The sequence below is a fragment of the Halomonas sp. GFAJ-1 genome (assembly GCF_000236625.2).
GTDB lineage: Bacteria > Pseudomonadota > Gammaproteobacteria > Pseudomonadales > Halomonadaceae > Vreelandella.
The window spans coordinates 1-57,671 of record NZ_AHBC01000010.1 but is presented as its reverse complement, the minus strand read 5'-3'; the positions used below and the strand labels follow the sequence as shown (position 1 = coordinate 57,671).

Here is a 57,671-nt window from a genome sequence, read left to right as displayed (position 1 = left end):
ACGATATGTACGTTTTACGCTTGCCCTATCGGGTACCCCTTGGCGGACAGATGGCAGTTGCTTGCCGCTGCTGCGTTACGTGGAACAAACAGCCACCCCGACAGACGTTGAAGATAAAACTGCGTCTAAATCGCCTCGACAGCGCTTAATACCCGACTTTGTGTACACGCTGAAAGAGGCTATCCAAGATAGCGTTTGCCGCTATCCACATATAGAACTGGTCGATAACCGCAGCATTGGGTTAACACGCATTCATCCAAGGACTGGGCAAAAAGAAGCACGTCAATATGCCAGCATTCCACAGCTGCTTCGGCACCCTGGCGTACATTATGCCCATATCATTCGCGATGACGCCCCGTTATCCCATCTGCTAACACTCGGTATCAATCGCTTAAGCGAACTGCGCCAGCACGATCCATATGCAGGTGGCTTAATGGTGGCGGCCAGTATCCAGCACGCTGAAGAAATTACGCAGCGCTTAGAGAATGCGCATCAGTCTGTCTGCTTAGTCACTAGCAACGATCCAACTGCTCACGCACAACTAAAAGCATTCCGTTGTTCGCAGACTGCCTGGATTGTCTCAGTAGGCATGGTCACTGAGGGTGTGAACCTACCCCGACTGCGCGTTTGTTGCTATCTCAGCCACGTACGTACCGAACAGTTTTTTCGACAAGTTCTTGGCCGCATTATTCGGCGGCAAAATGATCGTGATACCACCTGCTATTTGTACGCGCTTAACGAGCCCTCTCTTCGACGATTTGCGCGGCGGCTTGCTGACGACCTACCAGACGACCTCGCCTATGTCACCCCAGTTGGCAACACTGATCGGCCTGCTGAGGAGCATCCGCGCATGACAGCAGCTGAACGTGAAGACGCCGCCTCAGCCACCACCGTAGATGACACCGACACGCATCAAGAGGGCAGCAAGGAAGGCGCAGCTAATGCTGATATTTCAGTGACTTTTCACGCAACAGCTCATAGCAACAATGCAAACGCCAGTATTGAGTCTGATGTGGCATTTTCACAAGCGTTTTATGAACGCCTTGTGGCCTTGCGCCTGGTCGATTAAGGGAGTCTGAATAATGAAAAAACCTAATCACTCCCTGTCTCTCGCTGCGGCGCGTCAACGCTCTAATCAAGACAAACTCTCTTTTAATGAACTCGGCCTGTCACGCGATGCGCGACGTTTGTTATCTGAAAGCGTTTCACCCAATACTGCAAAAGCCATGCGATCTGATTTGAAAGTGTATCAGCGCGCAGGCGGTGTGTTACCCGCCTCTGAGATCGAGATTGCCAATTATTTATCGGCCCAAAACGCCTTAGGCAAGAAGCCCGCCACGCTTGAGCGCTATGCCAACTCACTGCATATGTGGCACCGTTTTCACAATTTGCCATCGCCTGTACGCACCATCACTGTCCGCAGCGTGTTGCGAGGCATCAAAAAAAGCCGCGATACTCGCCAAAAATCAGCCCCCGCACTACGCCTTAAAGAACTGCATTCGTTGCTCGACGCCATAGACCGCAAAACTCTTCATGGGTTAAGGGATAGCACCATATTTTTGCTTAGCTTTTACGGTGCTTTTCGGCGCAGTGAAGTGGTGGCTCTGACTTACCAGGATATCGAGTGGCGACCGGAAGGGATCATCATTACTCTACGCCATAGCAAAACAAACCGCTCAGGTCGGATAGAAACGAAAAGTTTGATGCGTGCACCGTCCGATACGTCATATTGTCCCGTCGCCACACTTGAGCAGTGGCTGGCAGCTTCCGGCATTGTCAAAGGTGCGATTTTTCGAGGGGTTAGCGCGAAAGGTAAACTGGGTGCGGGCCGGATGGTGCCCCAGACACTTTACATAAGGATGCTAAAGGCGCTGGATAAAGCCGGCTTAGCCTCTAAAGGTTATACACCTCATAGCTTTCGAGCAGGCTTTATCACGGAAGCGCACTTACGCGGCAAAAGCGATGTACAGATCAAACGAGTGAGTGGACATCGCGATCAAAATACGTTTGAACGCTATATTCGCATTGCGGATGAGTTTGAAAATAACGCGGGAGACTTTTTTTGATGCCAACCAAGTTTAAGACAACCCTGCTGCCTTCTGGGATTCAGTGCTTTCAGTGAATCTACAAAGGGTTCAGCTCGGTACCATCCTGCCATGACAAAGACTCTCTGTGGTCACATTACAGGTTCCAGCTTTCGTACTTATACAGGTTACGCTTTATCGGGTCGACGGTAGCTAGTTCCCATCGACTCGATATTGATCAGCTACGCAATATCTCCCGTACTTTTCGTGCGGGGAAACCCGTCCCTAAGCGACTCCCTACAGCTTGCCCGGCACAAGTGATGTGAAACAACAGCTTCTACTCCCACGCTACGAGATGTCGGGCCAATATGACGGTGGTATAGTAAACTGTTGTCAATTAGTGACTTTTGGCTATCTGGAGGCCCGCATGGCGACCGATGGTACACGCCTTAGACTGCCGATAGGCATTCAGACCTTCTCGGAAATCCGCGAGGGTGGCTACTACTACGTCGACAAGACGCCGGTCATCGAGCGCCTGGTCCACCAGAACAAGTTTTATTTTTTGTCGCGCCCACGCCGCTTCGGCAAGAGCCTGCTACTCGACACCCTACGCTGCCTGTTCGAGGGCCGTCAGGCGCTGTTCGAGGACCTCTACATTCACGACCGCTGGGACTGGCAGCAGAAAGCCCGCCCAGTCATCCGCCTAAGCTTTGGTAGCGGCGTGGTGCGTAATCGTGAGGAGCTTGATACACGCATTCGCCATCAGCTGCGTAAGGAGCGCGAGCGCTTTACGCGGGCCGCCGCTACCCCCAACACGGATATTCCAGGGGAGTTCTCTGACCTGCTAGAACTTGCTCATCAAGAAACAGGCCAGTCGGTGGTGCTACTGATCGACGAGTACGACAAGCCCATCCTCGACAATATCCTGGAGCCCGAGCGTGCACGAGAGTTGCGAGAGGGACTGAAGAATCTCTATAGCGTGATCAAGGATGCCGACCCCCATCTGCATCTAGCACTGATCACCGGAGTCTCTAAGTTCAGTAAGGTTAGTCTGTTCTCGGGACTAAACAATCTCAACGACATCACTCTGGATGCCCCGTTCAGCACGATTTGCGGCTATACCGATGACGATATTGACACCGTCTTTGCCCCCGAGCTACCTGGCCTAGACCGTGACACCATTCGCGCTTGGTACAACGGCTACCGCTGGGGCAGCCCTGAAGTCGCATCGGTCTATAACCCCTTCGATGTACTGCTGCTACTACAGAAGCGTGAGTTCGGCCCTTACTGGTTCGAGAGCGCCACGCCCACCTTCCTGGTGGACATTCTCAAGCAGCGCGGGGTGTTCACCCCTCAACTAGATCGGCTTCAGGCTAAGGCCCAGCTGCTCGGACGCTTCGACGTGGACGACATCACCACCGAAGGGCTACTGTTTCAGACTGGCTACATCACCATCAAGGAGGTGCAGGAGCCGATGCTGGGCTACCGGCTTTACACGCTGGGATTTCCCAATCTGGAGGTGGAAAGCAGCCTTAATGATCTACTGCTTCCTGTGCTCGGGATCGGTCACACTGAGGCACAAACCCACCAACTCGGACTCATGGACGTCCTGCAGCGCCACGATCTAGCGGGCTTGGAGGTTCACTTTAAAGCACTCTACGCCGGACTACCCCACGACTGGTATCGCAACAACCCAATTGCCCAGTATGAAGGGCATTACGCGAGTGTCTTCTACAGCCACTTTGCTGCCCTGGGGCTCGCTATCATCGTGGAAGACGCCAGCCACCACGGCCGAGTGGACATGACCGTCGACTTCAATGGCCATCTCTACCTGTTCGAGTTCAAGGTGGTGGAGCAGCTACCCGAAGGCAAGGCACTGGAGCAGATCAAGGCCAAAGGCTATGCCGACAAATACCGCTCATCCGGTAAGCCCATCCATCTGATTGGGGTGGAATTTTCCCGCCAGCAGCGGCAGATCGTGGCGTTTGAGGTGGAAACGGCGCATGGAACTTAAAGGGAATATTTGTCTTCTTGAGGGGAGCACGGTCATTCCCATAAGACACCCTCAGCTCTTGCCGAAAAACTCCGCAGCTTTAAAGCTGCATCCAGCTCGATCTTTTTCCGATAGCGAAAGCGGCACCCCTAAGTCTGGCCATTCAATATCCAAGTCGGGGTCGTCAAAGCGAATGCAGCGCTCGGACTCAGGATGGTAGTAGTCGGTCGTCTTATATAAAAAGTCAGCCGTTTCAGACATCACCACAAAAGCATGCCCAAACCCTCGGTGATTTTCAACCTAGTTGTCCAAATGGCTGCCTCTAAGCAGCCTGTTTATTACACTCGACTTCCTGAAGCTTGCCAGGGTTGAGCGCTACCGAACCGGGTACCTCCCAGTTTCGGGTGCTCCCCGACCAACGCTGTGGATGCCGACGTTTAGCTCTTTCATAAACCGCTTTGCGATGTTCAAGGCGTTCTCGATCGACACCTTGATGCCGGTCAGCGGGCGTCACGTAGCGAATACCACTGTGCAGGTGTTGTTCGTTGTAAGCGTGTTCGAACGTCAGCATCCAGTCACGTACCGCGTTTAGCGATGCAAAGCCCTTTGTGGGCCACGCTGGGCAATATTTGACAGTGCGGAACAACGCTTCTGAGTAAGGGTTGTCATTGCTCACCCTCGGTCGGCTGTAAGACATCAACATCCCCAGCTCTGTTAACCTCGCTTTCAGCGTATAAGATGTCATCGGCGCACCGTTATCAGAGTGCAATACCGGAGGATGATGCCAGCAGCCTTCGCGCAATAGGGCACGCTCCAGCAAGTGTTTCGCTAACTCGCCTGATTCCGCCTCGTGGACTTCCCAGGCGATGATTTTGCGACTGTAGATATCCATAATCAGGTAAAGATACCAGTGCTGACCACGCACAACGGAAGAGCAGTAGCTGATGTCCCAGCACCAGACTTGATTGGGCCCAGTGGCCGTAAAGCTCGTCGGCTCTGGTACTGAGCGGCGTGGCTTCATTCGCCCTCGATGGTGCTGCTGTTGGTGCTTTTTCAGCACTCGATAAAATGACGACTCGGAGGCCAAGTAGACCCCTTGATCGTAAGCGAGCCACTAACCACACCTAGGCAGTCAGTGCTTAGACCGGTAATGTCTCTTTCCACTGCCAGGGCAACAGCGTACTGAGTTCGTCTTCGTTGAGCGTGGGCAGCGTTTCAAAGACATACTGTAAGTAGTCGTAAGGCGAGAGACCATTGGCTTTGGCCGTTTCGATCAGGCTATAAATCGCCGCACTGGCGTGAGCACCGCGCGGGGTGTGGCTGAACAGCCAGTTTTTACGCCCCACCACGAACGGGCGGATGGCGTTCTCTGCCGGATTGTTGTCAAGCGGGATCAGGCCATCGCCCAGGAACCGGATCAGCCGAGGCCACTGGTTATCCAAGTAGTGCAGGGCTTTACCCAGCGCGCTTTTAGGCAGCACCTGGGCCAGCGACTTGTCGAGCCAGATGCGCAGTTGATCGATCAGTGGGCGGCTCTTCTGTTCACGCAGCGCCTGACGCGCCTCGGGTTCAAGGGCCTTCGCCTGCTTTTCCACGCCATACAGCTTACGGATCTGGTTCAGCGCCCAGTCCGCTTTACCGGTTTTACCTTTAGGCTGCACTTTCTGGGCATCCACGAACTTACGCCGGGCATGCGCCCAGCAGCCCGCATGGGTGATCCCATTACGACGCACGATCTCGGCATAACCTTCATAGCCATCGGTGAGTAAGCGTCCTGTATAGTCGCCCAACAGATCAACGGGCACCCGTCCGGCGCGGCTGGCGGCGTAGTCGAACAAGACGACTTGCTGACCCGGCGGGCCACCGCGCTGCACCCACATGTACGAGGCGATACTGGCAGAGCGATCCGCTTCTTGATTGACCTGCAGCGTCGTCTCATCCATGTGGATCAGCGAGGCATTTAAGAGATGTTGGCGCAACCTGTCGATCAGTGGGGTGATCCGTTCTCCCACCTGCACCATCCAGCGTGCCAGGGTATTACGGGGGATCTCAGCGCCATGGCGGGCAAAGATCTGGCTTTGGCGATATAACGGTAGCGCGTCCTGGTATTTAGCCGTCGCCACATAGGCGAGTAGCGTGGCGCTGGCATTGCTCTTGGGCAACAGTTTGGCGGGTGCCGGGGCGGTATTGACGCCCTCTTCGCATAGCGGGCAGGCATATTTGCGTCGTACATGACGGATCACCTCGATCCGGGCAGGCACCACGTGCAGTTCCTCACTCACCTCTTCACCGATCACCTTGAGCGCGGTGCCATCATCGTGGCAGTAGCGAGCATCATCGGGCAGTTCATGGACGACCTCGATACGCGGCAGCTCCGGCGGTAGCGCAACACGCCCGCCGCGCGTGCGACGTTTAGCAGACGTGATGATCTCGCTCGTCGCGTCATCAGCGACGGCGTCGCACGCCGATGCGTCACTGTCTTCCTCGTCAACGGCTACTTCCGCTTCATTGATCAGAAGATCCCGCTGATCGACGCGGTACTTCTCAGTGGAAGGGCCGAACTGACGCTCCAGGGCCAGCCGGAACTGTTCAAACAACGACTGCTTGGTGGCCTCCCACTGCGCTTCCTTTTTCTCCATCAACGCCAACAGCCGCGCATTTTCAGCGTCAGCAGCGGCCAGCTTACGTTCAAGCTGAGTGACTGTCAGTGAGGAAGCGTTGGCATTTTTCATGCCGCTTAGTTTACCAAAAACGCCCCTAAAATAGGAGCGTTACGACTATCCAACCCGCTGAAAATCCAATGCTTTGTGAGGCTGCATGGCCTTTAAATTATAGCCATCCAGCAACCAGTTAAGCTCTTGACCCGTTAACGTTACGGTCTCGTCCTTCAGGTGCGTGGGCCATTTAAACCGCTCACGCTCCAAGCGCTTGTACCACACAACAAAGCCGTTACGTTCCCTGAACAGCAGTTTCACTTTATCGCGCTGGCGATTACCGAACACGAACAGCGCTTGATCAAACGGGTTCAAGGCCATGGCTTAACGCTTGGGTGGGATTGAGTTCGCGGTTCATGATAACCTCCAAAATCAAAGAGACCCTGAGTGTGATCAGCCAACGTTAAAGTGGGTAGATGGGTTTAGTGGCGCGCTTACCAATCGCTACTGGTTCGATATGAGATAAATTACAGCATGAGTGCCAAAGGCAACTGTTATAATCATGCCGTACCGCACGCACCTTCCAAAGTCTCAAGGTTGAAGAGATCCATATAGAACAGTTTAAAATGCGAAGCGATATGAGGCGTCAGGCATTTGGAAACATCAAGTTCGACTATAACTAGCAACGACGGCACAGTACTATAGAGATGATCAGCCCTGAGGTCCTTGAACCTCAATTTATCGCATAAACCAGTTTCCACTGCTGCGGGGTAAGATCAAACTGCGATTTACAGCCACAGCTGACTACATTCAAAGCTAAGTACCGCCTAAAACTCGAATTCTCGGCCTACAAGTAGCCATAGCGACTCACCTGCAAAACGAAGAAAATAGAGTACCTTAGCTTTGAAGCCCGAGTAACCAACGCCTGGTAGCTGATTGAGCGTATGCTGGGAGACAATATGGTTAGTTATTTCCCTGACGATCGATGGACGATATTCAATCAAGGAGCAGATGAGTGAGCACTAAGCATTTTAGCATTTATGTATTGACAATGAGAGACGAGACAAGGATTAAGTCCATTGAGCGCCAGATGTCTGACCTAACCCTTACCTATCAGTACATCGATGCAACTGTTCTCGAAGATATCGAACAGATGACTCATCCAATTAATCGTAATGCAATCGTAAAAAAATATGGACGAATGCTCACCAAGGGTGAGGTCAGTTGCTTTCTTAGCCACCGAAAAATTTGGCAGGAGGTAATTGCCGGGGGAAAACTGGCCGTGATTTTTGAAGATGATGCTCTTATAGATGAGGACATTAAGCACTTTTTAGATTGTTTAGCAATGGAACCGGTAGCTTTTGATGTGGTTTTGTTAGGTCACTCTAAAAAAGATTATCGCCATAAAAAGATGTATCATTTTCTTGAGCCGTTAAAAAATGGTGAGCCATTGGGTACTTATACGCTAGGAAGAGGATTTAAAACTTGGCCTTCTGGTGCAGTTGGCTATGTGATCACACCCGCAGGAGCAGAAAAGTTACTAGCAGCATCTCGCACAATCTGCTGTGTATTAGATGACTGGCCCTATTATGAAAATAAAGGCGTTTTGGTTAAGGAAGTAAGGCCTTTATTGGTTTGGGAAGATTTTGTTAATATTGCAAGCTCGTTAGAAAGTGATCGACAAACACCTGCTAGAAAAAACTTCCTTTTTTTAGCTCGAGTAGTGAGAGGTGTGATGCGTAATATTAAGTCCCGGCTGGGGAATTAATCATGCATCCCCTCCGTTCTATTGAAAAGCTACTGCCATTTATCACTGCCGCCACACCAGGTGGATTCCGCATATTTGTGCTTGGCTTTGCTAGCTTCTTTGTTGTGCAGGATAGTGTTGTCTTCTTTTCGACCCAGTATACCTTAGCGTCTTTTTTTGTCATGGTGTCTGGTGTTGGATTTGCTACAATTTTAATGAAAAGAATGGCTAATGATGAAAGATTTTCGATTTTTTTTCGTTATGCGCTCTCTTGCTCCCTGATCGGAGGAGGCGTTGCAGCATGTGTGCTATTTGTGATCTCACTGGCGGTTCCTGTACCCAACTTATGGGCTGTACTAGGGCTAACATTAATAACATCACTTTACCAAGTTTTTCGAAATTACCTAGTTTTTAAAAGACATTTCTGGAAACTTTTCTTTTATGATTTTATCATTGGGCTTTTGTTTCTTATCTTTACTCTAGCGGCGTTCCTCACCTTGGGCCCATTAGACGCAGGGAAACTATTGAATGTTCTGACTGTGTCTTACGCACTTGCTTTTCTTATAGTTTGGGGGATAGTGGCTGCGCAGGAAAGTGGTGGCGCATTTACTGCTGGAGTAAAATTAATTCCTCTCAGAGACTTACTCTCGAGCTTAGTAGTGGGCTTTTCAAATGCAGCCAGTAGTGGTGTTGGATTTATTTTGCCCTCTTTATTTATTGCGCTTGGAGGCAACGATGTTGCTATTGTAGCTTCCCTGTGTGTAGCGGTGTTTAGTGCTATGTCTGCTCTGCCGAGAGGATTAATTAACAATAATGCTTTCGCATTATCGAAAATGGTCATGTTGCGAGACTATGCATCTACAGTAGTAGTACCGCTTCGCAAAAAAATATACACACTAGTAGCCGTCTTGGTTCCTACGCTTTCTATTACTATCGTTATGTATTTTTACATCTCTAATGCGGTCACCGATTATTGGATAGTTCTATTTTTTGTTGCTGCATTTGCATTTAATGTAGCAACAGGTCAGCTAGGCGTGATTGAATCAGTACTAATTAACTTCTGTGGCTATGAGCGTTTCTCACTTACCTTTAACATGGTGGTCTTTTCATTAGTACTTTTAGTATTCGGAATCGTGCGGTCTATTCCTGAAGCGCAAGAGTGGGTATACATCATCTATGCCGTTCCTTTTGCACTGGGAGTTATAAATATTTTACGATTATTTTGGTACCGAAAGATGGTAATCCGCTATTTTGAAGTTGCCACCTAACCGGTTTGCTCAGTCCTGCAGGGATGTGGCCGAGCAGCATTGTAGGTACCCCATAGTGTTACCAGCAAAAAGGCGTACATCATCACCCCGCTGTTATGCCCCATGAATACCTGAGTTAAACCAAAATCCATAAATGTGACAGGCAGCAGCACACCAGCAGTTGCTAGCGCCCGAGTGCCAAGGTGTTTAGCTTTGAGGTGACGGGCAAATAAGCGCAGAGGCACAAAGTAAAGCGTTAACAGCACTACCAACCCGAGCAGGCCTCGTTTGGCAAGCGCATCAATAAACTCATTATGCGCATGACCGTATTGGGCGGCTTCATCACTGATCACACCGGCCTCTCCAAAAGCGGACATGGCATCGGCATAGCCATTACTTCCCCAACCGGTAAGTGGTTTTTCTTTAATAAGTAGAGCAGCACCACGCCACATATCAAACCGTGCACCTACCGAGGTAGAGCGGTTTTCCCCAGAAATATATTGCGCAACATCGCTGAAGCCGTGATGGATACGCTCCTGGACTCCCATCTGCGGTACCGCATACACCGTAGCACCACCGACCACCACGGCAACTAACGTCGCTATTTTCAGCTTAACCGAAAGCTGATTACCGTAGGCCCGATATAGCACTAACAGTACAATCGGAAACCCGACCCACCCTCCTCGGCTGCCTGAAAACAGTGAGCCCAACATGCCACCAGCTGCCCCTAGCAGCAGCAATGCCAGCCATATACCACAACGTCGCTGAGTAGCGGCCCAACCAAGTCCCGCTATACAGAGCACACCTAGCAGCATACTTAAGTTGCCAAACTGAATCACTTGAGTGTGGCCTTGGGCACGTTCCACGCCTTCGACTAACTTTTGCCAGCCACTCCAACTGCCTGCAGTTATAGCTCCAACTGCTATACCGCCCCATAGATAAGCCAGCTTGGGTGGGTAGCGCAGCACCCATAACAAGGCAGGAATTGCTAGAATAAAACGAATGGGTCTATCAAGCCCACTGCTTCCCTGTCCATCCAGCCAAGCTTCAAGCATGTTCACCACTGCATAAGCGAGTAGCGCAGCAATTACCCAGGTGTCTTGTTTGGTTAGTACAGGCAGCCGACGTGCGATGATCATCCCCACACCAGCGATAAACAGCATCACTGCACCGATGGAGTAACCGCTAGGCACCACCAAGCATGCCGCTGACAATAAAAAAACAGCGATACTCGTAAATTGATTCGGAAAGGAAGCAACTTTTTTAGTAGAGAAATGGGTGAACAACGTCATTAAATCACTAATCCTGGCAATTAAGGAGCACGTTAGGCCGCTAAAAACTTAAAAGTGCGAGTCTATCACACCCTATCAACCCGCCTTCTGCTAAAGACAGTTATTGAATGTTGTTCAAGAATTAATAGGCATTTTTATTAATAAAACCTTTGAATACAGTCAGCACGATGATCTTTAAGTCCAACCAAAGCGACCAGTTGTCTATGTACCACAGATCATACTCTACTCGACGCTGCATTTTTTGTAGCGTATCTGTTTCCCCACGTAGACCATTAACCTGCGCCCAACCAGTAATACCTGGCTTCACTTTATGGCGGCGCATGTAGGACTCAACCAGCTCTTTGTACTGCTCGTTATGCGCAAGCGCGTGCGGGCGTGGGCCGACAATCGACATGCGACCTTGGAGTACATTGTAGAATTGCGGCAGCTCATCTAACGAAGTGCGCCTCAAAAATGCCCCTACGCGAGTAACCCGGGGGTCATGCCTGCTTGCCTGGGTGACGCTACCTACCTCTTCTTGATGCACATGCATTGAGCGAAACTTATAGACCCTGAACCGTCGACCATTCGATCCTTCTCGATACTGTTTAAACAGAATAGGCCCTGGCGAGGTGAACTTGATGGCCAGCACAATCGCTAAGCATACCGGTAGGATCATAATGGAGATAAGCGAACCAATGATGATATCTTCGCTACGCTTAACAAAACGAGACATACCGCTCATAGGTGACACACTTAGGTCTATAGCATAGTGCCCTGCCACCTCGCTCATGCGGTGGTTAAGTAAATGCATATCCTCAAACGCGGGAATGAAGCGCACTTCTGCCGTGTGGTTGCGGAGTGCATAAAACAGCGCTCGAACCGTTTGGCCCATTTCAAAGGGAACACAGATCCAAACCTCTCGCGCCTTAGAGCGGCTAATTCGCCGGACAATACGCGCGATACACTCATCGCTAACTGTACCTTTAATACGTTCGACACCCGCGATGCTGTGCCCTTCCCAGGCGGCACTGCGGATACCTTCTGCAACGCTGAGTACGTTGGTCGCTGGACCAATCAAAAAAACCGGCCGTCTTGCGCCTCCCCGCAAGCGCACATGCTGTAAGCCAAGCTGCACCAGCGTGCGCGCCCCTCCTGCAAATAGAAACGATATTGCTAGAGTTAAGCCAATCCATAACCGGGAATAGCGATCAGCGGCATGGGAAAAAAAGATCAAAGATGCAGCAGTGATACCCACTGCTGCCCACACTAATAACAACTTACCCAACATTTGCGCTACCGGTGTAATTCGCCAGCGACGGTAACTACCAGACATGCTATTAATCACCAGCACTAGAAGGCCAATGCAAATTAAGGCGAGCACATAGCGCTCATGAGGTTGAAGCGAACTAAACCGTACCCAGTACGCTAACCAGCCGCCAACAAAAATGGCGAGCACATCAAAAAAGGGAAATACCACCTGCGGAGGGAAACGCTCAGAAAACGTCATCGTTTTTGGCTTACCCATTGCGGCCTCTCTTTATGCATTCAATCATCAACATGTTCAATCGCTTTGCTGCTTTCTCAAAATAGTACTCACCCCTTGGGAGAATACTTGCTGGTCACTAAACTGTTCGCGCACCTTGCTTGCCTGCTCGCGGAGAAGAGCACGTTTATCTTCAGATTGGGCATAAAACGCTTCGAGTGCTGCGACCAGGCCCTCTACTCCATCCTCATAAAAGAAGCCGTTCTTGCCCTCTTGAATATACTCCTTCGATGCATGCAGCTTCGCGTTCGCAATTACGGGAATCCCACAGGCCAGTGCCTCTACAGCGACCAAACCGAAGCTCTCGCTAACCGATGGAAATACAAACACGGAGAAACCCGTCAAAATGTTTGGCAACTGCTCTCTAGGAAGCGCCCCAGTGAATGTCGTTGAAGATGCAATCCCTAATTGTTCTGCTGCCCGTTCCAACACAGTTCGCTGAGAACCCTCCCCAACCAAGATTAGGCGCTTATTTGGGATAGCGAGCTTAGCAAATGCTTCCAGCAGCGATTGGCAGTTTTTACCCGCCTCTAGGCGTGACACACAGCCTACAGTGAACATATCTGACTGCGTCACTGATGACATAGTCGGCCGTGCAACGAAGTGCTCCCCTACGCTATCAGGGTACACTTTAACGATATGTGATAAGGGAAAGTCCAAATGTGTGTTGATCTGGTGGCGAAAATGTTCTGAAGGTGCCACACACAGATCTACATTGCCCTTTAGCCGATGAAAACAAGAACGAAATAGCCGCGAACTCGTGATTTGTACGAGATCGGTACCATGAAAGCGCAGCACCAGATAAAAATGCTTGGGCTTAACTAGTGATAGCAAATACAGCAGTGGCAAAAAATATACCGGGTAGTGAACTTCCAACAGAGTCCCGACGGGTTTATTGCGTAACGAAAGAACACACCGAGTAAGCAAACCTGCATATAGCTTAATCTTGCTGAATTTGCCGGTAGGCTTTTCACGAATCGCGACAAGCTGGACGTTTTCGTCACCCAGCGCCTGACGCCATGCTTGCTCAGTCGATTTTACAAAGGTGCCATAGTGAGGAGCTTGCTTTGTAGGGTAAAGATTGGTCCATAAAAGCAGCTGTTTCATAGCTTGCGGCCCTTAATACCAAGATGTTCAGCAATATGACGCCCTAGCTCATTATTTTGGCTTTTCTGGCCTGAAAGCTGGTAGGCCGCATCAGGGTTTATCAGTTCATCAAGGGCGGTAAAAAATGCCTGCTTATTGGAACAAAACGAGAGTGTTGGGAACCGGCCCGTAAATGCCTTGGCAGTATCCAGCTGATGATCGTTGCGGTGTTCAGCTAGTGCATATTGGCGCGGTAGAAATACGCCTCGCTTGCCATGATCTAGGCACGATAAAATACTGCCCATTCCTGCATGCGAAACAATACCCTGCGCTTGGCAAAACCATTGGTAATACTCGTCACTTGAGAGCGTTTTGAATACTTTCATATGTGGGTGGGTAAACTCGCTACTTTCACCCACCTGAGCAACCACCTCCCCTATGTAGCCGCTGGTATCGCGCCATTCTGCAAAAGTTTCCAACAAGCGATCAAACGGCAACTGGGTACCGACAGTGATAAAAATCATAGGACTTTTCCCCAGTAGCTGACGCGCTTGTCATTAGCCGCCAAATGCTCCCACTGGGTGAGACAGATATCGCAAAAAAACCGCGCTAACTTTCCAGAAAAGGAGAGCTGCTGGTAGTTGGCCATGCTATCGACCCAGATCACTTGTTTGCCCATAAGCTTAGCGATAAAGCAGAGGAGTAAGCCAGGCAGCGCGCCAGTAGAAATGACGGTATCTGGTTTAGCGATTTTCAACACGGCATACGTTCTACGGACAGCAGAGATCAGGTCTTTTATGCGACTGCCACGGTGTATATTGGGGCAAAAAAGGGTGGGGGCTTCGTTTACTATTAAGCCCTGTTCAGTGCTAGCAAAGGTAAACGAGACGCTGTTCTGATCCACATTCTCTACTATTTGCCCATAAAGCCGCTTTAGCTGTATGAAGTGACCTCCGAAAGATCCCACTAACAGAATTTTCATGATTCCTCCCTGAATGTCAGCTGTTCATATTTTAGTTTATGAAGGTACCCCACCAATAATGCGGTAGCGCTCGAAGCAATGCCTGAATTCACCACATGCCCTGCTGCCACGCTAACTCCCAGCACGGTAAAAATAAGTAGCAAAAAACTAATCCCAAACCGTGATTGACGCTTTAACAGTTGGGCTGCCCAGATGACCCCTAGCAGCCAGGGCAAATAAAAGAGCACGCCACCCACCACGCCAAACGTAATGAATACATCGACAATATCTATTTCAACCAGAGACCCTCGAATGCTGAGTAGCTGATCAACCCCCACTCCAAACAGGACATCCATAAATCCAAAAGGCACGATCACAAGCTCAATCGCTTCCTTCAGAAAAGAGAGACGACCGCTAAGTAATGCCCCCCAAAAACCACCGTGTAATTGCTGTAGAAAAAGCATCCGGTCAAGTAAACCAGTCGCCTGTATGAACTGATAGCCAAGTACGATGACCGCCGCCATGCCTATCAAACCAAACGTATATACAGTAGGGATGCGCCTGACTTTAAAGTAACCGTTGTGTATGAGAGAAAACACGAATATTAAACAGATGCCTAGCATCGCAACTTTAGTGGCTTTCATTAGGAAAAAAATCAGAAACACACCAAACACACCAGCTAGCAGCCAAGTACTTTTCGTCTCCGCAAGCCGAAATAGCACAATGCTGGCGGAAGCCAGCATGAGGTAACTCATTTCATTACCTGCGATGATGAAACCTTTACCGCCTATTCCCCCGGCATACTGGGACTCTCCAACGCCAAACACACCTAGCGTGACGTTCAACGACATAATGAAAAAGTAAAAAAACATTAACCATGCAATTTTTCGACGGTTCCAAAAATCGCTTGGATGCTTAGCTTCGCCTACTAAATAAAACAGCAAAACTAGTGTCAGTAGCCCCCTTACAGCCCATGTGATGCTTTCGATGGCATGCCCGTAAGTGAACACCTGGTAAAAGAGACACAAGGTGATCAATGCAGCGCATAAAAGTGCGTATACAAACAGCCTTACATGATAAATCAACATCATGATCATCAGCCCTATAAAACCTAGTGCCTTATAGGGCGCAGAAATGCTCGGTATAGGCACGTTATGGTAGTAAAAATAACCATTCACCGTATCAACAACAGGCCATGCTATGAGAAAACACAGCAGTAAGATATTGATGCACTTTTTCAGTTCAAGGTCCATGGATGCCTCCGGCGGGCACTGAGCGCTTCAAATGCCTCAACTTACTTGGCACGCCGATAAGCAACAGCTACTTGTTTTACAAAAACACTGAACACCGCCACTAACGGAGTCAACAGCAAAGCTACTATTATACCAATCGCTAAGATAAACTTTTTACCAATACCCGCTGGCTCAAGGGATTGTAACGCGAACTGGGTTGAGTCACCGGGGTTAATACTTTCAATACGACGCTCGAGCTGGAGCATTTTCTCAAAAAAAGTAACCTGTAATTCGCGTGCAGCTTCACTGTTTGACTCACGTGCTGCTTCTAACGCTTGAGAGTAAGCTTCGTACTGTTCATTTAGTCTCTCTGTTAAGCTTTCAACCAGCTGATGCTGATCTTCCTGAATGGAGGCGACTAAGCCTTCGTGAAATTGTTCAACAACAGGCCGATATGCTGTCTCCGCGTCACTACTTATGCGAAGCAACAGGGTGTTTCTAGGGTTAGACACATCGACATCAAAAGTAATACCAGTGATTTCATCGTCTTGTAAAAGCTGCCTACGCTGCTGGTCAATAAAAACATTATCTAATTTTGCGATGACCTCTTCGGGCTTTTCAAGCCCCACACGATTTCCTTCCAGTGTTTCATAAGAAGCAATAGCGTACACCGTGACAAACCCATACTTTACTGGCTTCAGCCATAGCGCAATCAGTGTTAAGAGCATTATGCAAACCACACTTGCAAGCATGATTTTCCACTGTTTTATCAGCAAAACCACGAAGTCAACCAGCAACATTTCACCTGGGTTTGCATTCTCCTTAACCCGTGAATCCATTCTATCCCCCGTCATTACTGCTCTCCATTTACCGCATAGCGGTTATGCTTATTAGGCTAATTAATTTGCACGACGCGTCTAAACTTACTTGACAAGTATAGATTTCAATACTTATCGGCCAACACCATAATATTTAATTCCCTTTTTCAGCATGCGAGAAGGATCAAATAAATTACGGCCATCAAAAATAACCGGCTGAGAAAGCGTTGCTTTAATCAAGTCAAAATCGGGCGCTTTAAAGGACTGCCAATCAGTGACAATAATGAGAGCATCAGCATTTTTAAGCGCCGCCTCTTTAGTACCACATAGCGTTAAATCATTACGATTCCCATAAATGCGCTGTGCTTCTTCCATCGCTTCGGGGTCATACGCTTTTACTTTAGCTCCTGCTTGCCATAACGACTCCATCACCACGCGGCTAGGCGCTTCACGCATATCGTCAGTATTGGGCTTAAAGGCAAGCCCCCACAAAGCGACTACCTTGCCTTCCAACTGGTTACCAAAATGTCGGCTAATTTTTTCAAACAACGAATTTTTTTGCAGCTGATTGCGCTCTTCTACTGCTTTAAGCACTTTTGCATCAAAGGCAATACCTTCCGCTGTACGAATAAGTGCCTGAACGTCTTTAGGAAAACAAGAACCACCGTAACCTGCGCCAGGATAAATAAAATGGTACCCAATGCGTGGATCGCTGCCGATTCCTTGCCGAACCATTTCAATATCAGCACCTAGTCGTTCAGCCAGGTTAGCCATTTCGTTCATGAAGCTGATTTTAGTAGCTAACATACAGTTAGCCGCATACTTAGTTAGCTCAGCACTATGAACATCCATGGTAATCATTTTGTCATGGTTGCGATTAAACGGAGCGTAAAGCTCCCGCATGATCTCAATAGTGTCGCTATTATTGGTACCAATAATAATGCGATCAGGTTTTTTGCAGTCAGCAACAGCGCTCCCCTCCTTCAAAAACTCAGGGTTTGAGACGACATCAAACAAAAAATCAACGCCACGCTTAGTTAACACGTCAGCTACTTTAGAGGTTACTTTGTTAGCAGTACCAACTGGCACTGTGGACTTATTTACTATCACTACTGATTTTTGCATGTGAGTGGCAATAGTTTCAGCCACTTTTAATACGTATTGAAGATCAGCGCTGCCATCTTCGTCAGGAGGAGTCCCTACTGCAATAAACTGCACATCACCATGCTTAACACCTTCTTCTGCGTTGGTGGTAAACGTCAACCTTCCTGTCGCATGGTTTTCAGCAACGAGTGTCTCTAACCCTGGCTCATAGATAGGAATGATGCCCTGCTCCAAGCGTGCGACTTTTTCAGCATCTACGTCAACGCACACTACGTTATGACCTACGTCAGCAAGAACGGCGCCTTGCACCAGCCCGACATAGCCTGTTCCGAACACGGTTACATTCATACTTTTCCTATCAACTTACATAGCTCGTTAATTGACACAGCCAGGCACAATACTGTCGATCGGCTGGCAGCTATAAACGTAAACTATCATACCTGTTCGCAGCTGCGCTGTAATGTTGTGCCGATTTCTGCAACGCTGCAAATTAAATCCTGCACGTAGCTCTCGCTAATAGCGCGGCGACTCTTTGCAATAAGAAATGATGTCAAAGCCAGGACCCTAGGTGCCACCGCCCGGGCTAACTCGGATGCATCCCGTCATTAGAAGGAGCTCATCACAACGCCACAATTCTTGAAGCGCATGCTGTTAAAGCACCTGCGGTCAAACTGGACTAATTATACTCAAGACGGCACCTACTCACCCGCTCAACGATCACTTGATCATTCGTTAACGACGTGGTGAGTGAACTTGTGTAATGGACAAGCCGAGCGTGAGCAATTCTAGCATGATATTGGGCAACCTTTAGCCACGCTTTAGATAGGCCAGAGTCTTTTGACTTATTCCTGAGACGCAAAGCTCTCGTGCATAGTCATCTTTGTCGAGTCTGGAAGGGCGTCAGCTATCGCTTTACAAACTCAGCTAATGAATCAGCAACCTTCACGATCTTTTCACGCTGCGGAGGCGCTGGGTGCTGGAAGCGCTTGGCCTCACCGAGGCTTCATCACAGCTTCGCAAAGCACCTTCTCGGATGCTGGATAAGTATGCGCATTTTTATGATTGAGCTTTAAGTGACATACAGTAAAGCCGCAGGAAGCAAATACGGTTTTACATTTTATAGAGCTTATTGCGCATCAAGATCGACATCAATGGATGACTGCAATTTTGCAAGAAATACCATCTCGTCGATTGCTATGCAGTTTTGCAAAACAGGCTTGCAGAATTGCATACTTAATTTTTTAAGCTATTGATTTTAAAGGATATTTTTTTATAATGGGGGTTATCACAACAAAATAAATAAAATATAATTAGGATATTGAAAATAAAAAAACCGGCCTCAAAGAGGCCGGTTCTATTGCCAGTTTTAGCGGTTACTACTTAAAGCGAGACGTTTCAACCAAGCTTAGAACAGGTAACGAGCACCCGTCAGCCAGTAAACATCGTCAGAAAAGTCGCGGATTTGAGCGTCGCGAGTCGAAGGAGCATCACCATCATATAGCTCTGCGAACACATCAAAGTTACTAGAAACTTTGTAGTATGCACCAGCTGCCCATGAATTACTGTCGTCAGCACCACGACGATCAATATGATACACATCAGCGTTAAACGCCCACGGCCCAGTCGTATATGTTAGACCTAAACCGTAAGAGTCAAAACCATTATCTCTATCATCGGCGGCTAAACGAGCAGCAGTATTGGGATCATCATTACGATCTTGGGTTTCAAAACCGGCACGTAATGTTAACTGATCATCAATAGCATAAGAACCGATCAGGCCGTAAATCATTTCACCGGTGCCTTCGCCACGCTCAACATCTTCAATAAAGCCTAGACCAACAGTCACAGGGCCTTCCTGATAACGAACACCACCCTGTGCAGCAACGACAGTGCTATCACGGTCTAGATCTTCACCACGGTCACTGTAGTGCTTCAACTGCAGAGCAGCAGTGAAACCATTCAGATCAGGCGTGTAGTAACCAATAGAGTCGCCACGGGACTGCTTCGGATGACCTTGAAACTCTAAACCCTGGTTCAGATAAACATCGAAGGGTAGGGAAACAAATGAATTATAAAAGCTATCAAAGTTACCGCCCTGGATAGTACCAAACTGGTTACTTTCCAAGCCGATATAGCTTTGACGAGTTTCAGTAAATGCGTTGAAGCGGTTGTCACCACCATCAGCCTGGAAGCGCCACTCAACGTGACCGAAGGCAGTCAAATCTGACGTTACATCCTGACTCATACGCAAGCCAAGACGAGAAAACACGTCGCGAAACTCTGCGCTTGTGCTTGCGCCGTCATTGGCAGGTACGCCGCCACCTTCAATACCCATTGCGATACGACCGTAAACGTCCAGACGGGTGCCGTCTTGGTCGTATACGGTAGCTGCTTGAGCGGCAGCAGAAGCGCCGAGGGCGCCAATGATAGCAGTCGCTAAAAGTGTCTTTTTCATGATGTAGGTTCCTTAACTAGCTTACTGTTTCGATCGTTTTTACAAGCTTTCAAAAATGAAGCCTGCAGTTGGCTTGCGGGTCATGCTCTTGTTCCATCCTCCGGTTTTTCCCGGTGGTATGTGGCATGTCCTCAGCTAAACCTTGTTATATTCCAATGCTCGCAGGTCAAACTCTATACCGTGAACCCAATGAACGCAATAGAAAAAAACAGTGTTTTTTTACGATTTATGCTTTTTTAGGGAACCCAGCTAGACTTACCCGGTCTCAGTGGCCTTCAAATTTCTGCTGAAGACCTTTTAGTTTTTCTTCTAAACTTATCGGCTTTGGTTTACTTCCTTGCGAGGGAAGCAGCCCAGCATTCTTATCGCCATGCTTATTAAGCGGTTGCGCGGTAGTTCTGCTATTCGCTGCTGAAGCTACCATTGTAGTGGCATTTTTCGGTTTCGCCGCATTTTTCTGCGGGGCTATAGCCGATTCATCAGTGGGCCGCTCTTTTCGCCGCTGGCGGGCGTGTAAAGAGGCTTCTTTATCAACCTTTCCCACTGGATTACCATCCAAGTCGAGGCGCTCTACGCCCTCGCGCATTGATTTTACGTAGCGTGGTAAATTCACGTAGTTAGCAAGCGCTCGCCGAATTAATTTACCCGACCAAGGCTCACGCTGGGCAAGGTCGTGATGGATACCAATCTTAAGCGGCTTGGTGTGCCCTTTAAAAAAGGCCTTCGGATAACGTTGGTACCACTGATTTAGAAGCGCTTGGGGTGAAGGTGCTTCCGCTCCTTTTGCAACTTCGTGCACAGTTTCTTGTGCAGCTTCTTTTGTAACTGCACGCTCTACTGTTCCTTCTGTAGCGCCTCGCTCGCCTGCCTCCGGCTCTGTCTTTTCGTTTTGCTGGGGGATGCTTTCTGGCGCTTCCAAAGACGCTTCAGGGACGGGTATATCGTCATTTGGTTCGCTTTGGGCAGCCAGTTGCTGCTTGAGCCAGGCATTCTCTCGGCGAAGCGTTTTTAGCTCGGACGTTGTACGCTCAAGATGCGCCTCTAATGATGCTAATAAGTGCTGTACGCTGGCGGCCATGCTCCCCTCCTTTGTCCTAATCAGTCGTTGAAGCGCTCATATACGACGAAATCATAGTGGGGCTGCCCTTCCGCTGGGCTTCCTGCAACCCGCTGCACTTCGCGCCATTCCTCCAGAGAGAACTCTGGGAAGGACGCATCGCCATCAACATCAATGTCTACTTCAGTAATATAGAGGCGTTGCGCAAAAGGTAGCGCCTGACGATAAATCTCACCGCCTCCCATCACCATGATCTCTTCAGCCGCTTCAATGGTGGCCTGCTGATCAGCTAGCTCCAGCGCCGTCGGCAAATCATGGCATACCCGCGTGCCAGCTGCCTGAAAGTTTGTATCTCGCGTTACCACGATATTAAGCCGGTTAGGTAGCGGCTTGCCAATAGACGCATAGGTTTTACGCCCCATGACCAGCGGCTTCGCTTGGGTCATCCGCTTGAAGAACTTTAAATCTTCAGGCAAGTACCAGGGTAGTTTGCCATTCACGCCAATGACACGGTTTTTCGCCATGGCAACAATCATAGCGACCGGTACTAGCGAGTCGAATTCGCCCTCTTGGGAGCTCATACGGCCACCTCCGCTTTTATATGGGGATGTGAATCATACCCGGTGATCTCTATATCCTCGAAAGAGAAATCAAATAAGCGGGTTACCTGATCATTAAGCGTAAGCTTAGGCGCAGCCAGGGGCGTACGTGTTAGCTGCTCTTGGGCTTGCTCTAAGTGATTGCTATATAAGTGGGCATCGCCGAGCGTATGGATAAACTCGCCGGGTTTTAACCCTGTCACTTGGGCGACCATACTAAGCAGCAGCGCATAGCTTGCAATATTAAAGGGCACGCCTAGAAAAATATCCGCACTGCGCTGATAAAGCTGACAGGAAAGGCGCCCGTTAGCCACATAGAATTGAAATAGGCAGTGACACGGCGGCAGCTTCATTTCATCTACCTGGGCGGGGTTCCAGGCAGACACAATCAACCGACGCGACTGGGGCGACGTGCGAATTTGCTCTAGCACATTGGCAATTTGATCTACGCTGCCACCCTTAGGGTTTGGCCAGCTACGCCATTGATAGCCGTAAACAGGCCCTAAATCGCCGTTTTCATCCGCCCACTCATCCCAGATGCGCACCCCATTTTCTTGAAGGTAGCCAATATTGGTATCGCCTTTCAAAAACCATAGCAGCTCATGGATGATAGAGCGTAGATGCAGTTTTTTGGTCGTTAGCAGCGGAAAGCCACGGGAGAGGTCAAAGCGCATTTGATGGCCGAAAATTGAGCGCGTGCCGGTACCCGTCCGGTCGTTGCGATCAACGCCCTCCTCTAACACAGTGCGCATTAAGTCAAGATACGGCTGTTCAAGCGCTTCTTTCGGCGTGGGCGTTGTTGCAGTCACAGAATTTCCAGATTGTCAGGCAGTGTGGGCATGTATTCTATACATGGAAGCCATATGCGGCTAGAAGCTATGTGCGACCAGAAGCTATGTGCGACCTGGGAGTCGCACATAACTATTCACCGCTTACGATTTACTTACGTCAGTTTTGGCGTCGACAGGGTTATTGCGTGACCACGCAATCAGGTAGAGGCCAAACGCGATCATTGGCAGCGTTAGCAGCATCCCCATGGTGAACCAGCCGAAAGCAAGATAACCAATATGTGCATCGGGCTTGCGTACAAACTCTACCATGAAGCGGAATACGCCATAGCCCAGCAGGAACAGCCCCGACACAAAGCCGCGCGCACGAGGCTTGGAAGATACCCACCAGAGAATGACAAACAGCACAACGCCTTCTAACAGCGCCTCATAAAGCGCCGAAGGGTGGCGTGGCTCAGGCCCCATACCTGGGAAAGGCATCCCCCAAGGCAGCGACGTTACCCGCCCCGGTAACTCATAATTGATAAAGTTGCCTATACGCCCAGCGCCTAACCCAATCGGCACTAATGGCGCTATAAAGTCGGTAAGGGTAAAAAACGCCAACTGCTTGCGGCGTGCAAACAGCCAAGCAGCGAGCAGCACACCCAGCAGGCCGCCGTGGAAGCTCATACCGCCATCCCATACGCGGAAAACCCAAAGGGGGTCTGCCGCCCACTGCTCAAGGCCATAAAATAGCGCGTAGCCTAAACGCCCACCGGCCACTACGCCAATGGCACAGTAGAACAGTAAATCGCCAATATCGTCTTTCGTGAGACCTATGCGCGGCGCTCGCTTACAGCCTAACCACCAGGCAGCCACAAACCCCACCACGTACATTAAGCCATACCAATGAACTTGCAGCGGACCCAGTGAAATTGCGACCGGGTCAATTGTTGGATAATTGATCATCAAAAATCTCTAAGCGAAAAGAAGTAAAACGGCCAACACGTGAGCCGAAAAGCCATCATGCCAAAATGAAGCGAAGCCCTACGACTGCTAGCAGCGCTGCAAATGAGAACCGTAGCGCTTGGGCTGGAAGCACATGGGCAAGTTTCACCCCTAACCTTGCAAAGGGCACGCTGGTGAGCACAATCCCTAGAAAGGCTGGCCACATAACAAACCCCGTGGCCCAAGGGGGTAGCAGCGGATTACCCCATCCGACGATGATAAACGTCATAGCGCCTACCACCGCGATGGGCAGCCCACAGGCAGCTGAAGTGCCTACCGCCTGGGTCATGGAAGCACCACAGCGCGATAACCAGGGAACAGTCATTGCTCCGCCACCAATCCCAAATAGTGCAGAAATAGCGCCTACAACACCACCGGCTACTGTCATCGCGGCCTTACCAGGCAACCCCACCCCCGGTTTGGGATTAAGGCCTAGCACCATTTTGACTGCCAACAGCAGCACAAAGATACCGAACAGAGTACCCAAAACAGTGCCCGACAGATTACCGGCAATAAATACACCGCCAATCGCCCCCAGCATTAACCCAGGTAGTAACGCCATAAACCAGGGGCGGTGCACGCTTCCCTTGCGAAAATGCCCCAGCGCTGAAGAAGCGCCGGTTATCACGATGGTAGCCAGCGAGGTACCTACCGCCAAATGCATCGTGATTTCAGGGGCAATGTTTTGCAGGCCAAAGGCAAATACTAGCGCAGGCACAATGATAAGCCCCCCGCCAACGCCAAATAGCCCCGCCATTGTGCCTGCTGCCGCCCCTAAAACTAAATAACTTGCAATAATAGCCACTACTGTCATGGGGTAGGTGTCTCGCTGTTTCTATTAGGTACCCATTTGGTAATCATGCCCACGAGCGTTTCGGGCTGGTAGGGCTTAGCAAGCACATCGTCTAACCCAGCGGCCTCACAGGTATCACGCCTAGCATTATCAACATTTGCGGTTAACGCGACCAGCACGCTGCGTGGGCTTTCATTGTTATGTTCATAGTCGCGCCAGCGTCGCGCAGTTTCAAACCCGTCTAAGGTTGGCATAAAAATATCCATGAATACCAAATCATAAAACGTGGTTTGTTGTCGCTCTAATGCCTGCTCACCGCTGCTTACTCCTTCTACATAAAGCCCTTGGGCCTCAAGCATTTGTCGCGCCAGCATTAAATTTACGGGGCCATCATCCACTACTAGCACCTTAAGCTGCCGTTTGGTACTGGCTGGCAACGCCTGATCACCTCCTGCTTCGCTAACACTTTCCAGGGCAAAATTGGCCAGCAGAGCACGAATATCAGCCAGCCGGTCTTGCACGTGGTTAATATCTTGATGGCACTCTTTACACTGGTCTTTCTGCATTAAGTCATCCAGATAAGCAAACAGGTTATCGGCTTCCCGCTGTAGCAGTGTTAAGTAGCCTGACTTTAATCGTGACTCTTCTCGTGCACGGTCTCGCCCCGCCATAAGGTGCTTAAGCTGTTGTTGCTGCTGATGTAGATTTTCAAGCAGCGCTGGGTCCTGCTTGGGTTGCTCAGTCGTTGGCGGTATAAATGGCGCTTTGTCTTGAATACTCACTAGCTTGGCAAGCAGCTCGTTAACGTGTGCCACCCGCTGTAGCGGCAAAAACAGCTCTGTACTCTCGGGCGCAACTGGCTGTTCAACCGATGGCGAGCGCGCCACGGTATGACTAAGCGCCTTTGTGTTGCGCTCAAGTACTTTTAACTCGTGCATGAAGAGCACGTCTATCCGCTTAGCCCGGCTTTTGAGCAGCATAAGGAAAGCAGCCACGTTCATGCAGCTGCCTAATAGCAAGGTAAGGGTAAGCCACAGCGTTGTGCTCCATGACGCTTGATTTGGCGACATCCCCCAGATAACGAGCCCCACTGACACACACAGCATGACCAGTGCGGCTTGCACAAGCAGCAAAGGCCAAAGAATCGGCCATGTAACGGCATTCCAAAAGTGCTCTCGCTGATAGGATTGCATGTACAGAGTCCTGAATTGCGGTCAAGCAGCGGTGGTCAAACATCCTGGTCTAAGGTTAGTGTACGTCTAGACACCAACGCTGTCATTCCGCTCTTGTAGAGGTTGACGCTGTTGCTCACTGAATCTGAAGGATGACAGAGTTCGCGATGTGCTTAATCACCTTTGCCTGGCACCCAGGCAGCACCCAACCGCTTCGCTTAGCAGCGAACCGCGATGAGTTTCACGCACGCCCCACGGCGCCATTAGCCTTTTGGGATAACCCCCGTGGGCTGATGGGCGGACGGGATTTAGAAGCGGGAGGCACATGGCTGGCGGCGAACCAGCAGGGTCGGGTAGCCGCACTAACCAATGTACGCGACCCCCGTCTTGCTACGCCGGCCGACGCACCTAGCCGGGGGGAACTGGTGGCGAGCGCCCTGCAATGTAGCGACATTGATGCTTGGCTGATAGAACTGGCTAACACCGAGGCGAAGCACTACGCCGGATTTAACCTGCTCGTCGCTACAACAGAACGCTTATGGCATCTGCATAGAGGTTACGATGGCACTCACCTGACCGAGATCGCCAGCGGGGTGCATGGCCTCTCCAATGCGACGCTAAACACTCCCTGGCCAAAGTTAACCGCCGTAAAGCAGGCTTTAGCCCATAGCCACCCTGATAACTGGCGCCACGCTACTCAAGAGGCCTTGCACAGCCCACGGGTAGCACCTGACACCAGCTTGCCCGATACGGGGGTTAGCTTATCGCTTGAACGCCAGCTTTCCGCCGCCTTTATTATCGGTGAGCAGTACGGCACTCGGGCGACAACGTGGTTAACGCTCAATCAGCAAGGGGAAGTGGCAATGACCGAGCAGCGCTTTGGGCCGCTCGGCCGTTTTGAAGGGGAAACGACACTCTCAAGTTCAGTCTCGCGGGGGTAATAGGTGCGAAAGCTGCCATTCATCCATGCGCATATTTAAATGGGCATGCACTTGAGCGGGGGTATCCTGCTGCATAATTTCTTCAAGCAGCTGCTTTGCATCCGTAAAGCTTACCCGGCGAATCGCCGCGCGTACTTTAGGCAAACTGGGGGCGTTCATGGAAAGGCTCGTGAAGCCCATGGCCATTAATAACAGCGCCCCTGCCGGGTCTCCTGCCAGCTCTCCACACAGCGAAATAGGTTTATTCAGCCGCTTGGCATCTTGGGAGAGTTCCTGCAGCGCACCAAGAAGCGCTGGATGCAGCGCATCGTAAAGGCTTGATACTCGTGGGTTGTTGCGGTCTACCGCTAGCAGATATTGCGTTAAATCGTTGCTGCCCACTGAGAAAAAATCAACCCGCTTGGCCAACGCATCCATTTGATAAATGGTCGCGGGTACTTCGATCATCACGCCCACCTGGGGGCGGATGACGGTGGTACCCTCCTCACCTAACTCGACAATCGCACGATCTAGCAGGCGTAGCGCCTCATCGACCTCTTCTACATTGGTGATCATCGGAAAGAGCACGTAGAGGTTACCCAGACCATGAGAGGCTTTAAGCATGGCGCGCAGCTGCACCATCAATACTTCGGGGTGATCCAGGGTTACCCGCATGCCGCGCCAGCCCAAAAACGGGTTAGCTTCCTCAATAGGGAAATACGGTAAATCTTTATCGCCGCCAATATCCAGGGTGCGCATTACCACCGGCAGCGGCGCAAAGCCTTCGAGCTGCTCGCGATACATCCGCATTTGCTCTTTTTCACCGGGAAAGCGCTCGGTAATCATAAACGGCACTTCGGTACGGTATAGCCCGACGCCACCAATACGACTTTTAAGCAGCGAACTGGCATCGACGGCTAAGCCGGTATTGACCATCAGCGGCATAGAGTGGCCATCAGGCGTTTCGCTGGGCTGGTCTTGCTCGTGCTCCAGCACTTCACTGAGGGCTTTCTCTTCGGCGATTAAATTGGCGTAGCGGGTTTTCAGCTCTTCAGCGGGCCGCACAAACAAGCGGCCACGGTGCCCATCCAGCACAACAGGGGCGCCGTTTAAGCGCGGCAGTGGTAAATCTACCATGCCCAACACGGTGGGAATCCCCATGGCGCGGGCCACAATAGCCACGTGAGAGGTGCTTGAACCGCGTACCGACACCAGGCCTTTCAGCTTATCCCGCGGCACTTCACCCAACATCGCTACGCTGATTTCGTCACCGACTAAGATGGCGTTATCAGGGTAGGTTTCAGGCGTTGAGGGCGTATCTTCCTGCAAGTGCGACAGCACGCGGCGGCCCAGGTCGCGAATATCCGCCGCCCGCTCGCGCAGATAGTCATCATCGACGCGCTCTAAGTATTGCACATGGCGGCGCACCACATCGGCCAACGCTCCAGGCGCCCACTGCCCTTCACGAATACGTTTCTCTACCTCTTCTGAGAGCGCTGCTTCACCAAGCATTTGCTGGTACACATCAAAGAGAGCAAGTTCCTGGGCAGAAATACGGCTTGCCAAGCGTTCACCCGCAGCGCGAATCTCACTGCGCGTTTTGCCAATGGCCTCTTTTAAGCGAGCAACTTCGTAATCCTGATCGCTAGGAATCAGATCCGGGACGCTATTAAGATCAGCGGGCGGGGTAATGACTACCGCTTCGCCCATGGCCATACCGGGGGATGCCGCCACGCCTTTGAACATGGCTTGGCCACCCGGCAGCGCAGGGCGGGAAAGATTACCCGTGGCTAACGCATGGGCAAGCACCCCTGCCAACTGAGCAGCCATGGTGACCAGAAAGGCTTCGTCTTCATCATCGTACTGGCGTTTTTCAGCCTGCTGAACCACTAATACGCCAAGCATGAGGCGCTGGTGAATAATCGGCACCCCCAAGAAGCTTGAGTAACGCTCTTCGCCCGTGGCCTCAAAATAGCGAAAATGGGAATGCGCCTGGGCGTCTTCCAAATTAAGCGGTTCACTGCGCTTGGCGACTAGCCCCACCAAGCCTTCTCCCAGGGGCAGCACCACGCGGCCCACCGCCTGGGTACGCAAACCAATGGTTTCCATCAGCACTAACGACTCAAGCTCTTTATCGTAAAGATAAAAAGAGCATACGTCGGTTTGCATGGCCTTGCGTATGCGGCGAACCATGGTTGACAGCGCGGCATCGAGGTTTCGAGCGCCATTCACTTCCTGAATGACGCGACGTAACACCTCAAGCATGGAGGTTTTACTTTTCACTATTATTTGCCTCGCTGAGGGATTTCCGGCTGGCTTGACTGCCTCATCCTAGGCAGCAAAGCGCAATTACCCTTCGTTATCTTGTGCTAGGCGCTGTACACGCGGAGAAAGCTCTCGTAACGCGCGTCGATATACCTCTCGTTTAAACGGCACCACCTGCCCCAGCGGGTACCAGTAGCTTACCCAGCGCCAGCCATCGAATTCGGGCTTGGGCGTAGCCGTCATGCAGATTCGGTTCTCTTGACAGCGAATCTTAAGTAAAAACCACTTCTGCTTCTGGCCGATACAGACCGGTCGCGAGTGGGTACGAATCATGCGTCGTGGAAGACGGTAGCGCAGCCAGCCCCGGGTGCAGGCGACAATATCAACATCGTCGGCGGTTAGGCCGATCTCTTCGTGAAGCTCACGAAAAAGCGCTTGTTGTGGAGTCTCGCTTGCTTTAATGCCTCCCTGGGGGAATTGCCACGCATTTTGTCCTACACGACGCGCCCAGAGCAGTTGCCCCTGGCTGTTGGCAATAATAATGCCAACATTGGGGCGAAAGCCGTCAGCGTCGATCACGGACATCACCTTAATAAATTTTCAGTTATGTCCATTTTTCCACAAGGGAGACAGCCGTATCAATACAATATAGAGCTAAGTGGTTAAACCAGGGCGACTCTGCGATAATCCGCCGCTTTGTGTCCCGCGATTAACACGCTATCAACCATCACATTAACCATAAGGGGAGCGCCGTGAGTCTGGCCATTTTCGATTTGGATAATACGCTGCTATCCATCGACAGCGATCACGCCTGGGGTGAATTTCTACTCGAACAGGGCGCCGTTGATCCTGTTGCTTACCGAGAAGCCAACGAACGCTTTATGGCCGATTACAACGCAGGCACCCTGGATATGGCAGCGTTTCTGGAGATGGCACTGAAGCCGCTTGCAGAAAACACGCCGGAACAGCTGGCCGCCTGGCATCAGCAGTTTATGGCCAGCAAAATTGAGCCGCATATTCTCCCCAAGGCCGAAGAGCTTTTGGCCCGCCACCGCACCAAAGGGGATACGCTGCTGATTATCACCGCCACCAACCGCTTTATTACTGCGCCAATTGCTGAGCGCTTGGGCGTTGATGATTTAATCGCGGTTGATCCGGAGATGATCGATGGACACTATACGGGGCGGGTGTCAGGGGTGCCGAGCTTCCGCGAAGGCAAAGTCACGCGTTTAAAGCAGTGGCTTGAAGATCAAGACTTAACCATGGATGGCGCTTGGTTTTACAGCGACTCCCATAACGACCTGCCGCTGCTTGAGCAAGTCGAGCACCCCGTCGCCGTCGACCCCGATGATACGCTCCGAGAAGTCGCCGAAACGCGCCATTGGCGGATTATGAGTTTGCGTGATTGAGAGTGGTGAGTGGTGAGTGGTGAGTGAGTGAAGCGTAAATGGTCAAAAAAGCCCTGCAAACTGAGTTTGCAGGGCTTTTGTGTTTGCTAGGCGCTCATTGAAGAGCGCCAGCGGGCGTGCTTAGCCGAGCAGGTGCTCAACGGCAGCGCGCTCTTCACGCAGTTCTTTTTCGGTGGCCTGCATCTTCTCTTTGCTGAACGCGTCCAGCTCGAAACCTTGAACGATTTCGTACTTACCGCCCTGGCAGCGCACCGGGTAAGAGTAAATGATGCCTGCGTCGATGCCGTAGCTGCCGTCAGACGGAATCGCCATGCTGACGATGCCGTCACAACCCAGCGCCCAATCGCGCATGTGGTCGATAGCAGAAGAAGCGGCAGACGCTGCAGATGACGCACCGCGTGCCTTAATGATCGCCGCGCCGCGCTGCTGAACGGTGGGGATGAAGTCGTTTTCGTACCAGTCGCGCTCAACCAGATCAAACGCCGCTTTGCCATCGACTTTGCACTGGGCCAGATCCGGGTACTGGGTGGCACTGTGGTTGCCCCAGATGATCATGTTTTCAACGTCAGTAACATGCTTGCCGGTTTTCTGAGCCAGCTGGGTCAGCGCGCGGTTGTGATCCAGACGCGTCATGGCGGTGAACTGACCCGCGTCCAGGTCCGGCGCGTTGCAAGAAGCAATCAGCGCGTTGGTGTTAGCCGGGTTACCGACAACTAGGACGCGTACGTCGCGGCTGGCGTGATCGTTTAGCGCTTTGCCCTGCACAGAGAAGATAGCCGCGTTGGCTTCCAGCAGGTCTTTACGCTCCATACCGGGGCCACGCGGGCGGGCACCTACCAGCAGGGCGAAATCCGCGTCTTTGAACGCGACGTTGGGGTCATCGGTTGCGACAACGTCTTTGACCAGCGGGAAGGCACAGTCGTTGACTTCCATCACCACGCCGTTCAGGGCGTCCATCGCCTGAGGGATTTCCAGAAGCTGAAGAATGACAGGCTGATCCGGCCCCAACATGTCGCCAGCGGCGATGCGGAAAATAAGAGAGTAGCTGATTTGGCCTGCGCCGCCGGTAATCGCAATACGTACTGGATCTTTCATCATTGCTCCTTGATGGTTTGCCTAGTGTAAGGGCTCGCCTGAGGGTGGTTCGACAGAAATTAAGACGACAAGATGGTATGCCCAGCCGGGCAAAAACTCAATCAGACATGAGGCTAGTATCCTTCCCGCCGCTGCTTGGTACTCGCTGAGAAGCTGGGGTTACGCTATGGTGTGACAGGCTGCGCGCCCCGCCTTCAGCACGGTCTTTAACGTACAGCTTAAATATACGGTTTTCTGGGCTTATACGGATATAGCAACCCCATGCGACGAATCCCCTACTCTTACGCCCTTGCCAGCTTGCTGGTTCTAGCGCTGGTAATATGGCTTGCCTTTGGCGATTTTCAGCGCTTTCAAACCGACCCACCCGAGAGCAGCAGCGCGGAAAGCGAGGCGCTTCCACGGGTAGAGGTGATGGTTCAGCAAAGCACCCCTTTTGTTCCTCAGCAGGTTATTCAAGGCCAATTAACCGCCCAACGCGAAACCATCTTACGCGCTAGCGTGGCTGGCTTCGTGGCGGAAAAGCCCATTACCCAGGGGGCGACAGTGGCCCAAGGCGATACCCTGCTGGTGCTGGACAATGAAGCCCTACCCGAGCGTTTGCAGCAAGCAAGGGATGAGCTTGCCGTGGCAGAAGCTGAGTTTTCCGGGGCGCAAAACCTACGCCGCCGGGAGCTCATTTCACAGCCAGAACTGCTGCGCCTACAGAGCGCGTTAAGCGCCAGCGCCGCCCAGGTGGCCCAGTTGGAAAAACAGCTAAACGACACCCGCCCCACCGCCCCGTTTGAGGGCGTCCTTGACCGGGTGCAGGTTGAACTAGGCGATTTGCTGCAGCCCGGTGAAGAGTGGGGCCGCTTAATTGACGACCGCCGTTTAACCGGAACGGCTTGGGTATCTCAACAGCAGGTCGGCGAACTCAGCGTTGGACTACCGGTCACTGCGCGGCTGTTAAACGGGCGCGCGCTAACCGGCGAGATAACCCATATCAGTAGCCGAGCTGAAGAGGCCACCCGTACCTTTTATATCGAAGCAACCCTGGACAACCCTGACCGGCAACGTTTGGCAGGGGGCAGCGCGGAGTTCACCATTACCCTGCCGCCGCGCCATGTACATACGCTCTCCCCCGCGCTTTTTAGCCTGAACGAACAGGGCCAGTTGGCGGTTAAGCACATCGTCGATGAAAACCAGGTGGCCCAAACGGCCATTGAACTGGTAAGCGCTGATATTGAGCGCGCTTACGTGACGGGTCTGCCGGATCCGCTGCAACTGATTACCCTTGGCGCTGGCTTAGTTGCCCCGGGCGATACCGTCACGCCGGTGCCTGCCAACCGCCAGGAAGGTGGTTATGCGCCAACTCATTAATGCGGCGCTTACCCACACGCGCACCACGCTACTGCTGCTCGCCGGGTTACTGCTAGCGGGCATCGCCGCTTGGCAAACCATTCCTAAGGAAGCCAACCCCGACGTCACTATCCCCATTGTTTACGTTTCGCTCTCTCTGGAAGGGGTTAGCCCCGAAGATGGGGAGCGGCTTTTAGTTCGCCCCATGGAGCAGGAGCTGCGGGGGATCGAAGGGCTACGCAAATTCACCGCACAGTCCAGCGAAGGCCATGCTGCGGTAACCCTTGAGTTTGACCCAGGCTTCAACCCGAATACAGCCCTTTCTGATGTACGCGAACGCGTGGATATTGCCCGCAGCAGCTTGCCCGCTGAAGCCGAAGAGCCGCGGGTAATGGAAGTGAATGTCTCCGAATTCCCTGTGCTTACCATTGGCCTTTCCGGGCAGTTAGATACCCGCGAGCGTATTACGATTGCCCGGCGCCTCAAAGAAGAGATTGAAGGCATCGCCAATGTGTTGGAAGTGGATATTGCCGGGGAGCGGGAAGACCTGCTGGAAATCGTCGTTGATCCACTGGTGCTAGAGAGCTATGGCATTGATTTTGACGCGCTGTTTAATCAGGTATCGCGCAACAACCGCCTCGTCGCCGCCGGCAGTCTGGACACTGGCGCTGGGCGTTTAGCGCTGAAGGTGCCGGGCATTATTGAATCCCTTGATGATGTGATGCAGATGCCGGTGAAAGTGGAAGGCGACCAAGTGGTGACCTTCGGCGATGTGGCTTGGATTCACCCCACCTATAAAGAGGCCGAGGGCTTTGCCCGTATTGACGGCGAGCCTGCGGTGGTGCTGGAAATTTCCAAGCGCGCCGGGGCCAATATTATCGCCACTATCGATGCCGTAAGGGAACGCTTTGCCCAGGCAGGCGACCTGCTACCGGAACAGCTCAGCGTTACCACTATTTTGGATGAATCGGTCACGGTGCAGAACATGCTCTCCGAGCTGTTAAACAACGTACTGACCGCCGTCGTGCTGGTGCTGATCGTTGTCGTGGCGGTGATGGGCTGGCGCATGGCACTGCTGGTGGGTTTAACTATTCCGGGGGCATTTTTAACCGGCATTCTACTGGTATGGGCCTTTGGCTTTACACTCAACATTGTGGTGCTGTTCGCGTTGATCTTAGTGGCTGGCATGCTGGTGGATGGCGCCATTGTGGTGAGTGAATTGGCCGACCGTCACTTAAATGACGGCCAATCACCCCATCAAGCGTGGCTGAACGCAGCGTCGCGCATGAGTTGGCCGGTCATTGCCTCTACGGCAACGACGTTGGCGGTGTTTGTACCGCTGCTATTCTGGCCAGGGATGGTGGGGCAGTTTATGAAGTATCTGCCCGCCACGGTGATCTTATGCTTGCTGGCATCCCTGGCCATGGCGCTTATATTTCTACCTACGCTTGGGCGGCTGGTGACCCGCCCTGCCAAACCGGCTTCTGAGGCCCTCGCTTCAAGTGAAGAAGCCACCTACGAGGGAACCACCAATCCCGAAAGCACGGCCCTTGGGCGCCATTACCGCAGCCTGTTAGCACGGTTGCTGCAACACCCTAGCTGGGTACTGCTGTTCGCCCTGCTACTGATCGCCCTGCTCTACACCGGCTACGCACGCTTTAATCACGGGGTGGATTTCTTTCCCAACGTGGAACCAGACAGCGCCCAGGTATTAGTGCGCGCCCGGGGTGACTTTTCGGCTTTGGAAGCCGATGCCATCCTGCAGCGCGTGGAAAACCGCCTGGGTGGCATGAGCGAAGTAGAAGCGCTTTATGCCCGTTCATTTGCAGTGCCCGACCAGCAGATGGGCAGTGATGTGGTGGGCGTGCTGCAGTTTCAGTTTGTGGACTGGTACCAGCGCCGCCCCGCACAAGCGATATTAGACGATATGGCCGAGCGCACCCAGGATATCCCTGGCATCACCCTGGAGTTTCAGGAACAGGAGATGGGCCCCGGTGGCGGCAAGCCCATTGTGCTTGAGATAAGCGCCACCGACCCGGACGTTGCCGATACGGGGGTTAATCAACTCGTGGGGCTTATGCGTGAGCTGGGCGGGTTCACCGACATTCAGGACAACCGCAGCCTTCCGGGGGTGGAGTGGCGGGTGAACGTTGATCGTGAAGCCGCCGCCCGCATGGGCACCGACATTACGACCATTGGCAGTGCGGTACAGCTGCTGACCACGGGACTGCAGGTGGCTAGCTACCGTCCGCCTACGGTGAGCGATGAAGTGGATATTCGCGTTCGCCTGCCCGAGTCCTGGCGATCGCTGGATCAACTTGAGCGGTTAACTATTAATACCCAGCGCGGCCAAGTGCCTATCTCTCACTTTGTAACGCTGACCCCGGCACCCAAAGTTGGCACGCTGAACCGCATTGACGGCCGGAGAGCCATCACCCTTGAGGCAGACTTAGCCCCCGGCCACCTAGCCGACGAGCGCCTGCGGGCGCTGCTTTCAGCGGGCGAAGGCCAACTGCCCGAAGGCTTGATGGTGAACGTGGCAGGCGAGCAAGAAGACCAGCAAGAGGCGATGCAGTTTTTGATTAGCGCCTTTTTGATTGCCATTGGCCTCATGGCGCTGATCTTAGTCACTCAGTTCAACAGTTACTACCAAGCGGCACTGGTGCTCTCTGCCATTGTGTTCTCAACGGCAGGGGTACTGATGGGCTTACTGATTACCGGCCAAGCTTTTGGCATTGTGATGGTGGGCATGGGGGTTATTGCCCTGGCAGGCATTGTGGTAAACAACAATATTGTCTTGATTGATACCTACAACGAGCTGCGGGGCAATGGCATGACGCCCGCAGAGGCGGCGCTGGAGGCGGGCTGTTTGCGCCTGCGCCCAGTATTGCTGACGGCGATTACCACGGTGCTGGGGCTAATGCCCATGGTGTTGGGCATTAACGTGAATCTGTTTGCCCCAGCCCTTGGCTTTAACGCCCCTTCCGCCCAATGGTGGACCCAGATGTCCAGCGCCATCGCCGGCGGCCTAACCTTCGCCACCGGGCTTACGCTCCTGCTAACGCCATGTATGCTGGTGATTGGCGGGAAGCTTAGGCGCTAGCCCAGCGCGCTCCTCAATGAGCAGCTTCAATCACTTAGGCCGGGTTGAGCCGACAGGCAGCATACTTGAACTCGGGTATTTTACCGTAAGGGTCAAGGGCTGGATTGGTGAGCAGATTAGCCGCCGCTTCAGCATAGGCAAACGGCACAAATACCATGCCATCGGGAATTTTTGGGTCCATGCGGGCGGTTAGCGTAATCGTGCCTCGTCGTGTCGTGATCGTCAGCTTTTCACCGGGGGAGACCCCTAACCGATAAAGCTCGCCGGGCGAAAGGCTGGCTACCGCTTCTGGCTCTAGCGCATCCAGCGCCTGGCTACGCCGGGTCATAGAGCCGGTGTGCCAGTGCTCCAACTGCCGGCCGGTGGTGAGCACTGTGGGGTACTCGTCATCCACTGGCTCATCCGGCGGCAGCGGACGCGTGGGGGCGAATTTTGCCAGCCCGCCAGCGCGCGGAAAGGCATCGCTAAACACCACATCCTGGCCCGGCGCATCCTCCGCCGGGCAGGGATACGTCACTGACCCCTCCCGCGCCAGCCGCTCCCAGCTAATGTGATTTAGCGACGTCATGCCCTGCTGCATCTCCGCGAACACCTCTTTAGGGTGAGCGTAGTGCCAGCCAAGCCCAAAGCGATTGGCGATTTCTTGAATAATCCACCCGTCAGGCTTGGCATCTCCCGGCAAGGGCAGCGCTGCACGACCTAGCTGCACCTGGCGGTTAGTGTTCGTCACGGTGCCCTCTTTTTCCGGCCAGGCGGAGGCAGGCAGAATCACATCAGCTAACTGGGCGGTTTCGGTGACGAACAGATCCTGTACCACTAAATGCTCAAGCATACCCAATGCAGCCCGGGCGTGGGTCAGATCCGGGTCAGACATGGCGGGGTTTTCCCCCAAAATATACATACCACGCACGCTGCCTGCGTGGATGGCATCCATCACTTCAACGACGGTTAGCCCCGGTTCATCGCTCAGCGGCGTGTTCCAGAGCTCCTCAAAAGCGCCTCGCAATTGGCTATCGCCCACCGGTTGATAGTCCGGCAGCACCATGGGAATTAGCCCCGCATCCGAGGCGCCCTGAACATTGTTCTGCCCACGCAGCGGGTGAAGGCCAGTGCCAGGGCGCCCCGTGTGGCCGCAGGCCAGCGCCAAAGAGATCAAGCAGCGGGCGTTATCAGTGCCGTGGGTATGCTGGGAGATACCCATGCCCCAGAAAATCATCGCTTTATCGGCATTGGCATAACGGCGTGCCACGTCGCGAAGGGTATCAGGTGCTACGCCGCACAGCGCGCTCATGGTCTCAGGTGTGCTGTGTGCCACGCTATTTTTAAGCGCCTCAAAACCTTCGGTATGGGCAGCGATGTACGCTTCGTCATACAGCTCTTCGGCAATAATCACATGCAAGAGCGCATTAAACAGCGAAACATCGGCGCCCGGCGTAAAGCGCACGCTTAGGCTGGCGTAAGCATCTAATGCCTGCCCGCGAGGGTCGAGGATAATAATCTCGGTGCCGCGTTTGGCCGCCTGCTTAAAGAAGGTGGCCGCCACCGGGTGATTCACCGCCGGGTTACAGCCGGTGAGAATCACCACGTCAGCTTCCAGCGCCTGCATAAACGAGGCGGTCACCGCGCCTGAACCCAAGCACTCCATCAGCGCGGCCACGGAGCTGGCATGGCATAGCCGCGTGCAGTGGTCGACGTTATTGCTGCCAAACCCAGTGCGTACCAACTTTTGGAACAGCCAAGCCTCCTCATTTGAGCACTTGGCACTGCCAAAGCCCGCTAACGCTGTTGGGCCGTGGGCGGTTTTGATGTTGATCAACCCGCCTGCTGCCGCGTCTAGCGCCTCTTCCCAGCTAGCTTCGCGGAAGTGGCTCAATGGGTGATTAGGGTCAAAGTTCGGGTCGAGGGTTTTGGGTATACCGGGCTTGCGCAGCAGTGGCTTGGTGAGCCGCGCTGGATGGCTGACGTAATCAAATCCAAAGCGCCCTTTCACGCATAAGCGGCCTTGGTTGGCAGGGCCGTTGCGCCCTTCCACGTAAGCCAGGGAATCATGATTTATATGATAGGTAAGCTGACAGCCCACGCCGCAGTAGGGGCAAACGGAATCCACCTGGCGCTGACTGCTCGTATCACCGCGCCCAGTCGCACCCACCAGCGTGGCGGGCATGAGTGCGCCAGTAGGACACGCCTGTACGCACTCGCCACAACCCACGCAGGTGCTGTCGCCCATGGGGTCGCTAAAATCAAAAACGACAGCGGTGGCTGCGCCGCGCTGCGCCAAACCAATCACGTCATTACTCTGCACGTCGCGGCAAGCCCGTACGCATAGGTTGCAGGTAATGCATGCCTCCAGATTAACGTGCATGGCCGGGTGGCTGGTATCCGGCTGCGCAATGGTAGGCGCGACCGCCGCATGGCTAACCGATGAGTGACGACGTGGCGGTAGCCAAGCTTTTACAGCATTTTCATTAACCGCCAGCTGGTCAGCCATGGCCCAAAAGTGGCTGGAACGGTCAGGGCTTTCCGCCCGGCTGGGCTGGTCGGCCATCAATAGTTCCAGCACGGTTTCCCGGGCTTGCACGGCGCGAGTAGAGCTTGCGCTACGCACCACCATACCGGGAGCCGCTTCACGTATGCAGCTGGCGGCCAGGGCACGCTCGCCGTTAATTTCTACCATACAAGCCCGGCAGTTACCGTCGGAACGGTAGCCGGGCGCTTCTTTAAAGCACAGGTGGGGGATGGTTTCTCCACTGCGCTTGGCCACCTGCCATAGGGTTTCACCGGGGTAAGCCGTTACCGCATGGCCATCCAGGGTTAACGTAAAGGGGGCGGTCATGGCGTACTCCCTCTAGCAGCATCGCTGACGATAATCTGCTGCTGGCTAAGTTCGGCTCGAAAATCTTTAAGGAGCCCCAGCACCGGGTTGGGTGCCGCCTGCCCCAGCCCGCAAATTGAGGCGTCTTGCATCACTTGGGCCAAGCGGGTGAGCGCCTGAACATCCCAGTGGTGACTCTCCAGCAAGGTGAGCATTTTTTCGGTGCCCACTCGGCAAGGCGTACACTGCCCACAAGACTCATCGGCGAAAAAGGCCAGCAGGTTGGTCGCTACGGCCTGCAGGTTATCGTGATCGGAAAGCACCACAATCGCCGCCGAGCCTATAAAACAGCCGTGTTCATGTAGCGTATCGAAATCCAGCGGAATATCCGCCTTACTGGCGGGAAGAATACCGCCCGACGCGCCACCAGGCAGGTAGGCAGCCAGGGTGTGGCCCTCCACCATGCCCCCGCAGTACTCTTCAAGGAGCTCACCCAAGGTAATACCCGCAGGCGCTAGGTAAACGCCGGGGTTTTTTACCCGGCCGGATACGGAAAAACTGCGTAACCCGCTTCTATTGTTGCGCCCCTGCTCAGCAAACCACGCGGCGCCCTTTTTCCAAATACGTGGAATCCAGTACACCGTTTCGACGTTATTAACCAGCGTGGGACGGCCAAACAGCCCCTGCTGGGCAACGTAAGGGGGCCTATGGCGAGGCTTGCCGGGTTTGCCCTCAAGGGATTCAATCAGCGCCGACTCTTCACCACAGATATAGGCCCCTGCACCCCGGCGCAACACGATAAACCCTGGCACCACTAGCTCAGCTTTTTCCAGCTCATTAATTGCTTCGTTTAAAACCCGGTGAAGCCCCGGGTACTCGTCGCGCAGGTAAATATAGAGCTGCTTAGCCTCAATGGCCCAGGCGCTGACCAACGCCCCTTCCAAAAACTGATGCGGCGATTTTTCCAGGTAGTAGCGGTCTTTGAAGGTGCCGGGCTCGCCCTCATCAGCGTTAATCACGCAGTAACGCGGGCCCTCCTCTTGGTGCACGAAATGCCACTTCTTAAAGGTGGGAAAGCCTGCCCCGCCCAGCCCGCGTAGCATCGAGCGCTCAAGCAATGTCATAAGCGCCTCAACCGTCACCTGACCACTACGGCACTGGCTAAGTAGCTCAAAGCCACCGGCTTGGCGGTAAGCCTGCAACCGCTGCCAAACAATCGCTTCCGGGTGAAAATGGCCGGTGTCCACCACCGCCTCGACGCCGTCTGCAGTGGCATACCGCACATGGTGATGCCCTACTTCCACCACCGGCGCGCTGTCGCAGCGGCCCATACAGGGGGCACGAACCACCCGAACAGAGGCTGGGTCGACCCGAGCTTCCAAGGCGTGGTGCAGCTTATTTGCCCCCGCTAACTGACAGGAGAGCGAATCGCACACGCGAATAGTAGTGTCCGGTGGAGGCGCCTGGTGGTCGTGAACCACGTCAAAGTGAGCATAAAAGGTCGCGGTTTCGTACACCGCGGCCATGGGCAGGTTCATATAGGTCGCTAATGCGCGCAGTTCAACCACGGATAAATAGCCATGGGCATCTTGAATCGCGTGTAGGTGCTCAATCAGCAGATCGCGGCGTTTGAGTGCGGGGGTGGTACGCTCATCACCCAGCAGGTCGCGTAGTGCTGCTAAGGCTATAACGCTTAGCCCTCTGCCACGTGGCTTACCACGAGGTGATTTGTTTACTCGTTGCCGCTTAGCAGATTTTTGTTTCACACTTGCATACTCTTTTTTGCGTTAGCCAAAAATCAAAAATTCAATCTTTATGCAACATAATCAATAGCAGCATAGGCTACCATCTCTACCAACATTTCTTCTCGCGCAAAACCAGACACAATAATGGCGGCACGGTTGGGGTAAGGCGCGGTGACATAGTCTGCATAGACACGGTTAACCGTAGCCAGGTCCTCGCGCTGAGTCACGTAGATCAATACCTGAGTTAGTTGCTGCATACCCGCACCAGCGCTTTCCAAAGTATGCTGCAGATTATCTAGCGTCTGGCGCGTTTGTGCTTCAATTCCGCCTTCTACCACAGCACCGTCGGCGCCGATGGGAATCTGTGCGGTAAATAAGATGCCATTGCCAACCACGGCCCATTCGAGTGGCGCCTTGGCCGCATAAAGATCGGTTTTTATCGGTTGAATCATTGCAATGCTCTCATTTATCTATCAATCGTTGTCGTTGACACCAGCACCGGCGCCGCCTCGGGAAGCCTCGGAGGACTCCACCAGGATGCGATGTGCCAGCGCTTTCAGACGCGCCCAGATCGCATCATCTACCTCAATGCCTTCCTTCAGCGAGCGCTCGCGGCAGGCCATTAAGTCGGACTCAGAGTGACGTGCTAACAGATCCAGATCGTGGTCCTCGCCTAGGGAAGGCAGTAGCTCAACGTGGTTGGCCATGACCAAGGTAATGCCGTCGTTGGGTTCGTTTTCTTCCGGCACATCGCGCACCGAGTAGATGCATACTTCTGGCGTTGGGTGGCCCGCGCGAAAACCCACCACCTGCTCGGTGAGTGGCTCCTGTGCGTTGCGCCAGAAAGCGGTAATATTGATGCCTCGCCCCGCAAGGCGTGAAAGATAGCCCATGATCAGCTGACGATTGTGGCAACGGCGAATTTTTACCACCGAAAGCCCCCGCGCCCGGGCCTTGGCAAAGCCCAGCTCGGTCGCCAGACTGATACTACGCAGCACGCTCTGGCCATGGCCATCCAGTACCGCTAAGTCACCATCCTGATAAATAACGGCGGGCAACGCTTCAGGGTCTTCTTCCAGTAAAAAATCCAGCCCGCGGTTGAGCTGATCAATCGCATTGAAGCCATGACACTGCATCCACGCCACCATATCAGCGGCATCAGCTGCGTCCCCGTCTTCAAAGCCAATCCCAGTGAAAGCTTTTCTGCACAACCCTTGTAGCTCATTGAAGGAGACTTTCATGATGTTTCTCCACCAGCAGCAGGTTGATAAACGGTTGACGCTGGTGAGCTGGCATGGGGCGATAATCCAGCAGGCCCCACAGCGCCATTTTCAAGCGTTGGCTGCAGCGGAAAGCTCCAGTCATCAAAATGGCTGAGGTCTTCCGGTTCGGCGTTGAGTTCTTCCACCAACGGCGCGCCTTGGAACAGGGTAATCCGCACCCAGCGGTCGGACTTGGGGTCAAAGCGGCTGGCACCGAAAAATGAAAGCTTGGTGCGCAAAAGGTGCATAGGCTTCATGTCTTGACGCCAGAGATTGGCATGGATGTCCCCGTAGGTATCCTTTACCAGGGTCTGCACTCGGCGGATGATCTCTTTATGACGTGGCTTTGCTAGCAGAAAATCCACCACTTTGGCGCGTGGCGCTTCTTCAAGAAACTCGCATATTGCCTCATGGCTGTGGGCAACCCTTGGCCCCATGGCAATCAGCATTTCTTTCTCGACGCCCGCCTCTGCATGGCGAATACCCAGGCGCGGCTCTTCTTTTTCGGTTGAGCGGTACCAGAACCAGTAGCTGCCTTCGCGGCTTTCGTAGTCATGCTCCAGCGCCCAGCTATAGTGGGTCTCGATCAATTGACGAAGGTGAATCAGGGCCATATCCGGCTGAAGATCCAGATTCTCGGTAACGCCCATCTGCTCTTCAAGCGGGTCAACCAGCTCAGGGTAAAGCTCAATCAACAGCGTATTTATCAACTCCTGGGCTTCCAGCGACAGAGTCCGCTCGCTCCAGGCAACCAGCTGGCCCCACAGGTCGTCTTCCAACGGCGCACTTTCCAACCAAACGAGCACATCCGGCAGGCTGGCTACGGTCTCGGCGTTGCGTTCGGTCTGCTCCATGTCTTCGGTGACGGTTTCCATCAGATGCTGTAGGGCGCGGCGGGTAAGCGCAATTAGCCGCTTGCGGTCTTCTTCATTGGGTGCCTGACGCTGAGCAAGCGCCAGGGCGGTTTCACGCTGATTGACCCATTGCGCGATTAACTGCGGATGGCTAATCAGAAAAGGCGCCATCCCTAAGCCCGTCGAGTTGCCGATACCCAAGTATCGACGCAGCTCGGTGGCCAGTGCACAGGCAGTTTTCGGTGCCCGGGAGCGGGCCAAATGCTCAACCTGCTCGATGGAGAAATGGCGTAGCAGATAGACCCCGGCCATCTGCGGCGAGAACGGTCGCCGAAAGTCTGGGTTTTCATGCAGGCGGGCAAAATCAGCAATGCCGAATTTGCCGTTGCCGTAAACCGCCGTGGTACGGTAAAGATAGCCTACCCGAGTCAGCCACTGCGGGTCCGGCTGCTGGCCGCTGGCAAGCGCTTCAACAAAGTAGGCAAAGTTGCGCAGACTTTTATTGGCGCGAGATAACACCAGTACCCTTGGATGCTGGCGGCCAGCTTCCTGCAGCGGCACATTGGCAGCCATCTGCTCCAGCAAGCTATCGTCCACATCGCCTTCTACTAGGCCGAAGGTGACATCCCAGGCTTCAGCAATCACTCGGTCGGTGCGTCGCGAGTCGTCCAATGCCTGGGCAAACATCACCCCATGGTAGCGCCCATAAGGTGTCTGCAGCCGATAAATAGCGGTGCCATAACCGTGTTCATCCAGATCAAAATGCTCCTGACTGACCTGCCAGCGCTGGCGCCCCATCTGGCGCATCAGGGTGCGCACAAAGCTTAGTCGGCAGGCGTGGAGGCTGCCCAAGCGTTCCAGCTGCATGACATCATCCGCAGGACGCAGGTTAAGAGGGGCCAGCCCCCATTCGCGATTAATCATGAACAACGTCCTTTTTGCGGGTGCTCAACCCTTGCTCCCGCGCCATGGCATAAGCCGCTTGCGGACCCAGCCACAGCGAAGGCAACAGCACCAGTGAAACGGGAATGGCGGTAATCACGATAAACTGCTGCAACACACCGATCTGGCCGGCCCCCATATAGAGCAAGATCGCGGCCATCAACGACATGGTAACCCCCCAGAAAATTCGTACAGCGGTATGCGGTTGATCATGACCCGTACACACCACAGCAATTGCATAGCTCATAGAGTCACCGGTGGTGGCTACAAAAATGGTCGTTAGCAGCAGGATCGCCAAGGCCATTAGAGTGCCACCCGGTAGCGCCTGAGCTACCGTCAATGTGGCCACGTCAAACTGGAAGTTATTAAGTGCCTCGGCCAAGTCAATTACACCGGTTAGCTGGTAGTGGATGCCGGAACCGCCCAGCAGCGTAAACCAGACGGTAGTCGCAATGGGTGCCATAACCGCCACCGCCAAAATCATCTGACGAATGGTGCGGCCACGGGAAATACGTGCCACGAAAATCGCCATCAGCGGGCCGTAACCAATAAACCAAGCAAAGAAGAACACCGTCCACCACTGCATCCACCAAGCCGGCGCGGTTTCTGAAGTCATGGTCGCCATGGCGAAAAACGAAGTGATGTACTCACCAAAGCCTTGCAGATAGGCATTGGTAAAGAACAGCGTTGGGCCAAAGACAAAAATCACGGCAGCGATAGCCAGGGCCAGAAACACATTAAAGCGGCTAAGCATTTGAATGCCTCGATGAATGCCGGTAGCCGCAGAGGTGACGTACACGGCGCCCAGCACTATCAGGATTATCAGCTGAGTGGTGTAGCCTTCGCTGATGCCAAACAGCTCATGCAGTCCAAAGCTGACCTGGGTGGCCAGAAAGCCAATCGGGCCAACGGTGCCTGCTACCACCGCAATCACACAGCAGGCATCGACCACGCCGCCCACCCAGCTGCGCATCAGGCGCTCGCCAAGCACCGGATACAGCAGAGTTCGCGGCTGCAGCGGAAGGCCACGGTCGTAGTGCCAGTAAGCCAGTACAACAGCTGTCAGCGAGCCAAGTACCGCCCAGGCCAGAAAGCCCCAGTGCATGAACGACTGCGCCAGCGCGCTGGCAACCGCTTCCACCGTGCCTGCTTCGGTGTCGAAGGCGGGCGGCGTGACCACGAAGTGATACACCGGCTCACCGGCAGCAAAGAAGACACCTCCTCCGGCCAGCAGGGTACACATAATGATTGAGAGCCACTTGAAAGTGCTCAGCTCAGGCTTATCCAGGCCACCCACTTTCGCGCTAGCTGCGGGTGAGATAGCCAAGCCAATAGCGATAAAAAAGGTCAGTAACAGCAGCAACTGGAAATACGAGCCCAACACCGCCGCGGTCCAGGCAAAACCGTTTGAAATCGCATCGGCCACCCCCTCAATATTGATCAGTGAAAGAACGACAAACAGAACGACAAAGCCGCCGCTAAGCCCGAGCACCACAGGGTCACCGAACTTGCCCAGCCCTGAGGCATCGTCCTTTTTTTTGGATGAGTCCATGGGGAAACCTCATTATTGATTATTGTGGGTATTAGTTATTGCGAATACTGCTTGTTATGGATATTAGCTATTGCGGGCAACGCACGGCGGATGGGCAGTGCGTCCTGGCGTGCTCAATCACCACCACGGGTTGTCGTGCGCTCCAGCAATTCGACCCAGTTGCGCCCCATAATGCGAGCAACCTCGTCTTCGCCAAACCCTTTGGCAAGCAACCCATCAATCAGGTTGGGAAAGTCTCGGCTATCGCGCAGCCAAGCCAGTGGCTTTGGCCAGCCGGCATTGTTGGCACTACCTTCACCGTAATCCATCTCTTTTGACCAGCGGCCGTTGCGCATCCATTCCAGCACTGTGGTCGGCTGGTTCTGGCATAAGTCAGTCCCCAGGCCGACGTGTTCAATACCCATCATGTCCACCGTACGGGCAATCATGTCGCAATAATCTTCCAGGGTGCAGTCTGGGCCGTTTTTGAGATGGAATGGATAGGCCGAAAAGCCCAGTAGTCCGTCATTTTCGGCAATCGCCTTGAGCACCTTGCCAGACTTGTTGCGCTTGGCGTCGTGGAAAAAGCTCGGGTTAGCGTGGGAGATGATCACCGGGCGCTCGGAAATCTCGATCGCCTCAAGCGTCGAGCGTTCGCCGCTGTGGGACATATCAATCACCATGCCGACCCGGTTCATCTCGCGAATCACCTGGCGACCAAAGCGAGTAATACCGCTGTCCTCGCTCTCATAACAACCACACGCCAACAGGCTCTGGTTGTTATAGGTGAGCTGCATGATCAGAAGGCCCAGCTGGCGCAGCACTGCGACCATGTCGATATCGTCTTCAATCGGCGAGCAGTTCTGGGCGCCGAAGAAGATGCCTACCTTGCCCGCCTGCTGGGCGCGTTCGATATCGCCCGGCGCATGTACCGGCATGATCAAGTCGCTATGGGCTTCAAACCGGCGGTTCCACTCGCCGATGCGGGTCAGGGTTTCACGTAGCGTCTCGTGGTACACCAGGGTGGCGTGGACGGCGTCCACGCCGCCCTCGCGCATCTGTTCGAAAATCTCCCGGGACCAGTTGGAGTACTGGAGCCCATCAACGGTCAGCATCTGCTTGGACATAGCCCGCTCCTTACGCCTTGACGTAACAGGTTTTGACCACGGTGTAGAACTCACGCGCATAGCGCCCTTGTTCACGCGGGCCGAAGCTGGAGTCTTTGCGACCGCCAAACGGTACATGGTAATCAGTGCCAGCGGTTGCCAGGTTGACCATCACACAACCTGTCTCAGCTTCAGCTTTGAAGCGAGTCGCCAGCGCCAGGGAGTCGGTAATAATCCCCGCCGTCAGGCCGAAGTTAGTATCGTTTAGGGTAGCGATGGCTTCGTCCATATCAGCGACCTTGATCACACAGGCTATTGGGCCGAAAACCTCTTCGCGGTTGATGGCCATCTCATTGGAGGTCTCAACAAACAGCGTGGGGGCCATAAAGTAGCCTTCGCTGGCACAACTTACCCGTTCGCCGCCGAACACCAGTTTGGCGCCATCAGCTTTGCCACGTTCAATCCAGTTCAGGTTGGACTCCAACTGACGGGCATCGGCGACTGGGCCAATCTGCACGCCCTCTTCCAGCGCTGGCCCGACTTTAGCTTTCGCTAGCCGCGCGGTCAGCTTGTCCACAAACGCATCGTGGACGGCTTCATGAACAATCAATCGAGAAGACGCCGTGCACTTCTGTCCGGTACCGGAATAAGCGCCGTTGAAGGCTGCTTCCACCGCTAGATCCAAATTCGCATCTTCAGCGACGATCAGGGCGTTCTTGGAGCCCATTTCCAGCTGGCATTTAACTAGGTTACCGGCGGTAGCAGCGGCAACACGGCGTCCCACTTCCAGCGAGCCAGTAAAGGTCAGTGCATTAATCGCAGGACTGGTGATCAGCGCTTCGCCGACGCTGCCGCCGCTGCCCATCAGTAGGTTAAAGGTACCCGCGGGCAAGGCCTGGCGACTGATGATTTCGGTCAAGGCCCAGGCGCTGGCAGGCACCAGGTTGGCAGGTTTGAAAATTACAGCGTTACCAAAGGCCAGTGCCGGGGCGATCTTCCATACCGCGGTAGCCATCGGGAAGTTCCACGGGCTGATGATGCCCACCACGCCCACTGGTTCCCGGCGGGTATCGACTTCAACGCCAGGGCGCACGGAGTCTACTCGCTCATCCAGCTGGCGTAGCACTTCAGCAGCATAGTAGTGGAAGAATTGCGCCGAACGCGCCACCTCACCCATACCTTCTGCCAGCGGTTTGCCTTCTTCGCGAGACAGCAGACGGCCCAACTCTTCCTTGCGCGCCATCAGCTCATCGCCAATCGCCATCAAGATACCGTAGCGCTGCTCCAGCCCGGTTTTGGCCCACTCACGCTGGCCCAGGCGCGCTGCATTGATTGCCTCTTTAACTTGGTCAGCGCTCGCTTGGGAATACTCACCAATCACATCAGCAAGGTCCGAGGGATTGGAGTTGGAAATGTGGCTTTCGCCGTAGACCCATTGGCCGTTGATATAAAGCGCGCGGAGGGATGGCATAGCGACCTCTTTTTATGACATTGATAACGGACTGTTGACGACATGCTAGAGAAGGCGGGAAGATAAGGACAATCAATAATTCAGATAAAACGATCAATAAAACTTACCACCAAAATTTACCATCAAAACTTACCACTATAACGAGATGAAACACTGACCATGCTTCCCGAGCTGAAACTGGCACCTTTACGCTATGTACTCGCTATCCTTGATTCGGGTGGCTTTCACGCCGCCGCCAAGCAGTTGCATCGCAGTCAGCCAGCCATTTCTATGGCAGTACGTGACCTCGAAGAGCGCCTTGGCCAACCGCTGTTTGAAAAAGGTGGCGGCAAGGCGCTGTTAACGCCCTTTGGCCGCTGGTGTGAACCACGCTTTCGCGAATTGGTGGCCCATCACGACCGAGTATGTCGCGATGCGCTGGCCATCGCACATCACCAGCGTGGGCGGGTAGATATTGCCGCAGTGCCGTCGGTCGCCAGCCGTCTTATGCCCACATTATTAGTTGGATTTCTGAAGGCTTATCCCGGTATTGATATCAGCTTGCAGGACGGCCACTCCGAGCGGGTCAATGAGATGGTATTGAAAGGCGAGGTTGAACTTGGCATCACCAGCCTATGGCTGCCCGACGACACCCTCAGCTTCGATGCGCTACTGAACGATGATATCGGCGTGGTGTGTCGTGATGACCATCCGCTAGCCCAGCAGAGTGCGTTGCATTGGCAGGCGCTCAAACCCTATACACTGATCCGCAATGGCACCTCGCGCCTGCTAGATGGATCGCCAGCCGCGGAACTTTTAACCCATAGCACGCTGTATATTTCCAACATGATTTCGCTCACTGCCATGCTAGAAGCCGGTATAGGTGTGACGACCTTGCCCCGGTTGGCGTTTCAGGAAGAGCATCAGCGGCTACGCTTTATCCCACTAGCCTCCCCCTATCTCGAACGACGAATGGGGTTACTAAAACACGCTGGACGAAGCCTCACTCCTGCTGCAGATGCTATGTATACCTATCTTTTATCAGAGCTTAGCAATATCTCGCGTACGCTAACCCTTATTTCATAACAAATGAGAATCTTCTAAAAACACTCGGTGATGACCTGAAGAGGATGCAATAGCATCAAGCGCTTTTTGACATCAAATAGCTTTAAACACCTTACAGCTTGGTGCCTTTTGTCACTGTAAAAGCAGGCCTTTATTATTGGCATGGAACTAATAATCCGTCCGGTTGCAACGAGCGGCCACTTGGCGGGTCGTAGTGTTGCGCAACAATGTTTTTAAGCATAGAGGTTAACCCACGTTAGCGAAACCAAGGCGTTAGCCTGATGCAATGCGGCACGCTGCCAAACAGCGCCTGGATGCAATGTTACTGGCAACGTTTGTGGGTAATCTTTATTATCTGCTGTCTTTTTAATAGGTTAGGTTAGGAGCGTGACATGGATAAACGAGCACCCTGGATAATCACGCTCTTATTAGTAACCGTTCTGAACGCGCCGCAGGCGTTTGGCGCTAACTCCTTCAAGATAATTACTTCATTTAGCGTGATCGAAGACCTCGTGAAGCGGGTAGCGGGCAGCGATATCACGATTACCAACCTTGTGCCAACGGGGAAAGATGTCCACCGCTGGGAGCTAACACCCCCCAATGTGCTGGCCATTGAAGAAGCAGATATTATGTTTTACAACGGTTTTGGCTTAGAGCCTTGGATGCGCCACGTGGAAGCGATGGCTCGAGACAGCCTTACCCTGATCGCCCTTGCCGAAAATGCCGACTATGAGCCGCTGCCTATTTCAACAGGGCAGTTTAAAGGCAACCCTGACCCCCATATGTGGATGGACCCTAAAGGGGCCGCCGCTTATATCGACGTGATCGCGCAAACCCTAATCGAGCACTACCCCGAGAAAACCGAAGCCTTTAACACCAGAGCCACAGAGGCCCATGAGGCGCTAGCAAAGCTGAATCGAACACTATTAGAGCGCCTACAAGGCATACCTCAAACCAATCGCCTGTTGGTGACCAGTGAGGCAGGCATGAGCTATTTTGCGCGCGCCTATGAGTTTGAGTACGCCGCTATTTGGGGCGTAAACCATGAAACCCTTGGCAGCGCCGACGCAATGGCGTCAATGAGCATGCGTTTGGCGGAAAAACGCCCACAGGCACTGTTTTATGAAAGCACAGTGCCGTGTATTCATATGGACGCCCTCGCCCGGGAGGTGAACGTAAGCCTTAAAGGCCCGCTTTATGTGGATACATTGGGGGCAAGCGATAGCCCCGCCTATAACTACCCCGCTATGCTGCGCCACAACGTGGAGCAGCTTCACGAAGGCTTAGGCGGGGCCCGTGCCGACTAGTCAGCGCCCTACTATTATTAGCAAACCGCGAACACGTAATAGCTAACGCGGATTACTCTGTTAGTACCCGCAACGAGTTAATCAGCAAGTCAGGCTGGCTCTGTTCTATGGGCTCACCGTGGTTATAGCCGTAGGGCAACGCCACGGTGGTAAAGCCCGCGGCTTTGCCTGCCGCTATATCGTGACGGGAGTCCCCCACCATCACGCTGGCTGAAGGGGGAATATCCAGCGCTTGTGCAGCGTGCAAAAGCGGCGCCGGGCTGGGCTTTTTCTCGGCCAGCGAATCGCCGCCCAGACAAAGAGTAAACAATGGCAGCAGTTCAAAGTGGCTTAAGATTGGCGCAATAAAACGTTCGGGTTTATTAGTGATTAACACCAACGCATAGCCCTTTTGGTGCAAGGCATTAAGTGTCGCCTGCACCTCTGGATAAAGCTGAGTCAGCGCATTGGGGGCTGCACTGTAGTGACGCATAAACGCGTCATACGCGTTGGCCTGCAAGGCTTGCCCTGGCGCCTGTTCAACCGCCCAGGTTAGCGCTCGTTCCACCAATACCGGCGCGCCGTTACCCACCCAGTCGCGCACGAGTTCTTCGCTAGGTGCTGCTAGGCCAACCTCATTCAGCGCTTTCTGTAAGGCGACCGCTAAATCTGGCACGGAATCAATTAACGTGCCGTCTAAATCAAATGCAATTAACCGCTTTCCTTGCAAAATAGTGTGCACGCTGCTGCTCTCCTATAGGGCGCAATGAAGCCCTGCTGACTCAACGTAATATCCATTTCTTTTACTATCTTATCGTTTTTGCACATCGTAAGGCAGGCTAGAAGGTTCTATGCTGAGGCTATATTAGCAAGGAGAGCATAATGGCCATTCCACGAATTGTGATCGTTGGCGGCGGTGCGGGCGGGTTGGCCCTTGCCACACGCCTTGGACAGACCCTAGGCAAAAAAAAGCGCGCGGAGATCGTACTGTTGGATCGCAACGCCACCCATGTATGGAAGCCGCTTTTACATGAACTGGCCACTGGAGCGCTTAACTCCAGCATGGATGAGGTAGATTACCGCGGGCACTCCTCCGCCCACCATTACCGCTACCAGCGCGGCTCATTGGATGGTCTTGATCGCGAGAAAAAAGTCATTCACCTGTCGCCCATTTTGGATGAAAACGGTGAGGAAGTACTGCCCGCCCGGGAGCTTACCTACGACTATCTCGTGCTAGCACTCGGCAGCGTTTCAAACGATTTTGGCACCGAAGGTGTTGCAGAACACTGCCACTTTATGGACTCGCCCCAGCAAGCCAAGGCGTTTCAGCACCACATGATTAATACCTTTTTACGCTATACCGACCCCTCGCTACGCCAACATACCCAATTAACCATTGGCATCGTGGGGGGCGGCGCTACCGGCGTAGAGCTTTCCGCCGAACTGTTAGACGCCTCGCGCCTGCTCAACGCCTACGGCGTTACCGCACTTGATCACCAGAATATCAGCGTGCATTTGATCGAAGGCGCCCCTCGCCTGTTGCCCGCCCTTTCCGAGCGGATTGGTCTCACTGTTCAGCAAGAGCTGGAGAGCATGGGAGTTCACGTGCATGTGAACACCACTATTAAGCAGGCGCAGCAGTACCAGCTAATCACGGATGATGGGGACGTTATCGAAACCGACCTAAACGTGTGGGCGGCAGGGATTAAAGCGCCCCCTTTTTTAGCAGAGATTGGCTTAACGACTAATAAGAAGAATCAAATCCAGGTGGCGCAAACGCTACAAAGTGTTGATGACCCGCATATCTTTGCCATGGGCGATTGCGCCAGCTGCCCACAAGGGGAGGACAGCACCGTGCCGCCCCGCGCCCAGGCAGCCCACCAGCAAGCCAAGCTGCTGGCTAAAAATCTAGTGAATGCGCTGGAGAGCAAGCCGCTGAAACCGTTTATTTACCGCGACCACGGCTCGCTGGTGTCACTGGCTCGCTATGACGCGGTAGGCAACTTGATGCGCAGCTCCGCTTCTCGCGGACTGTTTCTAGAGGGCTGGCTGGCACGCCAAGCCTACGCTTCGCTCTACCGGATGCACCAGCTCTCTATTCATGGCGCACCTAAAACCGGGCTTGCCTGGCTAGTCGATAAGCTAAACCGCTACCTGAAACCACGCATGAAACTGCACTAAACCGCTATTTTAGCCCTGCACATTTAACCCGGCACCTTGGCCAGTTCGTTACGCAGCTGCTGAATAACACTGTCGTAACCGTAGGGGTCACTTGCTTGATGGGCATTAAAAATGGCCGAGCCTGCGACAAAGGTATCGGCACCGGCGGCGGCGATATCGGCAATGTTGTCTACTTTTACGCCGCCGTCGATCTCTAGGCGGATCGGGCGACCAGACGCATCAATACGTGCCCGCGCTTCGCGCAGCTTATCCAGCGTACCAGGGATAAACGACTGGCCACCGAACCCTGGGTTAACACTCATCAGCAGCACCATGTCGATTTTGTCCATCACGTAATCAAGGTACGAAAGCGGGGTCGCTGGATTAAACACCAGCCCCGCTTTGCAACCGCCGTCACGGATCAGTTGCAGCGACCGGTCGATATGCTCGGAAGCCTCTGGGTGAAACGTGATGTAGTTCGCCCCGGCCTCGATAAAGTCGCCAATCATACGGTCAACCGGCTTCACCATTAGATGTACATCAATGGGCGCAGTAACGCCGTGCTGCCGCAGCGCTTTGCACACCATGGGGCCAATGGTCAGGTTGGGCACGTAGTGGTTGTCCATCACGTCGAAGTGAACAATATCAGCACCGGCGGCCAACACGTTATCAACCTCCTCGCCAAGCCGCGCAAAATTAGCGGAGAGAATCGAAGGGGCAATCAGAAAATCGTGCGCAGCGGACATAATGCGTTCCTTGGTTACCAGGGGAAGTAGGCGCACATCTTACCAGAGCCATCCACGAAGCCCCATCTTGCTGAACGGGCAGGCTGCACGAAGCCATACACTCATATTCTTAAAAAGAATATAAAACACAATTGTAATTCCACAATCACAGGTATAACCTTAGTGCCATTGCGACAAGATCGCCCCCGAATTTAAGGAGCCTGCTATGCCTTTGCCAACGTTTTCACGCCCCCTTTTCCGCCGCAGTCTGCTGTCGATTGCCCTGGGTGCAACAGTAGCCAGCGCCGCTTTATCCAGCACGGCGGCGGCTCAAGAACGCGAGCTACTGAACTCCTCCTACGATATCGCCCGTGAACTTTTCAGCGCTATCAACCCCGAGTTCCAAGCGTGGTGGCAAGAAGAGCACGGTGAAGAGATTGATATTAACCAATCCCACGGTGGCTCTTCCGCGCAAGCGCGCGCCATCCTGCAGGGCCTGCGTGCAGATGTCGTCACCTTTAACCAGGTAACGGATGTTCAAGTGCTCGCTGATGCTGGTTTAGTCGCGGATGATTGGCAGGAAGCGTTTGAAAACAACGCCTCTCCTTACTACTCCACCACCGCATTTTTGGTACGCAAAGACAATCCCAAAGGCATCGAAAGCTGGGATGATTTGGTTAAAGAAGATATTCAAATGGTCTTCCCTAACCCTAAAACCTCCGGTAACGGCCGCTACACCTACTTAGCCGCTTGGGGCTTTGCTGAAAACGAATTTGATGGCGATGAAGAGCAAATCCACGACTTTATGCGCACCTTCCTGCGCAACGTAGCGGTCTTTGATACCGGCGGTCGCGGCGCTACCACCAGCTTCATCGAGCGCGGTATCGGTGATGTCCTGATCAGCTTCGAGTCGGAAGTGAACAACATCCGTAGCGAATACGGCAGCGACGATTACGAAGTTATCGTGCCGCCGGTCAGCGTCTTGGCCGAGTTCCCAGTCGCAGTGGTTGGCCCTAACGCAGAGCGCAACGGCAATAGTGACCTGGCCCAGAGCTACCTTGAGTACCTGTACAGCGAAGATGCCCAGCGCCAGTTAGCAGGCTTTAACTATCGGGTTCACAACGAAACCGTGGTGGCAGAATTTGCCGACCAATTCCCTGAAACCGAGCTGTTTGAAGTTGAGGACGTGTTCGGTAGCTGGGAAGAAGCGATGGAAAACCACTTTGCCGGTGGTGCCCTACTTGACCAACTGCAGCGTCGTTAACGGTACCCCATGCGCCAATTTGCACTATGGCGGCCCGGCAGCACACGCGTGCTGCCGGGCTTTGGCCTTTCAATGGGTATCAGCGTGATGTTTATCTCGCTGGTACTGTTACTTCCGATCACGGGCCTTTTTGGCCAGTTGGCGGGGCTTAGCCTTGCCGAGTATTGGGCGATTATTACCGAAGGCCGCGTGGTGGCCAGCTACATGGTTACCATCGGCGCGGCCGCCGTAGCCGCACTGGTTAACGCGGTATTTGGCCTACTGCTGGCCTGGGTACTGGTGCGCTATGAGTTCCCCGGTAAGCGTCTATTAGACGCCTTAATGGATTTACCCTTTGCGCTGCCCACGGCCGTGGCGGGTATCACCCTTGCTACGTTATATGCGGGCAGTGGCTGGATGGGCCAACTACTAGAGCCATTAGGCTTTCAAGTAGCCTATACCTGGGTAGGTATCGCCCTGGCTATGGCGTTTACCAGCATTCCTTTTGTGGTGCGCACTGTTCAGCCAGTGCTTGAAGACCTGCCTGCCGAGGTGGACGAAGCCGCTATGTCCCTGGGTGCAACCGACGGCGTAGCGTTTCGCCGGGTGATCATGCCGCACCTTTGGCCTGCGCTGGTCACCGGCACCGGGCTTGCCTTTGTACGCTCGCTGGGCGAGTTCGGGGCGATTATCTTTATCGCCGGTAATATGCCCTACGAAACGGAAATTACCGCGCTGATGATTTTCGTCAAGCTACAAGAGTATGACTACGCCGGTGCCTCTGCGATTGCCTCGGTGGTACTGATGGTATCGCTTGCCCTGCTGCTGGCGATCAACATTTGGCAAGGCCGCTTCGTGCGCCGCTTGCATGGAGAAAAAGGCTAATGCGCAGAATTGGTGATGCGCCCTCTGTGCGGCGCCTATTAATTGGCGCGGCGCTGTTTCTCGCCGCACTTTTTTTGCTGCTGCCGCTGGTGGCTATTTTTGCCCAAGCATTCTCCCAGGGCGTGATGGTGTTTTGGGCCAACGTAAGCAATACATTCACCTTGCACGCCATCGGCTTAACACTGGTAATCGCGCTACTGACGATTCCTGTGTGCCTGGTATTTGGTGTGGCCCTTGCGTGGCTGGTAACCCGCTTTAGCTTTCCTGGTCGGCGCATATTACAAACGCTGATTGATATTCCGTTTGCCGTTTCACCAGTGGTCGCCGGGCTTATTTATCTGCTGCTCTATGGGCGTAATGGTTGGATTGGTAGCTGGTTAGATACCTATGACATCCAGCTGATGTTTGCCTGGCCCGGCATCCTCATGGTGACAATTTTCGTTACCTGCCCCTTCGTTGCGCGCGAGCTTATTCCGCTGATGCAGGCCCAAGGTTCGAGAGAAGAAGAAGCTGCGGTGACCCTCGGTGCTGGCGGCTGGACCACCTTCCGGCGTGTCACGCTCCCCAACATTCGCTGGGCGCTGCTGTACGGGATCATTCTCACCAACGCCCGAGCGGTGGGTGAATTTGGTGCCGTATCAGTGGTCGCAGGGGCTATTCGTGGGAAAACCAACACATTGCCGCTGCATCTAGAGCAGCTTTATCAGGATTACAACACGGTGGGCGCGTTTGCCAGCGCCGCACTGCTGGCCCTTATTGCCCTGTTAACCCTTGCGGCCAAGGCAGGCCTGGAATGGCGCGCATCGCGCCGGGAGGCTTTCTTATGAGTATTCGCTTAGAGAATATTGCCAAGCACTTTGCCAATACCCAGGCACTGGAGCCCATCAACCTCGATATCCACGAAGGTGAGCTGGTAGGCTTGCTCGGCCCCTCTGGTTCAGGAAAAACTACTCTGCTGCGCATTATTGCCGGGCTTGAGAGTGCGGATCGCTCGCCTACGCCGGGTAAAATCATCTTTGGTGATCGCGATGTGACCCATGTCCACGTGCGCGACCGCCGGATTGGCTTTGTCTTCCAGCACTACGCGCTATTTCGCCATATGAGCGTGTACGACAACGTGGCGTTTGGCTTAACCGTCATGCCTAGAAAGCGGCGCCCTTCTAGCGGTGAAATTCGTGCGCGGGTGTTTAGACTCTTGGAAATGGTTCAGCTGCAAAATTTGGCTAACCGCCTGCCCGCTCAACTCTCAGGCGGCCAGCAACAGCGCGTATCGCTGGCTCGCGCCCTGGCCGTTGAGCCGGATGTGCTGCTACTGGACGAACCGTTTGGGGCGCTGGATGCCAAAGTACGCCAGGATCTGCGCCGCTGGCTACGCCGCCTCCACGAAGAGTTAAACTTCACCAGCGTGTTTGTCACCCACGACCAAGAAGAAGCATTAGAGCTATCCGACCGCGTTGTGGTGATGAGCAACGGCCGCATCGAGCAGATTGACACGCCGGACTCGCTCTATCGCTCACCGAAAAACCGCTTTGTGTTTGAGTTTCTGGGCGATGTAAACCACCTAGAAGGCCGTGTGCGCGAAGGCGTACTTACCTGCGGCGACGCCCACTTAAACGTTGACCTACCCGATGGCGATGAAGAGCTGCTGCTGCGCCCCCATGAGGTACGCCTTTCGGAGCAGCCTAGTTCAGGGAGCCACTTGCCGGTGACAGTTACTGCTATTTCCCCGGTGGGGGCAGAAGTGCGTGTTGAACTGGAAGCCGACTGGCTGGCTAAACCGTGGCTTGCCACCGTGCGCCATGCGGATTTCGAGCGGCTAGAGATGCGTCGCGGGCAACGTCTGTTTGCCCACCCCCGCCAGTGGCATCGATTTAAAGAGGACGTACCCACGTCTGAGAAGCAAACGCGGGCGGCATAAACCGTTATACTGGCGTAGTTTTGCGTTTAAAGATGCGCCAACGTGTTGTCGGCCAAGCTTTTTTTGCATATTGTGGCTTCACGCCCTAACGGGCGATAACTATTTATCACGGTGACTGCGGAGAATCCTATGCGTCGGCGCCACTTTTTACGCTTTTCTGGGGCACTACTGGCCGGTGTTTTACTAGCAGGCTGTGCCAGCCCTCAATATCTTCAGCTTAGCCCCGAACGCAGTACTAACGTGCCGCAAACGGGCTCCGGACAGCAGGTGACCGTTATTGCGGCCGATGCGCGAAGCAGTGAGGTTATTGGCACTCGCTCGGGTGGCACGATGTCCACCGCGCAAATTACCGTCAATAGCCATGAGCTGATACCGCGTTTGCAGGCAGAAGCCGAACGCGCTGTACGCGATATGGGGTTCAACCCAACCCGTGAAGCCGCACAAGGACGCCCGACGCTGAAGCTCGAGCTTGCCAGCCTAAACTACGCCCGCGGCGATAGCGGCCAGCCGCTGGTGGATGAAGCACGCATTGAAGGGGTATTCCGGGCCATCGCCGAAAATAAAGGCTCCACCTATACCGGCACTTATACGTCTCGTCGCACCCAGGGCTATGCCATCAAACCCGGTGAAGACGCTAATACGCGTATGTTAAATGACCTGCTAAGCGATGGTTTGAACCGCGCGTTCAGCGACCCAGAGCTGGGCCGCCTGCTTGCTCGCTGAATCTTGCTAGCAACAGCGATTCACAATACCGACTCGTAAAAGCCGGTTAGCAAAAACCGCGATAGCTCTCGTTAGAACGGCTTTGGTCAGTACGCTACCGGGCGCGGACACAGTGACTGCTCCCCACCCTACGTCGCTACGCAACCATGGGTGAGGCTTCCCACGTCTTAGGCCGCAGCCGGTGCGTGACCGGTCTTACACAGGCCTCGATGGGCAGAGACGGACAGCCCTTCCGCCTTTAATTTTAAAATGCCTTGCTGGCGAATAGTGATCGCGGCGTTTACGTCACGGTCAATCGCC

The 57,671-nt window shown here is 53.5% G+C and carries 47 protein-coding genes and 2 pseudogenes (1 of these 49 running past the window's edge); 17 read left to right on the top strand and 32 right to left on the bottom strand.

Features of this window, described 5'->3' with window-relative positions:
* The 3 genes from MOY_RS03430 to MOY_RS03420 form a co-directional block, all read left to right on the top strand.
* Positions 1-1,069 carry the 3' portion of a DEAD/DEAH box helicase gene (locus MOY_RS03430; RefSeq protein WP_050949552.1) on the top strand. It extends 479 nt beyond the left edge of the window, so only the last 1,069 of its 1,548 coding nucleotides appear in the window; its start codon lies off the left edge, out of view; the stop codon is at positions 1,067-1,069.
* Between the two features lie 13 nt (positions 1,070-1,082).
* Positions 1,083-2,066, top strand: a complete 984-nt coding sequence (locus tag MOY_RS03425) for a site-specific integrase (protein WP_009096528.1) — start codon at positions 1,083-1,085, stop codon at positions 2,064-2,066.
* A 385-nt stretch (positions 2,067-2,451) separates the two neighbouring features.
* Positions 2,452-4,038: an ATP-binding protein gene (locus tag MOY_RS03420; RefSeq protein ID WP_009096526.1), complete on the top strand. Its 1,587-nt coding sequence runs from the start codon at positions 2,452-2,454 to the stop codon at positions 4,036-4,038.
* Positions 4,039-4,089: 51 nt separating this feature from the next.
* Here the strand turns inward: MOY_RS03420 and MOY_RS03415 are convergent.
* From MOY_RS03415 to tnpB, 4 genes and pseudogenes are all read right to left on the bottom strand, one after another.
* Positions 4,090-4,293: pseudogene (locus MOY_RS03415) on the bottom strand (dTDP-4-dehydrorhamnose 3,5-epimerase family protein); the annotation flags it as partial.
* A 46-nt stretch (positions 4,294-4,339) separates the two neighbouring features.
* Positions 4,340-5,119 (bottom strand): annotated as a pseudogene (locus tag MOY_RS03410) (IS3 family transposase); the annotation flags it as partial.
* 37 nt (positions 5,120-5,156) lie between these two features.
* Complete coding sequence (tnpC, locus tag MOY_RS03405; protein ID WP_009096520.1) at positions 5,157-6,749, bottom strand: IS66 family transposase; 1,593 nt, start codon at positions 6,747-6,749, stop codon at positions 5,157-5,159.
* Positions 6,750-6,794: 45 nt separating this feature from the next.
* The gene (tnpB, locus tag MOY_RS03400; protein ID WP_009096518.1) at positions 6,795-7,052 is read right to left on the bottom strand and encodes an IS66 family insertion sequence element accessory protein TnpB; all 258 of its coding nucleotides are present in this window, start codon (positions 7,050-7,052) and stop codon (positions 6,795-6,797) included.
* Positions 7,053-7,686: 634 nt separating this feature from the next.
* Between tnpB and MOY_RS03395 the strand changes: the two genes are divergently transcribed.
* The gene (locus tag MOY_RS03395; protein ID WP_082429663.1) at positions 7,687-8,439 is read left to right on the top strand and encodes a glycosyltransferase family 25 protein; all 753 of its coding nucleotides are present in this window, start codon (positions 7,687-7,689) and stop codon (positions 8,437-8,439) included.
* A 2-nt stretch (positions 8,440-8,441) separates the two neighbouring features.
* Complete coding sequence (locus MOY_RS03390) at positions 8,442-9,686, top strand: hypothetical protein (protein WP_009096514.1); 1,245 nt, start codon at positions 8,442-8,444, stop codon at positions 9,684-9,686.
* On the opposite strand, the gene MOY_RS03385 is transcribed toward MOY_RS03390, so the two are convergent.
* The 15 genes from MOY_RS03385 to MOY_RS03315 all read right to left on the bottom strand — a co-directional run bounded on the left by MOY_RS03385 (position 9,683) and on the right by MOY_RS03315 (position 25,555).
* Positions 9,683-10,957 (bottom strand): O-antigen ligase family protein, encoded by a 1,275-nt coding sequence (locus MOY_RS03385; RefSeq protein ID WP_009096512.1) that lies wholly within the window; start codon positions 10,955-10,957, stop codon positions 9,683-9,685. The genes MOY_RS03390 and MOY_RS03385 overlap by 4 nt on opposite strands.
* Positions 10,958-11,078: 121 nt before the next feature.
* A complete protein-coding gene (locus MOY_RS03380; protein WP_009096510.1) occupies positions 11,079-12,464 on the bottom strand; it encodes an undecaprenyl-phosphate glucose phosphotransferase in 1,386 nt (461 codons plus the stop codon).
* Positions 12,465-12,500: 36 nt separating this feature from the next.
* Positions 12,501-13,589, bottom strand: coding sequence for a glycosyltransferase (locus MOY_RS03375; RefSeq protein ID WP_009096507.1), 1,089 nt, complete (start codon positions 13,587-13,589; stop codon positions 12,501-12,503).
* A complete protein-coding gene (locus MOY_RS03370) occupies positions 13,586-14,092 on the bottom strand; it encodes a glycosyltransferase (RefSeq protein WP_009096505.1) in 507 nt (168 codons plus the stop codon). Before MOY_RS03370 ends, MOY_RS03375 begins: the two co-directional genes overlap by 4 nt.
* A complete protein-coding gene (locus tag MOY_RS03365; protein ID WP_009096504.1) occupies positions 14,089-14,550 on the bottom strand; it encodes an Oligosaccharide biosynthesis protein Alg14 in 462 nt (153 codons plus the stop codon). The genes MOY_RS03370 and MOY_RS03365 overlap by 4 nt, the downstream gene beginning before the upstream one ends.
* Entirely contained in the window at positions 14,547-15,782 is a 1,236-nt protein-coding gene (locus MOY_RS03360; RefSeq protein WP_009096503.1) for an O-antigen ligase family protein, read from the bottom strand. The genes MOY_RS03365 and MOY_RS03360 overlap by 4 nt, the downstream gene beginning before the upstream one ends.
* A 41-nt stretch (positions 15,783-15,823) precedes the next feature.
* Positions 15,824-16,615: a lipopolysaccharide biosynthesis protein gene (locus MOY_RS03355; RefSeq protein WP_235803667.1), complete on the bottom strand. Its 792-nt coding sequence runs from the start codon at positions 16,613-16,615 to the stop codon at positions 15,824-15,826.
* Positions 16,616-16,711: 96 nt separating this feature from the next.
* Complete coding sequence (locus MOY_RS03350) at positions 16,712-18,031, bottom strand: UDP-glucose dehydrogenase family protein (protein WP_009096501.1); 1,320 nt, start codon at positions 18,029-18,031, stop codon at positions 16,712-16,714.
* Between the two features lie 1,057 nt (positions 18,032-19,088).
* Positions 19,089-20,138, bottom strand: coding sequence for a porin (locus tag MOY_RS03345; RefSeq protein WP_009096500.1), 1,050 nt, complete (start codon positions 20,136-20,138; stop codon positions 19,089-19,091).
* A gap of 265 nt (positions 20,139-20,403) precedes the next feature.
* Positions 20,404-21,216, bottom strand: a complete 813-nt coding sequence (locus tag MOY_RS03340; protein WP_009096496.1) for a ProQ/FINO family protein — start codon at positions 21,214-21,216, stop codon at positions 20,404-20,406.
* A 20-nt stretch (positions 21,217-21,236) separates the two neighbouring features.
* The gene (locus MOY_RS03335; RefSeq protein WP_009096494.1) at positions 21,237-21,776 is read right to left on the bottom strand and encodes a dihydrofolate reductase; all 540 of its coding nucleotides are present in this window, start codon (positions 21,774-21,776) and stop codon (positions 21,237-21,239) included.
* Positions 21,773-22,603 (bottom strand): thymidylate synthase, encoded by an 831-nt coding sequence (locus MOY_RS03330; RefSeq protein WP_009096492.1) that lies wholly within the window; start codon positions 22,601-22,603, stop codon positions 21,773-21,775. The genes MOY_RS03335 and MOY_RS03330 overlap by 4 nt, the downstream gene beginning before the upstream one ends.
* 123 nt (positions 22,604-22,726) lie before the next feature.
* Positions 22,727-23,530 (bottom strand): prolipoprotein diacylglyceryl transferase, encoded by an 804-nt coding sequence (lgt, locus tag MOY_RS03325; protein WP_009096489.1) that lies wholly within the window; start codon positions 23,528-23,530, stop codon positions 22,727-22,729.
* A gap of 55 nt (positions 23,531-23,585) precedes the next feature.
* Entirely contained in the window at positions 23,586-24,383 is a 798-nt protein-coding gene (locus MOY_RS03320; RefSeq protein WP_009096487.1) for a sulfite exporter TauE/SafE family protein, read from the bottom strand.
* Complete coding sequence (locus MOY_RS03315) at positions 24,380-25,555, bottom strand: response regulator (protein ID WP_009096484.1); 1,176 nt, start codon at positions 25,553-25,555, stop codon at positions 24,380-24,382. Before MOY_RS03315 ends, MOY_RS03320 begins: the two co-directional genes overlap by 4 nt.
* Before the next feature lie 146 nt (positions 25,556-25,701).
* On the opposite strand from MOY_RS03315, the gene MOY_RS03310 reads away from it, so the two are divergent.
* Positions 25,702-26,475: an NRDE family protein gene (locus tag MOY_RS03310; protein ID WP_009096482.1), complete on the top strand. Its 774-nt coding sequence runs from the start codon at positions 25,702-25,704 to the stop codon at positions 26,473-26,475.
* Here the strand turns inward: MOY_RS03310 and ptsP are convergent.
* Both ptsP and MOY_RS03300 read right to left on the bottom strand, forming a co-directional pair.
* Complete coding sequence (gene ptsP / locus MOY_RS03305) at positions 26,458-28,719, bottom strand: phosphoenolpyruvate--protein phosphotransferase (RefSeq protein ID WP_035539922.1); 2,262 nt, start codon at positions 28,717-28,719, stop codon at positions 26,458-26,460. The two genes, MOY_RS03310 and ptsP, sit on opposite strands and share 18 nt — an antisense overlap.
* An 84-nt stretch (positions 28,720-28,803) precedes the next feature.
* Positions 28,804-29,298 (bottom strand): RNA pyrophosphohydrolase, encoded by a 495-nt coding sequence (locus MOY_RS03300; RefSeq protein WP_009096477.1) that lies wholly within the window; start codon positions 29,296-29,298, stop codon positions 28,804-28,806.
* A 173-nt stretch (positions 29,299-29,471) separates the two neighbouring features.
* On the opposite strand from MOY_RS03300, the gene MOY_RS03295 reads away from it, so the two are divergent.
* Positions 29,472-30,128 carry an HAD family hydrolase gene (locus tag MOY_RS03295; RefSeq protein ID WP_009096475.1) on the top strand — a complete coding sequence of 219 codons (657 nt, stop codon included), beginning with the start codon at positions 29,472-29,474 and terminating at the stop codon, positions 30,126-30,128.
* Positions 30,129-30,248: 120 nt separating this feature from the next.
* Here the strand turns inward: MOY_RS03295 and MOY_RS03290 are convergent, their stop codons facing one another.
* Positions 30,249-31,223, bottom strand: coding sequence for a malate dehydrogenase (locus MOY_RS03290; RefSeq protein WP_009096474.1), 975 nt, complete (start codon positions 31,221-31,223; stop codon positions 30,249-30,251).
* A gap of 261 nt (positions 31,224-31,484) precedes the next feature.
* Between MOY_RS03290 and MOY_RS03285 the strand changes: the two genes are divergently transcribed.
* Both MOY_RS03285 and MOY_RS03280 read left to right on the top strand, forming a co-directional pair.
* On the top strand, positions 31,485-32,582 hold the full coding sequence (locus tag MOY_RS03285; protein WP_009096473.1) for an efflux RND transporter periplasmic adaptor subunit: 1,098 nt from the start codon (positions 31,485-31,487) through the stop codon (positions 32,580-32,582).
* Positions 32,566-35,664 carry an efflux RND transporter permease subunit gene (locus MOY_RS03280; protein WP_009096472.1) on the top strand — a complete coding sequence of 1,033 codons (3,099 nt, stop codon included), beginning with the start codon at positions 32,566-32,568 and terminating at the stop codon, positions 35,662-35,664. The genes MOY_RS03285 and MOY_RS03280 overlap by 17 nt, the downstream gene beginning before the upstream one ends.
* Positions 35,665-35,698: 34 nt before the next feature.
* On the opposite strand, the gene fdhF is transcribed toward MOY_RS03280, so the two are convergent.
* The 8 genes from fdhF to MOY_RS03240 form a co-directional block, all read right to left on the bottom strand.
* Entirely contained in the window at positions 35,699-38,497 is a 2,799-nt protein-coding gene (fdhF, locus tag MOY_RS03275; protein WP_009096471.1) for a formate dehydrogenase subunit alpha, read from the bottom strand.
* Positions 38,494-40,242 (bottom strand): NAD(P)H-dependent oxidoreductase subunit E, encoded by a 1,749-nt coding sequence (locus MOY_RS03270; RefSeq protein ID WP_009096470.1) that lies wholly within the window; start codon positions 40,240-40,242, stop codon positions 38,494-38,496. The genes fdhF and MOY_RS03270 overlap by 4 nt, the downstream gene beginning before the upstream one ends.
* 47 nt (positions 40,243-40,289) lie before the next feature.
* Positions 40,290-40,673 (bottom strand): RidA family protein, encoded by a 384-nt coding sequence (locus MOY_RS03265; protein ID WP_009096468.1) that lies wholly within the window; start codon positions 40,671-40,673, stop codon positions 40,290-40,292.
* A 21-nt stretch (positions 40,674-40,694) separates the two neighbouring features.
* Complete coding sequence (locus MOY_RS03260) at positions 40,695-41,462, bottom strand: DUF3726 domain-containing protein (protein ID WP_009096467.1); 768 nt, start codon at positions 41,460-41,462, stop codon at positions 40,695-40,697.
* Positions 41,459-43,261, bottom strand: coding sequence for a hypothetical protein (locus MOY_RS03255; RefSeq protein ID WP_009096466.1), 1,803 nt, complete (start codon positions 43,259-43,261; stop codon positions 41,459-41,461). Before MOY_RS03255 ends, MOY_RS03260 begins: the two co-directional genes overlap by 4 nt.
* Positions 43,254-44,831: a BCCT family transporter gene (locus tag MOY_RS03250; protein ID WP_009096465.1), complete on the bottom strand. Its 1,578-nt coding sequence runs from the start codon at positions 44,829-44,831 to the stop codon at positions 43,254-43,256. Before MOY_RS03250 ends, MOY_RS03255 begins: the two co-directional genes overlap by 8 nt.
* Before the next feature lie 113 nt (positions 44,832-44,944).
* Entirely contained in the window at positions 44,945-45,937 is a 993-nt protein-coding gene (locus MOY_RS03245; protein WP_009096464.1) for a dipeptidase, read from the bottom strand.
* Between the two features lie 10 nt (positions 45,938-45,947).
* On the bottom strand, positions 45,948-47,387 hold the full coding sequence (locus tag MOY_RS03240) for an aldehyde dehydrogenase family protein (RefSeq protein ID WP_009096463.1): 1,440 nt from the start codon (positions 47,385-47,387) through the stop codon (positions 45,948-45,950).
* Between the two features lie 159 nt (positions 47,388-47,546).
* Between MOY_RS03240 and MOY_RS03235 the strand changes: the two genes are divergently transcribed.
* Together MOY_RS03235 and MOY_RS03230 are read left to right on the top strand one after the other, a co-directional pair.
* Positions 47,547-48,452 (top strand): LysR family transcriptional regulator, encoded by a 906-nt coding sequence (locus MOY_RS03235; protein WP_009096462.1) that lies wholly within the window; start codon positions 47,547-47,549, stop codon positions 48,450-48,452.
* Positions 48,453-48,823: 371 nt separating this feature from the next.
* A complete protein-coding gene (locus tag MOY_RS03230) occupies positions 48,824-49,738 on the top strand; it encodes a metal ABC transporter solute-binding protein, Zn/Mn family (protein WP_009096461.1) in 915 nt (304 codons plus the stop codon).
* Positions 49,739-49,790: 52 nt separating this feature from the next.
* Here the strand turns inward: MOY_RS03230 and MOY_RS03225 are convergent, their stop codons facing one another.
* A complete protein-coding gene (locus MOY_RS03225) occupies positions 49,791-50,459 on the bottom strand; it encodes a phosphoglycolate phosphatase (protein ID WP_009096460.1) in 669 nt (222 codons plus the stop codon).
* A gap of 140 nt (positions 50,460-50,599) precedes the next feature.
* Here MOY_RS03225 and MOY_RS03220 point away from each other — a divergent pair, with 140 nt between their 5' ends.
* The gene (locus MOY_RS03220; protein WP_009096456.1) at positions 50,600-51,898 is read left to right on the top strand and encodes an NAD(P)/FAD-dependent oxidoreductase; all 1,299 of its coding nucleotides are present in this window, start codon (positions 50,600-50,602) and stop codon (positions 51,896-51,898) included.
* Between the two features lie 23 nt (positions 51,899-51,921).
* Here MOY_RS03220 and rpe read toward each other — a convergent pair whose 3' ends face one another.
* On the bottom strand, positions 51,922-52,623 hold the full coding sequence (gene rpe / locus MOY_RS03215; protein WP_009096455.1) for a ribulose-phosphate 3-epimerase: 702 nt from the start codon (positions 52,621-52,623) through the stop codon (positions 51,922-51,924).
* 205 nt (positions 52,624-52,828) lie between these two features.
* Between rpe and cysP the strand changes: the two genes are divergently transcribed.
* The 5 genes from cysP to MOY_RS03190 all read left to right on the top strand — a co-directional run bounded on the left by cysP (position 52,829) and on the right by MOY_RS03190 (position 57,371).
* Positions 52,829-53,866: a thiosulfate ABC transporter substrate-binding protein CysP gene (gene cysP / locus MOY_RS03210; RefSeq protein WP_009096452.1), complete on the top strand. Its 1,038-nt coding sequence runs from the start codon at positions 52,829-52,831 to the stop codon at positions 53,864-53,866.
* A 9-nt stretch (positions 53,867-53,875) separates the two neighbouring features.
* Positions 53,876-54,730, top strand: coding sequence for a sulfate ABC transporter permease subunit CysT (gene cysT, locus MOY_RS03205; RefSeq protein WP_009096450.1), 855 nt, complete (start codon positions 53,876-53,878; stop codon positions 54,728-54,730).
* On the top strand, positions 54,730-55,557 hold the full coding sequence (gene cysW / locus MOY_RS03200; protein ID WP_009096449.1) for a sulfate ABC transporter permease subunit CysW: 828 nt from the start codon (positions 54,730-54,732) through the stop codon (positions 55,555-55,557). Before cysT ends, cysW begins: the two co-directional genes overlap by 1 nt.
* Complete coding sequence (locus MOY_RS03195) at positions 55,554-56,648, top strand: sulfate/molybdate ABC transporter ATP-binding protein (protein ID WP_009096447.1); 1,095 nt, start codon at positions 55,554-55,556, stop codon at positions 56,646-56,648. The genes cysW and MOY_RS03195 overlap by 4 nt, the downstream gene beginning before the upstream one ends.
* Before the next feature lie 129 nt (positions 56,649-56,777).
* On the top strand, positions 56,778-57,371 hold the full coding sequence (locus MOY_RS03190; protein WP_009096445.1) for a YajG family lipoprotein: 594 nt from the start codon (positions 56,778-56,780) through the stop codon (positions 57,369-57,371).
* Positions 57,372-57,671 lie beyond the last annotated feature (300 nt).

Coding starts and splice junctions, on each gene's coding strand:
- MOY_RS03245 (WP_009096464.1), bottom strand. CDS start 45,937: ATGTCCAAGCAGATGCTGACCGTTGATGGGCTCCAGTACTCCAACTGG.
- fdhF (WP_009096471.1), bottom strand. CDS start 38,497: ATGACCGCCCCCTTTACGTTAACCCTGGATGGCCATGCGGTAACGGCT.
- MOY_RS03230 (WP_009096461.1), top strand. CDS start 48,824: ATGGATAAACGAGCACCCTGGATAATCACGCTCTTATTAGTAACCGTT.
- MOY_RS03340 (WP_009096496.1), bottom strand. CDS start 21,216: ATGGCCGCCAGCGTACAGCACTTATTAGCATCATTAGAGGCGCATCTT.
- cysW (WP_009096449.1), top strand. CDS start 54,730: ATGCGCAGAATTGGTGATGCGCCCTCTGTGCGGCGCCTATTAATTGGC.
- MOY_RS03310 (WP_009096482.1), top strand. CDS start 25,702: ATGTGCTTAATCACCTTTGCCTGGCACCCAGGCAGCACCCAACCGCTT.
- rpe (WP_009096455.1), bottom strand. CDS start 52,623: ATGTCCGCTGCGCACGATTTTCTGATTGCCCCTTCGATTCTCTCCGCT.
- cysP (WP_009096452.1), top strand. CDS start 52,829: ATGCCTTTGCCAACGTTTTCACGCCCCCTTTTCCGCCGCAGTCTGCTG.
- MOY_RS03240 (WP_009096463.1), bottom strand. CDS start 47,387: ATGCCATCCCTCCGCGCGCTTTATATCAACGGCCAATGGGTCTACGGC.
- MOY_RS03260 (WP_009096467.1), bottom strand. CDS start 41,462: ATGAAAGTCTCCTTCAATGAGCTACAAGGGTTGTGCAGAAAAGCTTTC.
- MOY_RS03195 (WP_009096447.1), top strand. CDS start 55,554: ATGAGTATTCGCTTAGAGAATATTGCCAAGCACTTTGCCAATACCCAG.
- MOY_RS03220 (WP_009096456.1), top strand. CDS start 50,600: ATGGCCATTCCACGAATTGTGATCGTTGGCGGCGGTGCGGGCGGGTTG.
- MOY_RS03390 (WP_009096514.1), top strand. CDS start 8,442: ATGCATCCCCTCCGTTCTATTGAAAAGCTACTGCCATTTATCACTGCC.
- MOY_RS03425 (WP_009096528.1), top strand. CDS start 1,083: ATGAAAAAACCTAATCACTCCCTGTCTCTCGCTGCGGCGCGTCAACGC.
- tnpB (WP_009096518.1), bottom strand. CDS start 7,052: ATGGCCTTGAACCCGTTTGATCAAGCGCTGTTCGTGTTCGGTAATCGC.
- MOY_RS03280 (WP_009096472.1), top strand. CDS start 32,566: ATGCGCCAACTCATTAATGCGGCGCTTACCCACACGCGCACCACGCTA.
- MOY_RS03355 (WP_235803667.1), bottom strand. CDS start 16,615: ATGACGGGGGATAGAATGGATTCACGGGTTAAGGAGAATGCAAACCCA.
- MOY_RS03335 (WP_009096494.1), bottom strand. CDS start 21,776: ATGAGCTCCCAAGAGGGCGAATTCGACTCGCTAGTACCGGTCGCTATG.
- MOY_RS03365 (WP_009096504.1), bottom strand. CDS start 14,550: ATGAAAATTCTGTTAGTGGGATCTTTCGGAGGTCACTTCATACAGCTA.
- MOY_RS03285 (WP_009096473.1), top strand. CDS start 31,485: ATGCGACGAATCCCCTACTCTTACGCCCTTGCCAGCTTGCTGGTTCTA.
- MOY_RS03290 (WP_009096474.1), bottom strand. CDS start 31,223: ATGAAAGATCCAGTACGTATTGCGATTACCGGCGGCGCAGGCCAAATC.
- MOY_RS03420 (WP_009096526.1), top strand. CDS start 2,452: ATGGCGACCGATGGTACACGCCTTAGACTGCCGATAGGCATTCAGACC.
- cysT (WP_009096450.1), top strand. CDS start 53,876: ATGCGCCAATTTGCACTATGGCGGCCCGGCAGCACACGCGTGCTGCCG.
- MOY_RS03380 (WP_009096510.1), bottom strand. CDS start 12,464: ATGGGTAAGCCAAAAACGATGACGTTTTCTGAGCGTTTCCCTCCGCAG.
- MOY_RS03385 (WP_009096512.1), bottom strand. CDS start 10,957: ATGACGTTGTTCACCCATTTCTCTACTAAAAAAGTTGCTTCCTTTCCG.
- tnpC (WP_009096520.1), bottom strand. CDS start 6,749: ATGAAAAATGCCAACGCTTCCTCACTGACAGTCACTCAGCTTGAACGT.
- lgt (WP_009096489.1), bottom strand. CDS start 23,530: ATGATCAATTATCCAACAATTGACCCGGTCGCAATTTCACTGGGTCCG.
- MOY_RS03235 (WP_009096462.1), top strand. CDS start 47,547: ATGCTTCCCGAGCTGAAACTGGCACCTTTACGCTATGTACTCGCTATC.
- MOY_RS03345 (WP_009096500.1), bottom strand. CDS start 20,138: ATGAAAAAGACACTTTTAGCGACTGCTATCATTGGCGCCCTCGGCGCT.
- MOY_RS03190 (WP_009096445.1), top strand. CDS start 56,778: ATGCGTCGGCGCCACTTTTTACGCTTTTCTGGGGCACTACTGGCCGGT.
- MOY_RS03255 (WP_009096466.1), bottom strand. CDS start 43,261: ATGATTAATCGCGAATGGGGGCTGGCCCCTCTTAACCTGCGTCCTGCG.
- MOY_RS03350 (WP_009096501.1), bottom strand. CDS start 18,031: ATGAATGTAACCGTGTTCGGAACAGGCTATGTCGGGCTGGTGCAAGGC.
- MOY_RS03315 (WP_009096484.1), bottom strand. CDS start 25,555: ATGCAATCCTATCAGCGAGAGCACTTTTGGAATGCCGTTACATGGCCG.
- ptsP (WP_035539922.1), bottom strand. CDS start 28,719: ATGCTTGAGGTGTTACGTCGCGTCATTCAGGAAGTGAATGGCGCTCGA.
- MOY_RS03360 (WP_009096503.1), bottom strand. CDS start 15,782: ATGGACCTTGAACTGAAAAAGTGCATCAATATCTTACTGCTGTGTTTT.
- MOY_RS03370 (WP_009096505.1), bottom strand. CDS start 14,092: ATGATTTTTATCACTGTCGGTACCCAGTTGCCGTTTGATCGCTTGTTG.
- MOY_RS03320 (WP_009096487.1), bottom strand. CDS start 24,383: ATGACAGTAGTGGCTATTATTGCAAGTTATTTAGTTTTAGGGGCGGCA.
- MOY_RS03250 (WP_009096465.1), bottom strand. CDS start 44,831: ATGGACTCATCCAAAAAAAAGGACGATGCCTCAGGGCTGGGCAAGTTC.
- MOY_RS03265 (WP_009096468.1), bottom strand. CDS start 40,673: ATGATTCAACCGATAAAAACCGATCTTTATGCGGCCAAGGCGCCACTC.
- MOY_RS03375 (WP_009096507.1), bottom strand. CDS start 13,589: ATGAAACAGCTGCTTTTATGGACCAATCTTTACCCTACAAAGCAAGCT.